Source organism: Burkholderia dolosa, assembly GCF_902499135.1.
Classification (GTDB): Bacteria; Pseudomonadota; Gammaproteobacteria; order Burkholderiales; family Burkholderiaceae; genus Burkholderia; species Burkholderia dolosa.
The window spans coordinates 1-42362 of the sequence record NZ_CABVPR010000051.1 but is presented as its reverse complement, the minus strand read 5'-3'; the positions used below and the strand labels follow the sequence as shown (position 1 = coordinate 42362).

Below are 42362 nucleotides of genomic sequence, written 5' to 3'. Positions count from 1 at the left end.
GATATACCACTGCGTACCGAGCACGATCAGCGGCGACAGCCAGATGTCCGCATTCAGGTTGAAGCGCGCGATCACGACCACGAACACCGGAAACAGCAGGTTCGCCGGGAAGGCGGCGAGGAACTGCGCGAGCGGCTGCATCTTCTCGGCGAGCGCCGGGCGCAGGCCGATCCATACGCCGATCGGCACCCAGATCACCGACGCGATCGCAATCAGCACGACGACGCGCAGCAGCGTGATCAGCCCGAGCACGAACACGTGACCGACGTCGGCCATCGTCACGCCGGTCGCGACGAAGCTGAACACGCGCCACACGACGTAAGCGGTCGCGACCAGCACGACCACCGCCCACGTGGCATCGGCCACGCGCGACGCCTTCTTCTCGACGCGCGGCAGCGTGAAGCGGATCGCGCCGGACAGCGGCAGGCGCAGCGGAATCCGCGCGGCCTTCGCGAAGAACCAGCCGGCCGGCACGAGCAGCTGATGAATCAGCCGCGTGCGGCGCACGAGGTCGAGCAGCCACGATTCCGGCGCGTTGCCCGAACTCGTGTTCTCCATCCGGAATTTGTCGGCCCATGCGACGAGCGGGCGGAACAGCAGCTGGTCGTAGGCCAGAATCACGACCGTCATCGCGAGGATCACCCAGCCGACCGCGCCGAGGTTGCGGTCGGCGATCGCCTGCGCAAGATACGCGCCGATGCCCGGCAGCGTGATGGACCGATTGCCGACCGTGATCGCCTCCGACGCGACGACGAAGAACCAGCCGCCCGACATCGACATCATCATGTTCCAGATCAGCCCCGGCATCGAGAACGGTACTTCGAGCTTCCAGAAGCGCTGCCACGACGTCAGATGGAACCCGCGCGACACTTCGTCGAGATCGCGCGGCACCGTACGCAGCGACTGATAGAAGCTGAACGTCATGTTCCACGCCTGGCTCGTGAAGATCGCGAAGATCGCCGCGAGCTCCGCGCCGAGCACGCGGCCCGGAAACAGCGCGAGGAAGAACGTGACCGTAAACGAGATATAGCCGAGCACCGGCACCGACTGCAGGATGTCGAGGATCGGCACCAGCACCATCCCCGCGCGCCGGCTTTTTGCGGCGAGCGTGCCGTAGACGAGCGTGAACGCGAGCGATGCGACCATCGCGGCCAGCATCCGCAGCGTCGTGCGCAGCGCATATTCGGGCAGATTCGACGGATCGAGCGAGATCTTCTGCGCCTGCAGCGTGCCGATCGGCGCCATCGTCTGATGAAAACCGACGATCGCCATCGCAAGCATGCAGATGATCAGCGGAAACGCGACGGCATCCCAGCGATTGGGCAGCACGCGCCACGCCGAAGCGTGCGCGGTACGGTTCGGATCGAAACTGATGTCCATCGGTAGCGTGTCGTGTCGGATTGGAATTCGATGAGATCCGGCCGGTGCGATGCGCAACGCACGACGCGCAACACGCCACGCGCCGCGCGGCCCGCCGTACTCGCGATATCGCAGGCGCCGCACACGGAGCCGATACCGCGAACGAATCGGTGAAGCAGGCTATCGAGTCGCAATGACGCCGATATGACGTGTCAATTACAGGACATTAACAAGTCATCTTTCGATCGCCCGATTTCCGCTTTCGCATGCTCGCTGCATCCGGCCTTCCCCACTGCAGGAATAAACCGGCGTCGCCCCCGGTATCACAGGCGAACGCCGGTTTATTCGCGGACGATCCGGCCGTCCGGCTCCGTCATACGATTGCGAGGCTGACATGTCTTCATCGACCCCTACCCGCCCGTCGCGGCGTCATGCGCTGCAGTGCATGGCCTTCGGCGGCCTCGGCACGTTGTTCACGCTGTCGGGCGGCGTTCTGACGCCGTTCGATCTCGCGCTCGCGCAGAGCGGCAGCGCCCGCCCGGACGATGCAGGCCGGCCGCTGTTCGTGCAGATCAGCGACACGCACATCGGCTTCAACAAGGACGCGAATCCGGACGTCGCCGCGACGCTGCGGCAGACCGTCGAACTCGTGAACGCGCTGCCGATCGCCCCCGCACTGACGATCCATACCGGCGACATCACGCATCTGTCGAAGCCGGAGGAATTCGACCATGCGTCGCAACTGCTGTCCGGCCTGCGCGCGCCCGAGCTTCATACGGTGCCCGGCGAGCACGACGTGACCGACGGCTCGGGTGCCGAATACTTCAGCCGGTTCGGCCATGCATCGAACGATCGCGGCTATTACAGCTTCGATCACGCGGGCGTGCACTTCGTCGCGCTCGTCAACGTGATGCATTTCAAGCCGAACGGGCTCGGCAGTTTCGGCGAAGACCAGCTCGCGTGGCTCGCGCAGGATTTGCGTGGCAGATCGTCGAGCACGCCGATCGTCGTGTTCTCGCACATGCCGATGTGGACCATCTACGAGCCGTGGGGATGGGGAACCGGCGACGCGCCGCAGACGATGGCGCTGCTGCGGCGCTTCGGCTCGGTCACGGTGCTGAACGGACACATCCATCAGATCGTGTCGAAGGTCGAGGGCAACGTGACGTTTCACACCGCGCGCTCGACCGCGTTTCCGCAGCCGATGGCCGGCAACGGTCCGGGGCCCGTGCCGCTCACCGTGCCGCGCGACCGGCTGCCGGCGATGCTCGGCGTGACGACCGTCGAGTTCGCCGGTCACCCGGCGACGTCGGCGCTGCACGACACGACGCTCGCGTGAGCTGCAAGGAGACCGACATGATCCGCTTCATCCGCCCCCGGCGAGCCGCCGCACTGCTGCTGTGCGCGGCCGCGGGCAACGCGCCGCTCGCCGCGTTCGCGCAAGGCCCGGCCGGCCCGCTCGTGACGATCCGCAACTTCATGTTTGCGCCGATGTCGACGACGATCAAGGCCGGCACGACCGTCACGTGGAAGAACCTTGACGCGGAGCCGCATACGGTCGTCAACGATGCCGGCATCTTTCATTCGACAGCGCTCGACCAGGACGAAACCTACTCGTTCCGCTTCGACAAACCGGGCGTGTACAAGGTGTTCTGCGGGATTCATCCGTACATGAAGGAGACGATCACGGTCGAATGAACGAGTGCGGCCGGCGGCGCGCATGGAAGCCGGGACCGCCGCGCATCGCGGTCGTGCCCCGCCGCCCCACCGCCGCCGGCCGATTCGACCGGCCGCCGATGCGCGCCGCCGGGATCGACGCGTCGCCCACAACCGGGTAGCGACGCTATCAACCCCATTGCGGGCAGTGCCTTCGTCTATATCGTCAATTTCCGATATAAGATTCGCACATCGACGATACTTCGCTTGCCCGATTGAACCGCCATCCGTCTTCCATGCCGACCGATCTCGACATCGACGCAATCCTCAAAGCGCTTTCGAACCCTGTTCGCCGCGAAATCCTCGTCTGGCTGAAAACGCCCGACGTGCATTTCCCGGAGCAGACGCTGTCGTACGACCACGGCGTCTGCGCGGGGCAGATCGACGCGCGTTGCGGGCTGTCGCAGTCGACCGTCTCCGCGCACCTCGCGACGCTGCAGCGCGCGGGGCTCGTGACGTCGACGCGGATCGGCCAGTGGGCGTTCTTCCGGCGCAACGAGGCCGTCATCGACGCCTTCATCGACGCGCTGCGTCGCGAACTCTGATCCGCGGCCCCGGCCGGCCATGCGTGCGTGCGCCGCACGCCGCGTGCCGGCGGCCCCGCGTTTTTCGACAAGGATTTCTGCCATGCCTACTCTGTTCGATCCCGTTACCCTCGGCGACCTGACCCTGCCGAACCGCATCGTGATGGCGCCGCTCACCCGCTCCCGTGCGGGCGACGCGCGCGTGCCGAACGATCTGATGGCGCGCTATTACGCGGAGCGCGCATCGGCCGGCCTGATCATCACCGAGGCGACGTCGGTCACGCCGCAAGGCGTCGGCTATGCGCGCACGCCGGGCATCTGGTCGGACGAACAGGTCGAAGGATGGAAGCGCGTGACGCAGGCCGTGCACGCGGCCGGCGGCCGCATCGTGCTGCAGCTGTGGCACGTCGGCCGGATCTCCGATCCGATGTTCCTGAACGGCGAGCTGCCGGTCGCGCCGAGCGCGATCGCCGCGGGCGGCCACGTGAGCCTCGTGCGTCCGCCGCGGCCGTACGTGACGCCGCGTGCGCTCGAACTCGACGAAATCCCCGGCATCGTCGCCGCCTACCGGAACGGAGCCGAGAACGCGAAGGCCGCCGGCTTCGACGGCGTCGAGATTCACGGTGCGAACGGCTATCTGCTCGACCAGTTCCTGCAGGACAGCACGAATCGCCGCACCGACGCGTACGGCGGCCCGATCGAGAATCGCGCGCGCCTGCTGCTCGAAGTCGTCGACGCGGCGATCGACGTGTGGGGTGCCGGCCGCGTCGGCGTCCATCTCGCGCCGCGCGGCGACGCGCACACGATGGGCGACTCCGACCCGGCCGCGACGTTCGGCTACGTCGCGCGCGAGCTCGGCCGCCGCAAGATCGCGTTCATCTTCACGCGCGAGTCGTATTCGGGCGATCACCTGAGCCCGAAGCTGAAGGAAGCGTTCGGCGGCCCGCTGATCGCGAACGAGCAATTCACGCTCGATACCGCGCAGGCCGCACTCGCGAACGGCGACGCCGACGCGATCGCATGGGGCAAGCTGTTCATCGCGAACCCCGATCTGCCGAAGCGCTTCGAACTCGGTGCGCCGCTCAACCGGCCGGTGCCGGAAACGTTCTATGCGGACGGCGAAACGGGCTATACCGACTACCCGGCGCTCGGCGACGCGGCCTGACGGCCTCGCACCGCGCGTTCACGTGTTCACGCGCGCACGTCCGCGCGCATGAATACGCGCTTCGTCTCGTCGAGTCCGCGCGCGACGTGATGCGCGCGGATCTCGCGCAACGCGGCGTCGAGCGACGCGTCGTCGATGATCCGAAAGCCGAGGCGCGCGTAGTACGGCGCGTTCCACGGCGCATCGCGAAACGTCGACAGCACGATCTGCGCGATGCCGTCGTCGGCCGCGCGCGCGGCGACGTGCTCGATCAGCCGCGCGCCGATCCGCTGCCCCGCGTGCGACGGCGCGACGTCGAGCTCCTCCAGATAGAGCCGCCGCGCATCGAGCAGCCGATAGAACGCGAAGCCGACGCATGCCCGTTGCGCATCGACGGCCACATACGCGCGGCCGGCATCGATGCGTGCGAGCACGTCGGCCGCATCGGTCGGCCCGGCGTCGGCGATGTCGGCCATGCCGATCTCGCGAAAACGCTGCGCGGCGGCCACTTCGACGGCGGCCATCGCGGCCGCGTCGTCGCGCGTGGCGGGACGGATCAGGATCGGGGCTGGCATCACGACGGCACAGGCAAGTGAAAACGGCCGTCACTATAATCGAAAGCCCGTGCATTCCGAATGCCGCATCCGACGAGGTTCGTCATGACGCTGTCCGCACTCGCCGTCTTCGCCCTTGCCCTGCTCGTGACCGCCGGCACGCCCGGCCCGAGCGTCGCCGCGCTCGTCGCGCGCGTGCTGACGAACGGCGTGCGCGACGTGCTGCCGTTCCTCGCCGCGATGTGGATCGGCGAAGCGTTGTGGCTCACGCTCGCGGTTGCCGGACTGTCGGCGTTCGCACGCACGTTCGAAACCGGCCTGCTCGTGCTGAAGCTGCTCGGCGTCGCGTATCTGCTGTTTCTCGCATGGAAGATGTGGACCGCGCCGACCGACGCCGACGCCGACGAACTGCCGCGCGGCCGGTCGCCGTTGCGCATGTTCGTTGCCGGCACGCTGGTTACGCTCGGCAACCCGAAGATCATGCTGTTCTATCTCGCGCTGCTGCCGACGATCGTCGATCTCGCGCATGTCGGCGTCGTCGCATGGGCCGAGCTGGTGGGCACGATGCTCGCGGTCCTGATTCTCGCCGACTGCTTCTGGTCGCTGCTCGCGATGCGCGCGCGAGCGCTCCTCACGTCGACGCGCGCGAAGCGGATCGCGAATCGCACGAGCGCGACCGCGATGGCCGGCGCGGCAGTGGCGATCGCGACGCGTTAACCGCCGGCGGCCGACGCGCGGCGCCGTCTCGCTGCCGCCGCACGCGCGGCGCTCAACAACCGGTCGCGCGCGGTACGCGCTCGACCTCGAGTCCGAACCACGGCCGCAGCCGCGTGCCGATCGCGTTGCCGGCGAACGCGGCGACGAGCCACAGCCAGCCGTGCAGGCTGCCCGACACGATCCCGCTGAAATACGCGCCGATATTGCAGCCGTACGCGAGCCGCGCGCCGTAGCCGAGCAGCAGGCCGCCGACCAGCGCCGCGACGAGCGAGCGCAGCGGCACGCGCCACACCGGCGCATAGCGGCCCGCGAGCGCCGCGGCAAGCATTGCGCCGATCACGATGCCGGCATCCATCATCGACGTCACGTCGCGCGCAACGGGCGCGGCGAGCGCAGCCGCGTTCGCGCCGGCGCGCCAGTACGGCCAGCTCGCGACGTCGATGCCGATCAGCCCGGCGAGTTTCGCGCCCCACAGCGCGAAGGCCGACGTGACGCCCCACGGACGCCCCGACAGCGCGAGCGTCGCGAAGTTGAGCACGGCCAGCGCGACCGCGCCGGCGACGAGCGGCCACGGACCCTGCAGCCAGCGCGCGGAAACGCTCGCTCGCGACTCGGGCGCGACGAGCCGCCCGTGGCGGCGCTTCTCGACGACGACCGTCAGCGCGGCAATCGCCGCGAACAGCGCCCAGTTGCCGATCAGCGCCGGCAGCGCGCCGAACGACTTCACGACCGAGATCGGCGGCAGCGACGGCAGCGCGGTCCAGAACGGCATGTGCGCGGTCGCGACGACCGAGCCGACGATGAACGCGGCGAGCGTGACGATCATTCGCGTCGACCCGCCGCCGACCGTATAGAGCGTGCCCGATGCACAGCCGCCGCCGAGCTGCATCCCGATCCCGAACAGGAATGCGCCGACGACCACCGACGTGCCGGCAGGCGACACGAGCCCCGTGACCGGCTTGCCGAACAGCGTGCCGGCCGCGAGCACCGGAAAGAACAGCGCGGTGCCGACCGCGAGCATCACCATCTGCGCACGCAGCCCGGCGCCGCGGCCATCCGCGATGAACACGCGCCACGCGGACGTGAAGCCGAACGCCGCGTGATACAGCGTGACGCCGAGCAGCGCGCCGACGACGAACAGCGCGGCGATCCGCGCATCGACCGTGCGCGCGAGATACGTTGCGCCGACAACGATGACGAGCGCCGCGATCGCCAGCGGCTTCGCATTGACGTCCGCGCGTCGCGGCACGATTCCCACCCAATCCGACATGACCTCCCCCAATCGATGCATCCGAGCATGCAAAGCCGCCATTTTCGCGCGTTTGCGCGACGCTCGCAGAGGGACGGAACGACGTGCGCCGGGCGCGGAGCGCCGATCGGGCCGGTTCAGAAATTCACGCGAATGCCGGCCATCACCGCGAGCTGCCGGTTCGAATTGCTGTTGCCGAGCACCGGAATCTGCGCGTAATTCGCCGCGTTTCCATTCGCATCGGTGCCGAGCCCCGTGCCGCTCGCGAGCTGGCCGATCGCGAGCGCATACAGCGCGGTGCGCTTCGACAGGCTGTAGTTCGCGCCGACGTTCACCTGATGAAAGCGCGTCGTGCCGCGCCCGTCGGTGTGCGCGGCGTTGAAGATGTACGCGACGCCGCCCTGCAGCGCGGGCGTGAACAGGTACGTGACGTTCAGCTCGCCGACGTCGAACGTGAACGCCTGCGTACGCGGCTGCGCGCTCGCCGAGAAATAGCGGCTGTCGCCCAGGCGCGTATGCGTGTACGTGAGCGCGACCGTCGCGGCGCCGAACGTCACGGAGCCGCCGGCGCCGAACGCGCGCATCGAGCGCGCGTCCTGCAGCAGGCAGTACATCGCGCCGGGGTTGCTGCACGCGAAATCGCCGATATAGCCGTTCGCGCCGCCGAGCGCCGCATCGAGCGGCTGATGCAGGTCCAGATAGCCGATCGACAGCGACACCGGTGCGCGGCTATACGTCGCGGCCACCGCATAGCCGCGCTTCGCCGAAAAGTCGCCGGCCTGCCCGCCGAAGCTGAACGTGCCGCCGAACGTGAAGCCGTTGAAGTCGGCGCTCGTGAACTTCACCGCGTTGTTGAAGTTGAACGCGGCGTTCAGGTTGTCGACGTCGCCGAGATGCGAGCCGTACGGCGTCGCCCAGTTGTTGCTCGACACGGACGCGCCGAGCATGTCCGTGTACGAGTCGTATTGCCGGCCGAGCCCGAGCGTGCCGACCGCATCCTGGCGCAGCCCGACCCATGCCTGCCGGCTGAATGCGGTGCCGCCCTGCAACGCCTGCCCGTTCGCGGACAGGAACTGCTGCTCGAGCGTGAACACCGCGCTCAGCCCGCCGCCGAGCGGCTCCGCGCCCTGGAATCCGAAACGCGACGGCACGAGATTGCCGCCGCCCATCTGCCACGCATGACCGCCGCCGGTGCTGCCGTCCGCGCGCGTGAACTGCTGGTTCGTCGAATAGATGATGCCGGTGTCCACCGTGCCGTACAGCGTCACGCTGCCCTGCGCGTGTGCGTGCATGCAGCCCAGTGTCGCCGCGGCTGCGGCGAGTCGTCGTCCGATTGTCATGTCCCGTCCCCTTGGCTGATCGATTCGCGGTGCAAATCGAAGCGGTTATCGATATGGGTGACAGGACTCTATCCAGCGAAAATTTCGGACCTCTATCGCAAATCGGCAAACGGTGCAGCGTGCGGTCGACGATATTGTGCGAGCGTGCGCGTGCGAGCGTGCGCGTGCGAGCGTGCGCGTGCGAGCGTGCGTATGCGATCGCGCGTTCGCGGCGCGCGGTTGCGTCACGCGGCTCGCTCGAGCGGCGCGACGCTTGTCGACCGTGTCGATCGTGTCAGTCGGGACGCAACGTCTGCGAAGGCAGTTCGCCGAACAGGTCGCGATATTCGCGCGCGAAATAGCCGAGGTGCGTGAACCCCCACCGCGCGGCCGCTTCGCCGACGCCGAGCTGCTGCGCGGACGTCGTGCGCAGCAGGCGCCTCACCGCGTTCAGCCGGATCGTGCGCAGATAGCCGACCGGCGTGACGTCGGCGACGCGCTGGAAGCTCGTCTGCAGCGTGCGGCGGCTGCAGCGCAGCGCGCGGCACAGTTCGAGCACGGTGACAGGCTCCTCGGGCCGGTCGCGCAGATGCTTCTCGCAACGGCTGACGATGTCGCTGTACGTCGCATGCGTGATGTCGCGGCGCTCGACGCCGATGCCCTGATCGAGCGCATCGAGAAACATGCCGAGCATCGCGTCGCGGAACATCTTGCGGGTGGCCGCATATTCGAGGCAGCGCGGATTGCGCTGCGCGTCGTCGATCAGCGACGACAGCCGCGCGGCGAGCGCCGCACCCTGCGCGTCGGGCAGCCGCGTCACGTGCCGCAGCCTGCGCGAAGCGGCGGCCCCCGAACGCGAAGCGCTGACGCCGGCCGCGCCTACGCCGGCAGCGCCTATGCCGGCCGCGCCGAATTCAACCTCGCACAGTTCGTCGATCATGTCCGACGCGGCGCTGATGCCGACGAGCCCCATGCCTTCCGGCGTATGAAACTCGAAATCCTCGCCGGCACGCAGCGCGAGCAGCGCATAACCGTCGACCGGCTGCCGCTGGAACGTGCCCGCGAGCGGCACCGAAATCGGTACCGCAAGCGACGTGCGCGCGGCCGGCGCGACGCCGGTTTGCGCGACGCGGCGGTTCGTCGTCTCGCGGAAGAAGTGGAAATCGTCGTCGAGCACCTGCGTGACCGTGCCCTTGAAGCGGCCGGGCGTCATCTGGCGGTACACCTGATGCCAGCCGGCGATCGCCAGCCCGTGATCGTGCACGTCTTCGTGTGAGCGTGACTGGAACAGCATCGGCATCTCCGGTAAAACCCTGATTCCTCGATACGGCCGCCGCCGGCGCGCGGCATGCCGCGCCACAGCTTACTCCCGCAAAATTCCGCGCAGCACGGTTTCGAATCGATGAAAGGCCGCCGACAGCATCGCCGCCTGCTCGTCGGTCACGCGCACGTAGCGGCGAAACGACGGCAGCCGGTTCACGACCTCGCTGCCGCCGAACGGTACGACGGCGAGCGTCCAGCGGCCGTCCGACGCGTCGATCGTGCAGTCGGTCAGATGCAGCGGGCGCAGCGCGTCGGCGAACGGCGGCTCGGCGACGAGCGCGGCGACCGTCCGCACGAATGCGCGATCGCTGCCCGGCCGGGGTTCGGCAGCGATGCCGGTGCGCCGCAGCCACCCCGTTTGCCGCACGCGAGCGCGGCCGTGCGCGGACGGACCGCACGCGGTCGTCGTCAGCGTCACGCTCGCCGTCTGCATCAGGAACTGGCGCTCGACCTGCTCGCCGATGCCCACGCGCACGCCGTTCGGCAACCGGGCCGTCACGATGCCGGCCGCATCCGCGTCGCGCACCGCATGCAGGTCGGCCAGCACGCGCTCGACGAGCGCGCCGGGCCGACGTGCGGGCAGCGGGCCGCCCGGCGGCGCGAGCCCGCGATGCAGCGCACGCTTCATCATGCGACGCGCTCGTTGCGCAGCACTTCCTCGACCGGCACCGGCCGGAACGGATGACGGCGCTGCACGACGATCGTCCAGAACAGCGCATACAGCGCGGTCAGCCCGAGCATCGCGCCGAACGGCACGTAGATGTCGCGCGCATTCATGCCGGGCGGCGTGATGTACCAGATCGCGAGCACGATGCCGACGCTCGACACGATCTGCGGCAGCGGAAACAGCGGCGAGCGGTACGGACGCGGCAGATCCGGCCGGCGGATGCGCAGCATCACGACCGACGCGGTCACGAGCAGATAAGCGGTGCCCCACGCGCAGGTCGCGGCGAGCACGAGATGCAGGATGCTGTCGAGGTTGCCGTTGATCAGCCACGCGTGGAAGATCGGCACCGCGGCCGCCGCGACGATGCCGACGACCGGCGTCTTGAAACGCGGATGCAGATACGCGAAGCAGCGCGGCAGCGCGCCGTCGATCGCCATGCCGTACAGGATGCGCGGCAGCCCGGCCATCAGCGTGTTGATCGTCGCGGCGCCCGCGCACAGGAACGCAATGCCGAACCACACGCGGCCGAACGGGCCGAGCACCTGCAGCGCGAACGCGGGAATCGCGCCCGGCGTGTCGAGCAGATGCGTGAGGCCGTCGGCGCTCACCGGCACGTTCGCGACCTGGCGGCGAATCGCCGCGCCATACAGAAACATGCAGACTGCGACGCCGACGAGGCCGAGCGCCATCGCGCGCGGAATCGTCCGGCCCGGCGCCTTCATCTCCGGCGCGAGCGGCGTGACGAACTCGCAGCCGACGAACATGAACATCGCCATCCCGACCAGCGACAGCACGGCCGGCACCGACGTGCCGATCGCGGACCCGCCGAACCAGCCGTCCAGCTGCACGGCCGGCGCGGCCGCGAGCCCGAGCACGCCGAAGATCATCAGCGACAGCCACATGCCGGCCGTCAGCACGATCTCGAGCTTGCTGAACACCTTGATCCCGACGATGTTGGTGATCGCGAACGTGACGACCAGACCGACGCCGACGAGCCACGAGCTGTTGTGCTTCTCGAGCGCCGCGTTCAGCGATTCGAAGTTGACGAGCGCCATGATGCCGCTCAGGATCGTTTCCGCCGTGCCGGCGAACACGTGTACGAGGAAATACGCGGAAATCGTGCCGGTGATCGCCCAGAAGCGGCCGAGCCCGCACGAAAGGTAGTCGTAAACCGAGCCGGCGGTCGGCAGCATCGCGGCGGCTTCGGAGAACGTCGTCGCCTGCGCCTGCATCATCACGAACGCGATGAGCATCGCGACCGCGAACGCCCAGCCGCCCATCCCGAACCCCGACGTCGCGGTGAGAATCACCGGGCTCGCCATGATCAGGCCGACCGCGCTCGCGAGCGCGGTCGGGAAACCGACCGCTCCCGCGTTCAGCGCGGTGCCGCCCGCTTCGGCCGGCGCCGCGCCGGATGTGCCGGCCGCGGCACGCGTAAACCCTGACGATCCCGACATCGCTGCCTCCATCTCGTTTGTTCGATGTCGAAAAAATACGCAGGCAAAAAAAGCCGGGCATAGCCCAAATCGGCAAACCGGCGGGCGGCGGGCGCGACGCCACCCGCCGCCGGCCGCCCGTCGCCGGTCGTCACGCGAACGGCACGGCCTCGAAGCCCGCCGCGAGCGCATCGACGATCCGGTCGAGCTGCTCGCGCTGGATCACGAGCGGCGGCGACAGGATGATCTTCGTGCCGACCGGACGCACGAACACGCCGTGTTCGCGCGCGACTTCGGCCACCGCGTTCGCATAGCCGGACAGCGGATCGATCGGCTCGCGCGTGCGCTTGTCGGCGACGAGGTCGAGCGCGAGCATCAGTCCCTTGCCGCGCACCTCGCCGACCGCCGCGAAGCGCTCCGCGAACGGCTGCAGCGCGTCGAGCAGATACGCGCCCTGCTTCGCCGCGTTCGCTGGCAGGTCCTCGTTCACGACGATGTCGAGACTCGCGATCGCCGCCGCGCACGCGACCGGATGCCCCGCATACGTGTAGCCGTGCATGATCGCGCCGCCGAAGTCGGCGTTGCCGTCGAACGCGTCCTCGATGCGGCCGTTCACGGCCGTCGCGCCGAGCGGCACGTAGCCCGACGAGATGCCTTTCGCGAGACACATGATGTCCGGCCGCACGCCCCAGCCGCGGCTGCCGAACAGGCTGCCGCTGCGGCCGAAGCCGGTAACGACCTCGTCGGCGATCAGCAGCACGCCGTAGCGGTCGCACACCTCGCGCACGAGCGGCCAGTAGTTCGCCGGCGGCACGATCACGCCGCCCGCGCCCTGCACCGGTTCCGCGATGAACGCGGCGACCGTGTCGGGACTCTGGAACTGGATCTCGCGCTCGAGCATCTCCGCGCAGATGCGGCCGAGCTCGTCCGGATCCTGCGTGAACGGATTGCGGTACAGCCACGGCGTCTCCACGTGGAAGCAGCCGGGCAGGTTCGGCTCGTAGTTGCGGCGGAACACCGTGTTGCCGTTCACCGACGCGCCGCCGAAGTGCGTGCCGTGATAGCCCTGCTTCAGCGAAATGAACTTCGTGCGGTCGGCCTGGCCGCGCACCTTCCAGTACTGGCGCGCGATCTTCAGCGCGGTCTCGATCGAGTCCGAGCCGCCCGAGCTGTACAGCACGCGACGCATGCCTTCCGGTTCGAGCATGTCGATCAGCTTCGCGGACAACTCCTCCGCGCGCGGATGCGTGATCCCGTCGAACAGCTGGAAGTATTCGAGCTCGTCGAGCTGGCGCACGATCGCGTCCTTCACTTCGCGGCGGTTGTGGCCGACGTTCACGTTCCACAGGCCCGCGACGCCGTCGACGAGTTGTCTACCGTGCTCGTCGAACACGTAGCAGCCGTCGCCGCGCACGATGCGGATCGGCTTGCGCCGCTTCATTTCGTTCGGGTGCAGCATCGGGTGCCAGAATTTCGCTTCGTTGTAGCTCATTGCAGTCTCCACTATCGGATCGGTTGAACGCTCGTATGTCGGGGGGATGTCGGTCGGTGGTATGTCGTCGTGCTGCTGCGACCGCGGGCCGTGCGCGATCGCGCGCCGGCGCGCCGGCGCGACGCGCGTGTCGCGTGTCGCGCTCAGTGCGCGATGCACACGGATTTCGTTTCGGTGAAGCCTTCGATCGCGTACTGGCCGAATTCGCGGCCGATCCCCGATTGCTTGTAGCCGCCGAACGGCATCGACGGATCGAGCGGGATATGGCAGTTCACCCACACGGTGCCGGCCTCGATCTGCGGCACCAGATTCATCACGCGCTTCAGGTCGTTGCTCCAGATGCTCGCCGCGAGCCCGTACGGCGACGCGTTCGCGAGACGCACCGCGTCGGCCGCGTCGTCGAACGGCACGACGACGATCACCGGGCCGAACACCTCGTCGCGGACGATCGCGCTGTCCGGATGCGGATCGGCGATCACCGCGGGCTTCACGAAGTAGCCGGACAGATCGTCGGCCAGCGTGCCGCCCGCGAGGAACGTCAGCCCGTCGCGGCGCGCGCGTTCGATGTGCGCGACGACCTTGTCGCGGTGATGCGCGGACACGAGCGGATTGACCTGCGCGGCCATGTCGAGGCCCGGCCCGAGCTTCATCGCGTTCGCGACGCCGGCCAAACCGTCCGCGAGCTGCGAGAACCGGCTGCGATGCACATAGATGCGCGACGCGGCCGCGCATACCTGACCCTGGTTGAAGAATGCGCCGGCGGCGACGCCGTCGAGCGCCTGTGCGACGTCGACGTCGTCGAGCATCACGATCGGATTCTTGCCGCCGAGCTCGAGCGAGAAGCGCGTCATGTTCTGCACGGCCGCCGCGCCGACGAGCTTGCCGGTCGCGGTCGAGCCGGTGAACGAGATCTTCGCGATCGACGGGTGGCTCGCGAGCGCCGCGCCGCACGTCCGCCCGCCGGTCACGACGTTGAACGCGCCGGGCGGCACGCCCGCTTCGCGCGCGAGCTCGGCGAGCCGCAACGCGGTGAGCGGCGTTTCCGGCGACGGCTTCAGCACGATCGTGCAGCCGGCCGCGAGCGCCGGAATCAGCTTCCACACGGCGATCATCAGCGGGAAGTTCCACGGCACGATCGCGGCGACCACGCCGACCGGCTCCTTGCGCGTATAGGCCGTATAGCGTGTGCCGGGCGGGAACGGAATCGACACGTCGAGCGTCTGGCCGGTGATCTTGGTCGCCCAGCCGGCCATGTAGCGCGCGTATTCGACGCTCGCGCCGACTTCGACCGCGCGCGACACGTGGATCGACTTGCCCTGGTTCAGCGTTTCGAGCTGCGCGAGCGTCTCCGCGTCGCGTTCGATCAGGTCGGCGAGCTTCAGCAGGATGCGCTCGCGGTCGGCCGGGCGCAGCCCGCTCCACACGCGCGCGTCGAACGCGCTCTTCGCGCTGGCGACCGCGCGGTCGACGTCGTGCGCGTCGGCGTCCGCCACCGTCGCCAGCCGTTCGCCGGTCGCGGGGTCGTACACGTCGAGCCGCGCGGCCGCGTGCGCGCGCTGCATGTCGCCGTCGATGAACAGGCCGAAGTCGCGCGCGACGAACGCGCGCACGGTGTCGCTGACGGCGACGAAAGTCGGAGAGGAAGTCATGGGCGTCTCGAGGGTTGTCGTGGCCGGGCCGCGCGCGCGTGGGCACGCGGATGTGACACGACTTTATCGAGCGCGACATGCGCGCCGTGAGCGCAAATTGGCAGCGTATGACGTATCGAAACGGCCGCCGTGCGATACGGCGGCCGTGCCCGCACGCGCGAACCGGATTACAGGAACAGCGCGCCCACGAGGCCGGTCCGGTTCGATACGCCTAGCTTCCGGTACATGCGCATCAGGTGCGTCTTGACCGTCGGCTGCCCGAGCGCAAGGTCGCGCGCGATCTCCTTGTTCGAGCGGCCGTCGCGCACGAGACGCGCGATCTGTTCCTCGCGGTAGGTGAGCCGCGCTTCGCAGCCGATCCGGTGAATCCCGCGCCGCGCACGCAGCAGCGGGCCGAGCGCGGCTTCGGCAACCGGCTGCAGACGCGCGAGCGCGTCGATCTCGCCCGGTGCGAAGCGGGCCGTCGTGCCGTCGTCGGCGCCGGTGCAGGCGGCGCGGCCGCGTGCCCGATCGGTCGCGAAACGCAGCAGCGAGAACGCGCCGACCGTGCGGCCCGCATCGCGCAGCCAGATCTCGACGACGTCGGCCGCGCCGTGCCGACGCAGGAAGCGGGTCCAGTAAGCGGACGCGTCGCGTCGTTCGTCGGGCAGTTCGGACGCGAGCGTCACGACCGCGCGCGCGCCGGCCGCGCAGCGCGACGGATGCAGCGGATCGAGCGTCCGGTAGCGCGCGACATACGCGCGATGCATCGACTCCGGCATCCCGAACAGTTCGAAGTCGGCCGGCTCGCCGCTGTCGTCGAGCCGATAGAACACGACCGCGGACGGGCTCGCGAACGCGTCGAACGCATCGACGCACGCGCGCAGCGCGCGATGCCAGTCGGCGGCATCCGGGTGATCGTCGGGAACGGTGGAGGCAGGCATCGGAGTCGGCTGGCACGCGAACGAATGCGTCGAAGTGCGGGCCAGCGTACCGGCGCCGGCGAGGGGCGGTGAGCGCAAATCGGCAAATCGAATGTGGGCGCGGGGTGTGGGGCGCGAGCCACGAGCCACGAGTCGCAAGCCGTGAGTCTTGAGCCGGAGCCTGGAGCCCGAAGCGTTGAGCTCGGGGCTCGGGGCTCGGGGCTCGGGGCTCGGGGCTCGGGGCTCGGAGACCGGAAACCGGAAACCGGAGATCGGAGATCGGAAACCGGAGATCGGAGTCCGAGACCGAGACCGAGACCGAGACCGAGCTTTGAATCTGAGTTCTGAGCCTGAGTCCTGAGCCTGAGTCCTGAGCCTGAGTCCTGAGCCTGAGTCCTGAGCCTGAGTCCTGAGCCTGAGCTCGGAGCGCTGAGCCACAAGCCATGAGTCATGAGCCACCAGCACCCACCACGAGCCGCGACCAGCGGCACCGCGCTCCGCCGGTCAGCGCGCGTTCGCGGCGAACGTGTCGCAGGCGCTCAGTTCGCCCGATTCCATTCCGCGCCGCAGCCAGTACACGCGCTGCGCGCTGCTGCCGTGCGTGAAGCTCTCCGGCACGACGTAGCCTTGCGCCTGCTGCTGCAGCCGGTCGTCGCCGATCGCGGCCGCGGCCTTCAACCCCTGCTCGAAATCGCCCGGTTCGATCAGCCGCTGGTTCGCGCGCTGCGCATTGTTCGCCCACACGCCCGCGAAGCAGTCGGCCTGCAGTTCCATCCGCACCGACAGCGCGTTCGAACGCGCGTCGCTCGCACGGCGGCGTGCGGCGTCGACCTTGTCCGAAATGCCGAGCAGGTTCTGCACGTGATGCCCGACTTCGTGCGCGATCACATACGCCTGCGCGAAATCGCCGCCCGCGCCGAAGCGCCGGCGCAGTTCGTCATAGAAACCGAGATCGATGTACACCTTGCGGTCGGCCGGGCAGTAGAACGGCCCCATCGCGGTCTGGCCGGTGCCGCACGCGGTCGGCGTCGCATTCGTGAACATCACGAGCTTCGGCGGCGCGTACTGCGCGTGCAGTTGCGTGTCGAAGATGCCCGTCCACGTGCGCTCGATGTTGCCGAGCACCTTGCGCGTGAACACCGCGCCCGGATCGTTCGCCGGCGCACCCTGCTGCGAGGTCGGCGCCGGCTGCGCCTGCCGCTGCCTGCCCTGCAGCGCCGACGCGCCTTCGAGTACGACGCGCGGATCGATCCCGAAGAAATACGACGCGGCGAGCGCGATCACGATCGTACCGATGCCGATCGTCGCGCGCCCACCGCCGAAGCCGCCGGCACCGCGGCGATCCTCGACGTTCATGCTTTCTCTTTCGTCGTCCAGCCTCATAGCCGGCCCTCCCTGTTCTTTCGACTCGCGTGCCGCGCGCTCGCAACCGCGCGACGAGCCGCCGCGGCACGATCCGGCGGAACGCGCGATCCCTGCGTATCGGCCGCGCGTTCGCGCCGCCGCTGCATGCGTGCCGCATGGGTTGCCCGCGTTGCGCCCGTTGCACCATTGCTCCGTTGCGCGACCGAGCCGGCCGACGCGCCGTGCGTCGATACGCTCGCCCGCCCGCGCTATTTTGCCGGGATTTTGCGGTCCGTCCCAAAAATCGGGAGGATAGAGCGATTCGGGGCCGAACATCGTCAGCCTTTGCAAAACGGTGCGGTGGTGGCCGGCTGGTCTTCACGATCGAGCGCCGCCGCTCCGCGCGCACCGCCGCACGTTCATCCGTTCGGCGGATACCGGCATCGGCCCGCGCGCCCTAAAGTGACCGGAACCCCAAGTTTCCGGAGAACGAGATGACCCACGCAGAACCGCGCACGATCGCGATCACCGGCGCCGGCACCGGGATCGGCGCCGCGTGCGCGCGCCGTTTCGCGCGGCGAGGCGACCGCGTCGTACTGATCGGACGCCGTCGTGCGCCGCTCGACGCGCTCGCAGCCGAAACCGGCGGACTCGCGCTCGCCGGCGACGCGGCCGGCACCGAGGACTGGGCGCGCTTTATGCCGCGGATCGCCGAGCGCTTCGGCCGCATCGACGCGCTCGTCGCTTGCGCGGGCGGGCACGGTATCGGCCGCGCGGACGAGACCGACGACGCGCAGTGGCGCGGCGCGATGCACGCGAACCTCGACACCGCATTCGTCAGCGCGCGCGCGTGCCTGCCCGACCTGATCGCGCAGCGCGGCAGCATCGTGCTCGTCGCATCGATCGCCGCGCTCGCGGCCGGGCCTGCCGTGTGCGGATACACGGTCGGCAAGCACGCACTGCTCGGCCTCGCACGGTCGCTCGCGCGCGACTACGGGCCGCGCGGCGTGCGCGCGAACGCGGTGTGTCCGGGTTGGGTCCGCACGCCGATGGCCGACGCGGAAATGACGCCGCTGATCGACGCGCACGGCGACACGCTCGAACGCGCCTATGCGCGCGTGAGCGCCGACGTGCCGCTGCGGCGCGCAGCCGATGCGGACGAAATCGCGGCCGTGTGCGCGTTCCTTGCGTCGTCGGACGCGTCGTTCGTGACCGGCGCCACGCTCGTCGTCGACGGCGGCGCGACGATCGTCGACGTACCGACGCTCGCATTCGACGCGCTTTGATGTGTGGATGCGCGGTGGAGCGGTTGGGAGCCGTTTGACGGGAACGGCATCGCTCACCGCGTTGCCATTGCCATTGCCATTGCCATTGCCATTGCCATTGCCATTGCCATTGCCATTGCCATTGCCATTGCCGTTACCGCTGCCGATGCGGATGCCGCTGCCGATGCCGATGCCGCTGCTGACGCCGTTGCCGTTGCCGAAATCCATTAACATCGCCGGAACCCGCCGCCTGCGCGGCGCAGCCTCAACGTTCGGGACGCGATGAACATCCGGTTTCTGGAAACCTTCGTCTGGCTCGCCAAGCTGGAAAACTTCCGGCTCACGGCCGAAAAACTGCACACGACGCAAGCCGCCGTGTCGAGCCGCATCGCGTCGCTCGAAGACGCGTTCGACGTGCGCCTGTTCGATCGCAACACGCGTTCGGCCACGCTGACGCCCGCCGGCCGGCGCATGCTCGCGTACGCGGAGCGGATCGTGCGGCTCGACAGCGAAATGCGGCGCGACATCGATGCGGCGAGCGACGCGGGCCTGATCCGGATCGGCGTGATCGAATCGATCGTGCACAGCTGGTTTCCGGCGCTGATGGCGCAGTTGCGCGAGCGCTATCCGCGTCTCGACGTCGAGATCACCAGCGACACGACGCTGCATCTGATCCGTCTGCTGAATACCGACGCGGTCGACCTGATTCTGCAGACCGACCCGGTGCCGGGCCCCGACGTGACGAACCTGCCGCTCGGCGAATTCCCGGTGCGCTGGGCCGCAAGCCCGCGCCTCGGGCTCGGCGGCGAACGGCTCGACGTCGCGCGCCTCGCCGCGTTTCCGATCATCAGCTTCTCGCGGCACTCGGGGCCGCATGCGACGATCGAGCGGCTGTTCGCGGCCGTCGAGCGCCCGGCGAGCATCAACTGCATCACGTCGGTCGCCGCGATGATCCGTCTCGTCGCCGACGGGCTCGGCGTGGCCGCATTGCCGCCCGCGATCATCGGCCGCGAGCTGCACGAAGGCACGCTCGAACTGCTCGACGTCGAGCCCGAATTCCCCGCGCTGCCGCTCGTCGCGTCGTACCGCACGCAAGGGCTGCCGGTCGCCGCGCGCATTGCCGAGCTCGCAAGCGACGTCGCGCGCGCGATGCCGGCCGCGCCGCAACGGCCCGACGCCGCGGGCGCGCGCTCGCCGCGCGTCGCGAAAACCCAGCACGCGAAGCGGGCGACGGCCGCGAACGCTGCGCCCGCGAAACGCCGCCCGCGCCGCTCATAAGAAAACCTGTTCACCGCGAATTTGTTTTCTTGTTGGACGCGCACCGCGCGCGTTCGAGACACTGCGGATTCCTGACACACCCGTCGCAAGGAATCCCGCCATGACCCGTCTTTCCGTTCCGCACGGCCAGCTTTGCGTCTGGACCGATGTCGACGCCGAGCACGAAGCCGATTTCAACGCGTGGTACGACCGCGAGCACATGCAGGAACGCGTCGCGATTCCCGGCTTCACGCACGCGCGCCGCTTTCGTGCGACCGACGGCGGCCCGCGCAAGTATCTCGCGCTGTACGTGACCGACACGCTCGACGTGTTCCGCGGCGACGCGTATCGGCGCGCGTTCGCGCAGCAGACCGCGTGGTCGCTCGCGAACTTCGAACGCATGACCGGCACGCAGCGGCGCGTCGGCGAACTGACGATCGAAGCCGGCGACGGCGAAGGCGCGCAGCTCGCGCTGTTCGTGCTGCCGGCGCAGCGCATCGACGTGCGACGGCTGCGCGAGCGCTTCGACGCCGCACTGCGCGAGCCCGGCATTCATGCGGCGCGACTGTTCTGCACGGTGCCCGAGCTGTCCGCGCCGATCGGCGCCGATGCGTGCGCACGCGCGGACGCCGACGCGCTCGTGCTGATCGAAGGCAGCGACGCGGCGGCGACGCGCCGTGTGGCCGCCGCGCTCGCCGGACACGACGACGTGCGTACGTTCGGCCTGCTGTGGCGCGCGGCCCCGTCGCCGCCGGCCGCGTGCCGCGACGCGCAGGCCACGCCGGACGCCGCCGCGCTGCCCGCCTGATCGCCTGATCGCCGACGACGAACGCCGCCCGTGCCGCAGCAGCGCACGCACGCTGCCCGCGCACCGGCCGTTCGTGCGTTCCTCTGCCACGTCTTCCATCACGACACGCCACCCATCATGAGCACTCTCGCCCAGCCTGCCGTCCACGCGCGCCGCCGCGTCCGCAACAGCCGACTCGCCACCGCGAGCATGATCGGCACGTCGCTCGAGTGGTACGACTTCACGATCTACAACACGCTCGCCGCGCTCGTCTTCAATCATCTGTTCTTTCCGTCGGTCGATCCGCTGGCCGGCACGATCCTCGCGTTCTCGACCTATGCGGTCGGCTACGTGTCGCGCCCGCTCGGCGGCTTCGTGTTCGGCAATCTCGGCGATCGGATCGGCCGGCGCGCGGTGCTGATGCTCACGCTCGTGCTGATGGGCGTCACCACCGCGCTGATGGGCGTGCTGCCGACCTACGCGACGGCCGGCATCGTGAGCCCGATCCTGCTCGTCGCGCTGCGTTTCGTGCAGGGCGTCGCGCTCGGCGGCGAATGGGCCGGCGCGGTGCTGCTGTCGGTCGAGCACGGCGATCAGCGCCGGCGCGGGCTGTCCGCATCGTGGACGCAGATCGGCCCGTCGTTCGGCACGCTGCTCGGCACCGGCTGCATCGCGCTCGTCACGTTGTCGACCACGTCGCAGCAGTTCCTGTCGTGGGGCTGGCGCGTGCCGTTCGCGGCCAGCGCACTGCTCGTCGTGTTCGGCTTCTGGCTGCGGCGCGGTGTCGACGAAACGCCGCAGTTCGAACAGCTCGCCGAGTCGCATGCGACCGCCGACGTGCCTGTCGCCGAAGTGCTGAAGTGCCACTGGCGGCGCCTGCTCGTCGCGGGCGGCGCGCGGATCGGCTCGGACGTGCTGTACGCGCTGATCGTCGTGTTCACGCTGACTTACGTGACGACCGTGCTGCATCTGTCGCGCCCCGTCGCGCTGACGGCCGTGATGGTCGGCACCGCGTGCAACGCGCTCGCGGTGCCGTGCTTCGGCGCGCTGTCGGACCGGTTCGGGCGACGCCCCGTGTATCTGGCCGGCGCGCTCGCGGGCATCGTGTGGGCGTTCGCGTTCTTCGCGCTGCTCGATTCGGCGCGCCCGGTTGCGATCGTCGCGGCCGTCGCGATCGGCCTCGTGATCCACGCGGTGATGTACGGCCCGCAGGGCGCGTTCGTGACCGAGCAGTTCCCGACGCGCGTGCGCTATGCCGGCTCGTCGCTCGCGTACACGCTCGCCGGCATCGTCGGCGGCGGATTCGCGCCGCTCGTGATCGCGACGCTGTTCCGCCAGACGGGCACGACGACGGCCGTATCGCTGTACGTGAGCGCCGCGCTGGTCGTCACGTCGATCGCGCTTCTCGTCGCCCGCGAGACCGCGCACCGGCCGCTCGCGCAATGAGCACCGCCGACGTTCCCGTCCCTTCGCTCGTCAAACGGATACCTTCATGCAGCTGCTGACATTCAACGTGATTGCCGCACAACACGCGCCGACCGCGGTCGACGTCGAGATCGAGCGCGTCGTGATCGCCGGCTGGGCCGGCCGCGACCCGCGCGCGATTCGCGCGCACATCGACGAACTCGCGGCGCTCGGCGTCGCGCCGCCGACGACCACGCCGTGCTTCTATCGCGTCGCGCCGGCGCTGCTCACGCAGGCGCACTCGATCGACGTGCTCGGCACGCAGTCGGGCGGCGAGATCGAATGCGTGTTCGTCGACAGTGCGGCCGGCACGCTGGTGACGCTCGGCTCCGATCACACCGACCGCGCGGTCGAGGCGTACGGCGTCGCGGTGTCGAAGCAGATGTGCGCGAAGCCGCTCGGACGCGACGCATGGCGCTACGCGGACGTCGCCGATCATTGGGACGCGCTCGAGATGCGTTCGTGGTGGGCGCCGCGCGACGGCGAACGCATTGCGTACCAGCACGGCGCGGTCGGCGGACTGCTCGCGCCGGACGCGCTGTGGCAGCGCTTCGACGACCGGCGCACGATGCCGGCGCGCTGCGCGATGTTCGGCGGCACCGTCGCCGTGCACGGCGCGATCGCGACGATGCGCGACGGCGATGCGTTCGAGATGGAATTGCACGATCCGGTGCTCGGGCGCAGCCTGCGGCATCGGTATGCGGTCGACGTGCTGCCTGTCGTCGCGTGAATGCAAATGCGCAGTCGTGCGTGCGGCCGGCGCACGGCTACGGCGAGCGCGAGCCGATTCGTGAAGCGCCGGCTGCTCATGCATGAGCGCGTGGTTTGAGATCGGATCGTGCGCCGCCGGGCGCGGGCGCACGTGCGTGCGCGGCAGAATCGGCCGGCGTCCGGAATCGTACGGTGCGACGTCAAAGAAAAGACCGGCGTTCGGGCGATCGCCGCGCCGCGCGACACGGGCCCGGCTCCGCTCGCTCACATCACGAGCTGCCGCGCCAGCATCTCGCGCGCCTGCGTGACCGTTTCGCGTTCGCCGGGCAATCGTACGGTGCGGCGTCAAAGAAAAGATCGGCGTTCGGGCGATCGCCGCGCCGCGCGACACAGGCCCGGCTCCGCTCGCTCACATCACGAGCTGCCGCGCCAGCATCTCGCGCGCCTGCGTGACCGTCTCGCGTTCGCCCGGCATCGGCGGCGTCAGAGAAAACACCGCGTCGGGCAGCGGCGGCAGCCGGTATTTCGCGCCAAGGCGCATCAGTCCTTCGCCGATCGCCGACGCACACAGGCAGCCGACGCCGAGCCCCGCGGCAAGCATCGACTGCAACCCGGCGACGCCCGATGCGCTGTGCACGAGCATGTAGGACATCCGCTGCTCGTCGAGCGAGCGCACCGCGATCTGATGCATCATGCAGTCGTCCGGCAGCAGCACGAGCGGCAACGGCTCCGGCAACTGCTCGGCGAGCGCCGGCGATGCGACCCACGACAGCGGCTCGCGCCGCAACACCCAGCGCGTATCCGACGACGCGGGCCGAAACGGCCCGCTCGACAGGTTCATCACGACACCCAGATCGATCTGCCCTTTCGCGTGCGCGGCCTCGATGTCGGCGCTCTTCATCGCGCTCACGTGCAGGCTCAGCTGCGGATAGCACTCGCGAAGCCGCGCGAGCATGCCGGCGACTTCGTGCGTGCGGTAGTAGTCGGTGATCGCGACGCGCAGCTCGCCCTTGATCGCCTGCCCGCGCAGTTCGTCGAATGCGGCCTCGTTCAGCGCGACGATGCGGCGTGCATGCTGCAACAGCCGCGCGCCGGCCGGCGTCGGCTCGACGCCGCGCTTGCTGCGCACGAACAGCGGCACGCCGGCACGCGACTCGAGCTTGCGGACCTGCTCGCTGACCGTCGATTGCGACAGGTGCAGCAGCGGTGCCGCGGCAGTCAGGCTGCCGGCGTCCGCGACCGCCGCGAAGGTACGCAACTGATCCAGATCGAAACCGCGCATCGCCCTCCTCCATCCATCGGATAACGCGATGGATACTACCATCATTTCCCGCTTTTCCGATTTGTAGGCGATGCCGAGAATAGCGGTTCGGCGCCCTGTTCGACGGGGCGCACATGCATCCCCATTTTTCCGGACATCGATTTCATGACCGACAACACTCTCGTGCACCGTGCGCCGGCCGGCCCGACCGCCCAGGCGGCGCCGCGCAGCCATCACGGCTGGGCGCTCGTGGTCCTGCTGGTCGGCGCGATTCTGCCGCCGCTCGACTACTTCATCGTGAACCTCGCGTTGCCGGCGATCCGCGACGGCATCGGCGCGCGTCCGGCCGAACTCGAGCTCGTCGTATCCGCGTACGCATGCGCGAACGCGGTCATGCAGATCACCGGCGGCCGCCTCGGCGATCTGTACGGCCGCAAGCGGATGTTCATGCTCGGGATGGCGGGCTTCGTCGTCGCGTCGACGCTGTGCGGGCTCGCCGACACCGGCGCGGTGCTCGTCGGCGGCCGCGTGCTGCAGGGACTGTTCGCCGCGATCCTCGCGCCGCAGGTGCTCGCGACGATCCGCAGCGTGTTCAGCCCGCACGAGCAGGTGCGCGTGATGGGCTTCTACGGATTCGTATTCGGGCTCGCGGCCGTGATCGGTCAGCTCGGCGGCGGCGCGCTGATCAGCCTGCATCCGTTCGGGCTCGGCTGGCGCGCGATCTTCCTCGTCAATCTGCCGATCGGCATCCTGGCGCTGATCGGCAGCTGGCGCTTCATCCCCGAAAGCCGGCCGCCGCGCGGCCAGCGAATCGACGTGCCCGGCACGGTGCTGCTGTCGCTGTTCCTGCTGATGCTCGTCTATCCGCTCACGCACGGGCGCGAGGCCGGCTGGCCGCTGTGGATGATCGCGTGTCTCGTCGGCGCGCTGCCGATGCTCGCCGCGCTGCTGACCGTCGAAACGCGCCGGCTCGCCGGCGGACTCGATCCGCTGCTCGACGTGCGCCTGTTCCGCAATCCCGTCGTCGCGCTCGGGCTCGCGCTCGCGTTCCTGTTCTATATGCTCGCCGCGTTCTTCCTCAGCTACGGCATCTATCTGCAGGGCTGCCTGAACTGGTCGCCGCTCGCGTCGGGACTCGCGATTCTGCCGCTCGGCATCGGCTTTCTCGCAAGCCCGCTGCTGATGCCGCGCGTCGTCGCGCGGTTCGGCGCGTATCGCGTGCTCACGCTCGGCTTCGCGATGCTCGCCGCCGGCGTCGCGACCGCCGCCGCACTGGCCGGCGAACGCGCACCGGGGCCCGGCTTCTACGCGGGGATCGCGGCGATCGGCATCGGCCAGGGTCTCGTGCTGCCGTCGGTCGTGCGGATCGTGCTCGCGGAAGTCGACGCGGCACGCGCGGGCGTCGCGTCGGGGATGGTCACTGCGGTGCTGCAGATCGGCGCGGCCGTCGGCGCCGCGACGCTCGGCGGACTGTTCTTCGCGCGGGTCGGCGCGCATCCGGCCGCCGCCGACTATGTGCACGGGTTCAGGACGGCGATGTTCGCGCTGACGGCCGTGCTGGTCGTCTGCATCGCGCTGTCGGCCGCGCTCGGGCCGATGCATCGGCGGATGCACGGGCACGCGAATGAAGTCGGCTGAGTGCCGCGGCGCGGGCCACGGTGTGCACAGCAGTGCCCGCGACGGCGGCGAGCGAGCGCGACGTGCGGACCGTCGTGCTCATTCGCGCGGCGCGCGTTTCGCGTGCCGCGCTTCCCATTCGGCCAGCGCGATGCGATAACGCGCGAGCGCGTCGTCGTACAGATCGAACACGCACGGCGAGCAGCCGCTTTGGCAGCAGTCTTCGAGTTCGGGCTGTTCGGGCGGGGTCGGACGAGGATCGTCGTCGAACGGGCCTTCGGATCGTTGGTCGGGCACGGCGCGGTTCGGTTGCGTGGAGGGCGGTCAGTATATCGGTCCGTCTCGCGATCGGTCTGTCTTAGGCACGCGATACGCACGCGGACCGGCGAACACCGCGCGGCATCGTCGCCGACGCGCATCGCGAACGCCGCGCGCGATTCCGGCCGCACGCGGCGCCGCCTGTCGGCTAGGACACGCGGCCCGTTACGGGAATCGACGCGCCGGTGATCGCCTGCGCGTCGGCCGACAGCAGGAAGCCGATCGTCGCGGCGATCTGGCTCGGCTGCACCCAGCGCGTGAAATCGGCATCGGGCATGTCGGCGCGGTTCGGCGGCGTGTCGATGATGCTGGGCAGAATCGCATTCACCGTCACGCCGCGATCGAGCAGTTCGGCGGCCAGCGCCTCGGTCAGCCGGGCAACGCCGGCCTTCGCGGCCGCGTACGCGCCCATTCCGGTCCCGGCCTTCAGCGCCGCGCCGGCGCCGACGTTGACGATCCGGCCCGCCGGGCTCGCGAGCAGATACGGCAGCGCGGCCTTCGACGCGTTCAACGCGGTCTTCACGTTCAGTTCGTACATTCGGTCCCACGTGTGCGCATCGCCGTCGGCAATCGTCTGCCAGACGAACGCGCCCGCGATGTTCAGCAGCGCGTCGAGCCGGCCGAACTCGCGGTGCACTGTGTCGAGTGCCTGCGCGGCTGCCTGCGGATCGACCAGATCGATGCCGCCGATACGCAGCGCGTCGGCCGGCACGCCGGGCAGCGCTTCCGCCGACGCCGCGCCGCGTCCGATCAGCGCGACGCGCGCGCCGCGCTCGGCGAGCCATGCGGCCGTCGCGATGCCGAGATGGCCGAATCCGCCCGTGATGGCGACCGCCGTGTCCTTGAAATTCCGTTCCATCGATGTTCTCTCCTGGTCGAGCGTGGGTCTTGCCGGCCGCGGCGTGCGCGTGCGCTCGTTCGCACGTGCTTGCGGCCGATCGTCCGACAGCGTAGCGCCGTTCTCGCGTTCCGTGCGCGGCAGGTATCGCGACGGTCGTGCGCTGCAGTTCGGCGGCGACCCGGCGTGCGGGCATAATGCGCGTGGCCGGATCGACGGCCCGCGTATTCTGCCCGACGCCGGCGCACCGGTGCCGAACCCCGAATCTCAACCTGTCATTCCCATGCAAGTGTTCGTCGTTGGAACCGGCAAGCTGGCCGCCGAACTGCTCGGCTCGCACACGCTCGACCCCGCAACCTGCCACGTGATGCGGTGGCCGGCCACGCCGCCGGCCGACGCCCGGTCGATCGTCGTGCATGCGGGCTCCGGCCGCGAACTGCCTGCCGCGATCGCATTCTGCAGCGCGACCGCGTCGCCGCTCGTCGAGCTATCGACCGGCTCCGCACTCGAAGCCGGATCGTACGACTTCCCGATCGTGCTCTGCCCGAACACGAACATCCTGATGCTCAAGTTCATGAGCATGCTCGAAACCAGTGGGCACCTGTTTCGCGATTGCCGCATCACCGTGACGGAATCGCATCAGGCCGGCAAGACGTCGGTGCCCGGCACCGCGGTCGGTATCGCGGCGTCGCTCGGCGTGCCGCCCGAAGACATCCGCTCGGTGCGCGACCCGCACGTACAGCGCGGCGAACTCGGCATCCCGGACGACCAGCTCGGCCGCCACGCGTATCACCGGATCCGCATCGACGACGGCGCGTGCAGCCTGCAGCTCGAGTCTCGCGTGTACGGCGCGTCGCCTTATGCGGACGGCGTGTCGCGCATCGTCGAAGCGGTCCGGCAACGCGATCTCGAGCGTCGCCGCTATTCGATCGTCGAATTCATCCGTAACGGCTGGCTGTAGCCGCACGCCGACGAGCGGCCGGCAGACCGCTGCTGTTTCGGAGCATCGGCCTCGCGATGCCGGCGCCCGCGCGGCCCGCGCCGCCGTTGCCGTTGCCGTTGCCGTTGCCGTTGCCGTTGCCGTTGCCGTTGTCGTTGTCGTTGTCGTTGTCGTTGTCGTTGCCGTTGCCGCTGCCGCTGCCGTTGCCGACGCGGCCGCGCATCAGCATTGGTCGAGCGCCGCGCCGCTTTCCGGCAGCGTCGCGCCGCCATCGACGACGATCGTCTGGCCGGTCACATATCCGGCATCGGCCGACGCGAGGAACAGCATCGCGTTCGCGATGTCGTCGGGTTCGCCCATCCGGCCGAGCGGAATGTCGCGCGCAATTTGCGCGGCGACGGATGCGTCGCCGAGATTGTCGGCCGCCGGCGTGCGGATCATGCCGGGCTCGACGCCGTTGACGGTCACGTTGCGGCGCGCGAGTTCGAGCGCCGCCGCGCGAATGAAGCCGTTCACGCCGGCCTTCGACGCCGCGTAGTGCGCGAGCCCCGGATACGCGACCCGCGGCCCCGTCACCGACGACGTGACGAGCAGTCTGCCGGCTCCCGCTCGCTCGAATGTCGGCAGCGCGGCCTGCGCGAGCCAGAACAGCGCGCACAAATTGACCGACAGCGTCCGCTCGAGCGTTGGCGCATCGATCTGCGCAAACGGCGTGAGCGGAAAGTACGCGGCATTGTGGACGACGACGTCGAGCCGCCCGCCGTCGCGCTCGACCGCCGCGACGAGCGCGAACAGTTCGTCGCGGCTGGCTGCGTCGACGCGATACGCGCGCGCATCGCCGCCCGCACGCGCGAGCGCATCGGCATGCGCGGCGGCGGCCTCGCCGTTCAGGTCGGCAAGCGCGACGAACGCATCGGACTCGGCGAAACGACGCGCGACCGCCGCGCCGATCCCTTGCGCGGCGCCCGTGATGAGCACGACGCGCCCGCTGAAATCCGCACGCAGGCGGCCGCTCCCCGGTATCGCGTTCATCGCTGCGAGTCGCCGTCGAGCAGGTGCACGGTCTCGTTCAGCACCCGCGCATACGCGCCGACCGGAAAGTTCGACAACGTGCCGAAGTCGCCTGCCTCGTAGCCGAAGATCTTGCCGTCGGTCTTGCCCTGTGCGAAGTCGATCAGCACAACGCCGAGCGTCGGCACGATCTTTTCGCGCCATACCAACAGATACAGCGCGTCGGCCAGCTTGAAGTAATGGCAGCGATCGACGTCGGCCAGCCCGCGCTCCACGCCCTGCAGGCATTGCCACGCGTAGAAGTTCTCGTTCAGATAGATGTGCTCGTAGCATTCGGTCGGGCTGTAGCGGTACATCGTCCGCTTGCCGATCAGCTCGCGCGTCGGTTCGTGCAGCGCCCCCGGCCGCGCATGGCCGCTCAGCGTGCCGTGCCGGAATTCGGCGTCGACGCCGGTGAGCGGCAGACCGCGCGCGACGCGCGTCAGCGCATCGACGTGCGCATCCGCTTCGCTCGGCAGCGTGCCGACGATCGACGTCCACACGCCGCTGTCGACGTCGATCACGATGCTGACCGATGTCGCGCGCGCGGCGGAATCGATGTAGTCGACGAAGAACAGCCCGTCGCGCAGTTGCGTCACGCGGCACGGCTCGCGGCCGCCTTGGCCGTCGCCCGCCGCATCGCGCCACTGCAGCGCGCCGCGCTCGAACGTGTAGACGCGCCACGCGCCCGACGCATCGTCGAGGGTCAACGTGCGGCCGGCGAGCGCGTCCGTCGGCGCGAGGACGTTCGCGCCCGGCGCAAAGCCGTCCGCGAGCGCACCCACCTGAATGAATACCGGATCCTGTCGTTCCACCTGCGGTCTCCCATGCAGCCTCAGGCCCGGCGGGCCGTCTACGCTGCGCATGCGCACATGGTGCAGGTTGCACGCGCGGCGCGGTATCGGCCGAATGGATGAAGCGCGCGCGGCGGCGGAACGCGCTAAAGTGCCGTGATCCGCGCCGTCGGCGGCGCAAGGAGCGCACATGCACCGTGTCACGCATTACCGACGTACCGGCGAAGGGATCGAGGCGATCAGCCTCGAGTCCGATCGCGCGTATCCGCGTCATGCGCACGACGAATTCGGCGTCGGCGTGATCGTCAGCGGCGCACACCGATCGTGGAGCGGTCGCGGGCAGGTCGACGCGCTGGCGGGCGACGCGATCATGGTCAATCCGGGCGAAATGCACGACGGGATGCCGATCGACGCCGGCACCGGCCGGCGCTGGCGGATGCTGTACGTCGCGCCCGCGCTGGTCGCGGGCATCGCGGCCGAAGAAGGGCTCGCCGACGTCGAGCTCGCGCATCCGGCCGTGCGCGATGCGCGCCTGGCCGCCGCGGTCGGCCGGCTGCATGCACGCATCGTCGATGCCGGCGATACGTCGCTTGCGCGCGACGAAGCGCTCGTGATGCTCGTCGCGACGTTGCTCGCGCGGCACGCGAACCGGACGCTCTCTGCGGGCGGTGTCGCCCCCGCGATCCGCGTCGCGCGCGAGCGTCTCGACGCGTCGCCGGCGGCGCCCGTTTCGCTCGGCGAACTGGCCGCACTGAGCGGCGTGAGCCGTTTCCAGTTGCTGCGCGGCTTCGCGCGCGAACTCGGCATCACGCCGCACGCGTACCTGATCCAGTCTCGCGCGCGGCTTGCGAGAGCGCTGCTCGCGACCGGCAGCACGATCGCCGATGCGGCGGCGCAAGCCGGTTTTGCCGATCAGAGCCACCTGACACGCGCGTTCGTGCGCCAGTTCGGGATCACGCCGGGACGATTCGCGCAGGCCGCATAACGCGCGGTCGGGCCGGCTCGCAGCCGTGCGGCCGCGACGCGACGTCGGCAAGTGAAACGGTGACCGGCGGCACGTACGCACGGCGCCATACCGATCGTTGTTCGTACCGTATACGTGCCGATATGCGAACGCACATCTCCACACTGCGCCCCGTTCGCCGCCGAATAGCAGAGCGGCGGCGAACGGCAAGCACGTACGTGCGTGAACACGAATTGCTGCTCGCGTTGCCGACGTGCTGCTACGCCACGCACCGCCACACCGGCGCCCCATTCGCGACCGAATAGCGGAGCAGCGATCGGACTGCAAACACGTCCGCGGCGAGAACACCGATCGCTGTTTGCGTCGCCAACATGCCGGCCGCGCAAACGCACATCTCCACACTGTTCGCCATTCGCCGCCGAATAGCAGAGCGGGTCGGACGGCAAGCACGTACAGTGCAGCACCGACCGCTGTTCGCGTCGCCGACGTGCCCGATATGCGAATGCACGCCGCCGCACTACGCGCCCGGTCCGCCGCCGAACGCCGCTGCAATTTCGTTCAAGACGCATGCCGCCGCCGCGCGCGACGATGCGGCGCATGAAGACACGACTGATCGGCTATCTCTACCTCGCCGCGGCAATGACGGGTGTCGGCAGCACCGTCATCGCGAGTCGCATCGCGGCCGACGGCCTGCCGCCGTTCGCTGCTACCGCGCTGCGCTTTCTGATCGCGACACCGCTGCTGTTTGCGCTGATGCGCGCGCAGCGGATGCGGTGGCCGCGGATTTCAGCACGCGACGCGTTGCTGCTCGTGGTTCAGGCGGCGGCGGGCGGCGTCGGCTATACGGTGCTGCTGCTCTGCGGCACGAAGCTGTCGTCGCCGGTCGATGCGGGCGTCATGCTCGGCACGTTGCCGGCGATGTCGACGCTGATCGCCGCCGTCGTGCTGCGCGAGCGGCAGACGCCGCGCGACTGGATCGCCGCCGCGCTCGCCACAGCGGGCGTGCTGCTGGTCACGTTCGCGCCGGGCCACGCAATGCCGTCGATCCGTACGCTCGCCGGCGACGCGCTGGTGCTGGCCGCCGTCGGATGCGAAGCCGTGTTCATCCTGCTCAATCGGCGGCTCGCCGCGCCGTTGGCGCCGCTCGCGCTGTCCACGGCCATGTCCGGCCTCGGCTTCGTGCTCGCGCTCGGGCCGGCCGCGTTCGAATGGCGGGCGCTCGCGGCCGGATGGACGATCGGTGCCGTGGCGGCGATCGCGTACTACGCGCTGGTGCCGACCGTGCTCGGCTACTTGTGCTGGTATGCCGGCTCGGCACGCACGAGCGGCACCGAAGCCGCGCTGTTCACCGCGGTCGCGCCGGTATCGGCGGTGCTGTTCGCGGTCGCGCTGTTCGGCGAAACGCTCGGCGGCACGCGGCTTCCCGGAATCGCGCTCGTCGTCGCCGGCATGCTGATCGGCGCGACACGGCGACGCGACACTCGAGATTACTCACGGAATGCGCCACGCAGGACACTCGTCGAGTCGGCACGGTCGGCGCAGTCCAGCGCCGATTGAACGGGACGGGCGCGGATCCGAGGCCGCAGCCGCCAAATGATCGCGCCCGACGATATCGCGGCACACCGCGCCGCCGCTCTCGTCACTCGTCGTTATGTCATTGCGGCGCGGCGTAGAGATATCGCCATATCGCGACTGGTCACTTGAGCGCCTCGTCACACCGACACACCGACACACCGACACATCGACACATCGACACATCGACACATCAGCATATCGACGCATCGACGCATCGACGCATCGGCACATCGACGCATGGGCACATCGACACACGGCGTATCGGCGTATCGACACATCGACACATCGACACATCGACACATCGGCACATCGACACATCGACACATCGGCGTATCGGCACATCGCCACCTCGACCCCACCGCACCATCGCAAAAAGCAGCGCCCCGCAACCTTCCGCATCACCGCCCGATATCCGCCGCCCCCGCAAACCCGCCTCGCCGCCTGTAGGAATGTGTCCGCGCGCCGCAAAACCGTTGCGCATCGCCGCGCGAGGTGCAATATTCGCGGGGCCGGACCTTTTGACGATCATCGAACGACGATTCCGCCACGCAATGAACAAGAACGAAGCCAAAACAAGAATCGCGGCGCTGCTGTCCGCGGGGATGAAGAAAGCCGACGTGCTGACCGACTTGTCCGGACAGGGGCTCAAGGACCGCGTGCTCGCCCGTCTGATCGCATCGCATCCCGATCCCGAGCGCTGCCGCAAGAACAAGGTTCACGTGTGGATCCTGGTCGCGCTCGGCATTGCACAGCTGGCGATCAGCATCGCGCTCGCGTATCTGCTCGCGTCCGCGGGCGGCGGCGTCGGCGCGACGGGCGCCGCCGGCAAAGTGCTCGTCGGGCTGTTCGTCGCGCTGACGGTGCCGCTGTCGCTGCTGTTCATCTGGGGGTTCGCGACGCACCGTGTCGGCGCGTATCACGCGTTCATCGCGCTGTCGCTGCTGCAGTTGCCGAAAGTCGTCGCCGATCTCGCCAGCGATCCGGCGACCGCGCTGCCGAGCCTGGCAGTCGCGGTCGCGCTGATCGGCTACGTATGGTTCGTCCGCAACCGGATGTTTCCCGATTTCGGCTGGTTCGCGCCGCGCAAGGTCGACGGCCGCTACGCATTCGTCGACCGCGCGTGACGCGCGGTCCCGCGTCCGTCGCCAAACAAAAAGCGCCCGGCCGCCCCGCAACGACGGGACGGCCGGGCGCCCTTTTTTCGAAAACCGGTCGGCTTACTTGGCCTTTTCAGCGGAATTGCTGATCGCCTGGCCGCCCTTCGAAATGTCCTCACCCACGCCGGCGACCGTATTGCAACCGGCAAGCGCCGCGGTCATCACTAGCAGCATTGCAGCAATCGTACGCGTCATTCTCGTTCTCCTTCGAATCGACCAGCCCGACCGGGCATTCGTTTACGGCACGGCGCCCTGCCGATGCAGCCGATGCAGAGCGGGGCCAGAGCCGATTATACGGAGACGACGATCGGACGCCAGCCCGAACCGCGCGGACGACGGCACGCCGATCCGTCGTCCGCGTAAATTTTCCTTGACTTAGTCGGGCGCCGAACTAATATACGCACCGCGTATATTTTCTCAGGGTGCCGCCGATGACCGTTCCCCAGCAAGCCTTCCTGCGCGACGCGATGCGCCGCCTGAACATGACCCGCGAGGCGTTCGCGAACCGCATCGGCGTAAGCCGCCGCGCACTCGATACATGGCTGCTGCCCGACGACTCGCAGGAATCGCGCGGCATGCCGGAGATCGTCGAACGGTTCGTGTCCGAAATCGTCGAGCGCGCGGCGCCGGAAAACGGAAACTATACGCAAAGCGTAGACAGGCAAGGAGTCGCAAAGCAGTTCCTGTTCGAAGGCAAGCCGCAATTGCTGTCGGTCGATCAGTTCTCGCGCGACTCGGTCGAAGCGCTGTTCCGCGTCGCCGACGTCATGCAGCCGATCGCCCGCCGCCACAAGATTTCACGCGTGCTCGAAGGCGCGGTGCTCGGCAACCTGTTCTTCGAAGCGAGCACGCGCACGCGCGTGTCGTTCGGCGCGGCGTTCTGCCGGCTCGGCGGCTCGGTGTGCGACACGACCGGCTTCACGTTCTCGTCGATGGCGAAGGGCGAATCGATCTACGACACGAGCCGCGTGATGGCAGGCTACGTCGATGCGCTGGTGATCCGCCATCCGGAGAAAGGCTCCGTCGCCGAATTCGCGCGTGCGACGAACCTGCCGGTGATCAACGGCGGCGACGGCCCCGGCGAGCACCCGAGCCAGGCGCTGCTCGATCTCTATACGATCCAGCGCGAGTTCTCGCGGCTCGGCAAGATCGTCGACGGCGCGCACGTCGCGCTGGTCGGCGATCTCAAGTACGGCCGCACCGTGCATTCGCTCGTCAAGCTGCTCGCGCTGTACCGCGGGCTGAAGTTCACGCTCGTGTCGCCGCCGACGCTCGAGATGCCCGCGTACATCGTCGAGCAGATCGCGACGAACGGTCACGTGATCGAACAGACGAACGACCTCGCCGCCGGGCTCAGGGGCGCGGACGTCGTTTATGCGACGCGGATCCAGAAGGAGCGCTTCACCGACGAGTCGTTCGAAGGCTATACGCCGGATTTCCAGATCAATCAGGCGCTCGTCGACACGGTGTGCAAGCCAGACACGCTGATCATGCACCCGCTGCCGCGCGACAGCCGGCCGGGCGCGAACGATCTGTCGGTCGACCTGAATCGCGACCCGCGGCTCGCGATCTTCCGGCAGACCGACAACGGCATTCCGGTGCGCATGGCGATCTTCGCGGTGCTGCTCGGCGTCGAGAATCTCGTCCAGCATTCGATGCGCGACGCGACGTGGCGCCCGCCCGCGTACCTCGGCCCCGAGGACGCGGTGTTTCACGGCATCGACTGATCGCGAAGCGACTGCGCGCCGGACACGCCGGCGCGCTTGCCGGGCCGAACGATCGACGACTGCGACGCCGTCGTTCGATCGCCGATACGCGGCGTCCGCGTCGACTGGCACAACACTGCACATCGCGGCGGCCGTTTCATTCCGGTTCGCGACTATCGCGATATGGCGGCCGCAGCGGCATTCGCACCGCCTGCGGCACCAGTGCACGCGCGAATGCCTGCGTGCGTTCTGCCCTGCTCCGTACATAGCCGAACAGGACGCTTCGCTATCCAAGCACCGGAGACGGCGCGCTTCTACCGCGTCGATGCGCGACCCAACGCCGTTTCCTTTCCGCCAGCGTCGCGAAGCCACGGTTCACGTCGGCCACACCGATCGCGACACCAAACGACACCTGCTCGATCGACGCGGCGAAGCGCCCGACCGCATCGCTTCAACGACCCTCCGCCACCAGGCCCGCCACACCGGACCTTTCGGTCGATCACGACGCCGCGCACGCGCTGCGATCGACCGAAACACTCGTTCACATTCGCCCTTCAAATTCAAACAAGAACGATTCTCATTCATCGGCGAAGCTGCCTAGAATGCCGTCTGAAATCAAATCGTAATAATTCCCGGCGGCGTGCACATTTCCGTAGCGCCCTGCGTCCGGGTCACATCGCGAGGTCGAACCGCATGACGAATTCCCGTTCCGACGAGTTGAAGCTCGGCAAATTCACCACCCTGTGCGGCGTGCTTGCCGCCGGCCCGGCGCTGGCAGACGGCGCGCCGCCGCCCGCGGCGGCGGCACCCGGCGCTCATCTGCCGCCGATCGAGGTCAAAGGCAAAGCCGAGCACAGCTACAAGGCCGACTTCTCCGCGTCGGCCAAATTCACCGCGCCGCTCGTCGATACGCCGAAGTCCGTCACCGTGATTCCGGAGGAACTGATCCGGAGCAGCGGCGCGGCAACGCTGACCGAAGCGCTGCGCACCGTGCCCGGCATCACGTTCGGCGCCGGCGAAGGCGGCAACCCGCTCGGCGACCGTCCGTTCCTGCGCGGCTACGACACGCAGGGCAGCATGTTCGTCGACGGCATGCGCGACACCGGCGCGACGACGCGCGAGATCTTCAACACCGAGCGCATCGAGGTCACGAAGGGATCCGACGGCGCATACGGCGGCCGCGGCGGCGCGGGCGGCAGCATCAACCTGATCACGAAGGCGCCGCATCTCGGCACGACGGCCAGCGCGAGCGCGGGCCTCGGCACCGACCGCTATCGCCGCTTCACGGCGGACGGCAACTGGCAGTTCGCCGATCACACGGCATTCCGGCTGAACCTGATGAGCCACAACAACGACGTCGCCGGCCGCGACGCCGTCAACAACGAGCGTTGGGGCGTCGCGCCGTCGATCGCGTTCGGCCTCGGCACGCCGACGCGCGTGACCGCGAGCTACTACCACCTGTCGACGGACGACATGCCCGACGGCGGCATCCCGTACTTCTACACCGCGTCGAACAAGCCGGCGAACGTCGGCACGATCTATCCGGCGTCCGTCGATCGCCGCAACTTCTACGGGCTGACCGATCGCGACTTCCGCAAGACCACGTCGGACATCAGCACGCTGCGCATCGAGCACGACATCGCACCGGCGCTCACCGTGCGCAACACGACGCGCTACACCGAGTCGACGCAGGACTACATCTGGACGCAGCCGGACGACAGCCAGGGCAACGTGATCGGCGGCAAGGTCTGGCGCCGCAACAACAACCGCAACAGCTCGATCAACAGCATCGCGAACCAGACCGAACTGTTCGGCGAATTCCGCACCGGCCCGCTCAAGCACAGCTTCACGACCGGCATCGAACTGTCGCGCGAATGGGGCAAGCGCGACACGTATACGGTCGCGACCGACAAGGGGACGATCTGCAGAAAAGGTATCGGCGCGCCGTCCGGCTACAACTGCACGAGCCTGTGGTCGCCGAACCCGAGCGACCCGTGGGCCGGCTCCGTCACCGCGAACAACGACTACGCGCATGCGCGCACGACGACGAAGTCGATCTACGGTTTCGACACGATCGAACTCACGCCGCGCTGGCAGATCAATGCGGGCCTGCGCGTCGACGACTACTCGACCCGCTTCGTCAACACCCGCGCGAGCGGCGGCAAGACGTACACGCGCGACGACACGCTCGTGAACTGGCAGGCCGGCCTCGTGTTCAAGCCGGCGCGCAACGGCAGCGTCTATGCGTCGTACGCGACGTCGTCGACGCCGGCCGGCATGCTGCTCGGCGAAGGCAGCGAGACGCAGTCGCTGACGCCGGGCCGCGGCGGCGTGGGCTCGAATGCCGATCAGATGTCGCCCGAGAAGAACCGCAGCATCGAGCTCGGCACCAAGTGGAACGTGCTGAACGACAAGCTGTCGCTGAACGCCGCGCTGTTCCAGATCGATACGACGAACGCGCGCGTCGCGCTGCCGAACAATCAGTACGCGATGGTCGGCAACCGGCGCGTGCAGGGGCTCGAACTCGGCGTCGCCGGCCAGCTGACGAAAGCGTGGCAGGTGTTCGGCGGCTACACATACATGAAGAGCGAACTGCGCGACAACGGCAAGGACACCGCGAACAACGGTCACCGCTTCCCGAATACGCCGAAGCACAGCTTCACGCTGTGGTCGAACTACGACGTGACGCCGAAGTTCACGGTCGGCGGCGGCGCGTTCTACATGTCGGAGGTGTACGGCGACACCGCGAACCTGCGCGCGGTGCCGTCGTACTGGCGCTTCGACGCGACCGCGCAATACCGGATCAACAAGACGCTCGATCTGCAGCTGAACGTGAACAACCTGTTCAACCGCACGTACTTCGATCAGGCGTATCCGGCGCACTACGCGTCGATCGCACCGGGCCGCTCGGCGTTCGTCACGCTGAACGCGCGCTACTGACCGATGGAAGTCGTATCGCTGAAAGCGCTCGCGTCGGTGTCGCCGCGCGAGCTCGCCGAGATCCTGGCCGGTCCGCCGGAACGCGCGGTCGCGTGGGTCGCGGCGGCCGCCGATCACGGCATCGTCGACGCGCAGGCGCTGTATGGTCAGTACCTGCTCGACGGCCGCGGCGTCGCGCGCGACCCGGCCGCCGCGTTCGGCTGGTTCCGGCACGCGGCGCACGCCGGCCATCCGATGGCGATGAACATGCTCGGCCGCTGCTACGAGTTCGGCTGGGGCACGGCCGCGTGCGCGCCGGTCGCCGTGTACTGGTACCGGCTCGCCGCGCACGCCGGCCTCGACTGGGGGATGTACAACTACGCGACCGCCCTCGCGCTCGGCAACGGCATCGACGAGAATCGCACCGACGCGCTCGACTGGTTCCGTCGCGCGGCCGCGCTCGGTCATGCGAAATCGATCAACCTGATCGGCGGTTTCTACGAGGACGGATGGGTCGTCGCGGCCGATCGCGCTGCCGCGTTCGACCACTATCGCCGCGCTGCCGAGGCCGGCGATTTCCGCGGCCAGTTCAATTACGCGCGGCTGCTTGCCGAACGGGGGCGCATCGACGAAGCGCTCGCGTGGCTCGCACGCGTGCCGGCCACCGCGACGCCCGCGTTCGTCGCGAAGATGCGCGCGTATCTCGCCTCGTCGCCGTTCGGCGCATTTCGGGCGGCGGCTGTGCAGCTGTCGGCGCATCGCACGGAGGCCGCATCATGATGCTTCATGTTCCCGCCGTGCTGACCGACGCGCAGGTCGCCGAATGCCGACGGCTGCTCGATGCGGCCGAATGGGTCGACGGGAACGCGACGTCCGGCGCGCAGTCGGCGCTCGCCAAACGCAATCGGCAGCTGCCGGAAGGGTCGCCCGCGGCCCGCGCGGTCGGCGATGCGATTCAGGATGCGCTCGCGCGTCATCCGCTGTTTTTTTCGGCCGCGCTGCCGTTGAAGGTGTTTCCGCCGCTGTTCAATCGCTACGCGGGCGGCGACACGTTCGGCACGCACGTCGACAACGCGATACGGCTGCTGCGCGGGACCGATTTCCGCGTACGCAGCGATCTGTCGGCAACGCTGTTTCTCGCGGAGCCCGATACGTACGACGGCGGCGAGCTGTGCGTCGAAGATACGTACGGCACGCATCGCGCGAAGCTGCCGGCCGGCGACCTCGTGCTCTATCCGGCATCGAGCCTGCATCGCGTGACGCCGGTCACGCGCGGGGAGCGCGTCGCATCGTTCTTCTGGATTCAGAGCATGGTCCGCGACGACGGCGACCGCACACTGCTGTTCCAGCTCGATACGCAGATTCAGGCGCTATCCGCGGAGAAAGGGGCGAACGATCCGCTCGTGATCGCGTTGACCGGCGTATATCACAACCTGTTGCGGAAGTGGGCGGATGCGTGATGAGCGTTCGCCACCCGATGCCGCAATGCCGGACATTTGCCGTCACTTCTTTGGGGACTCGGGCTTGTCCGCGGTCGCGATATAGCCGCTGTAGCCCTTTCCATACGTTCTGGCGCCGCCGGGCTCATAACCGATGATTTGGTCTTTCGGCACGACAACACGAACGCATACGAGAGACGCGACTGCCTTCTCGTCAGGCAAAGCGGGACCGCCCTTCACCGCCCGTTCCTTTGCGCTGCTTATCGCGTCGATCAGTCTAGCCACCAAAAGCTCGTCACATCCGGCCGCCGGCTTGCGTGGAACAGGCGCTCCGGTAAACGGCATCACATCGTCTCCTGTCGTCAGCGTTTGACTACCGGGCGTTACCACCTCGTCCGACGGTCGGCGGTCATCCGCTTTCGACAAGCGAGGTCTCGCGCGCAACAGGAATTCCAGTTGCACCGACGAGCCCAGGCGATTGACGATATTCACGTGAGTCAGCGTAATCGCCTCGTCCTTGCCCTTGTTGCAACGAACACCATACGGCGCAAGCGTCGCGCACTGCTGTCCCGAGAGTGCAAGATTGTCCGCGTGAAGATACCCGAGCCCGAAACCGCGGACGACGACCTTCGGGAAAAACAGCGGATTTCCGCTGAACTGAGGCACCAGTACCAGCATGCAAAATGCGGACGATGCGCACAACAGCGCCAAAGGCTTCCAGCCGCGGCGCAGACTGAAGGCCCACCAATTGAGCGCGCATATCAACACGATCGCGTTCGCGAGCGCCGTCATCTCGCGATCAGGGTATCCCTGATCGACGATCAAAAGGACAAAAACCAGCACGATGCTTGCCGCAACGGCAAACACGCCGGTGATCAGCGACTTGACGCCAACCAACGGCCATCCCGTTGATGCAGCCGCGCTACCGCCATGCCACGATCGCCGTCCGGCGCCGAGTATCCAGACGCCAATCCAGATAACGGCGACGACGGAGGCAGCACCCAGCATGATTCGCTTCGTCAGGCTCGCGTCCGGTGATGCGAACGAAAGCAGCGTAGCCCGAATCAGCCACGGCATGGCTGCGGCACCGAGCCAAGGCCCACATCGACAATCTTTCCGATCCCGCGCCCGATCGGTAACATCCTCACTTGCCGATCGTTTTGTGCTCCCGCACAATCGCTGCACCTGCCTCCTTCCCTCCCGCGCCGATGTCCTATGCGTCACTCGCCACCGGCGTCCTGCTCGCCGGCGGTCTCGGTCAACGCTTCGATCCGAGCGGCCTGCACAGCAAGCTGCTCGCGCTGCTTCCCGACGGCACGCCGGTGGCGGTCGCGGCGGCCCGTCATCTCGCATCGGCCACGGCCGACGTGATCGCAGTCGTGCGGCCCGGTGCCGAGCGGCTCGCGATTCTGCTGAACGAAGCCGGCTGTCAGGTTCTCTATGCGCCGGATACATTGCGCGGCATGGGCGCAAGCCTCGCGGCCGGCGTCCGCGCGAGCCCGGACGCGAGCGGCTGGCTCGTCGCGCTCGGCGACATGCCGTGGATCGCGGCGTCCACGTACGAAGCGCTCACGCGCGCGCTCGACGCCGACGACGCGTCGATCGTCGCCCCTTCGCATCGCGGGATGCGCGGCCATCCGGTCGGCTTCGCCGCCCGCCATTACGACGCGCTCGCGTCGCTCGACGGCGACACGGGCGCGCGTGCGCTGTTCGCGAGCGCGCCGGTGAACCTGCTCGACGTCGACGATCCGGGCATCCTGCGCGACGTCGACACGCCGGCGGACCTGCGCTGACGGCGACCGCCCGCGCGCCGCGCACGCGCAAAGCGTCGCAGCAACGACGACGGCGACAAACGACGACGACAATCGCGCTGCAAACGCGCGTCCGATTGCCTATAACGGAGACGAGGCGCACTGCCGCGCACCGTCACGCATTGCACGAGTTCCCCATGAGCGACCACACGACCCCGACGCCGGAGCCCCCGGCCGACCCGAATCGCGATCCGGAAAACGACCCGCTGTCGCCGCCGTCGCCGGGTCACCATCCCGACAACCCGCAACAGCCGGACGGACCGCCGAGCAAGGATCCGATCTGACACGCAGCGGTCTCGCGCAGTTGCGCCGTTTCCGGACATCGGAGACGCGGGCGGGGCCGCGCACGATCGACGGCGCCGCCATGCGGCGCGACGTGCAACATGCAACGCATGACGCGCGCACCATCGCGTCATCACGCCATCGCACCATCCCGCGCTACCGCGCCGTATACCCGCCGTCGATCGGCAGCGACACGCCGGTAATCATCGACGCCGCATCGCTCAGCAAGAACAGGATCGGCTCGACCACCTCGTCCGGCTGCGCGAATCGCCCGAGCGGAATCGCGGCGAGCATCGGATCGCGCTTGGCCGGATCGCTCCACGCGAACTGCGCCATCGGCGTCAGCGTAACGGTCGGATTCACGCTGTTCACGCGGATCGCGTACGGCCCCAGTTCGATGCACAGCACGCGCGTGATCGCGTCCATCGCGGCCTTCGACGCGCAATAGCTCAGATGCGCAGGCAGTCCGACGAGCGCCGCCTGGCTCGATACGTTGACGATGCTGCCGCCGCCCCGCCGACCGTCGCCGCGTGCGCCGCGCGCGACCATCTTGCGCGCAACCGCGCGCGCAACCAGCGCCGCGCCGCGCGCATTGACGGCCATCACGCGATCGAAGCTCGCCGCGCCGACGTCGAGCGCCGCTTCGAGCGACGCGATGCCTGCGCAGTTGACGAGCCCGTCGAACGCATCGTGTCCGGCGAGCGCCGCATCGATCGCGTGCTCGTCGCCGCCGACGTCGACACGCAGCGTTTCGCAGCCGGTCTCGCCGGCGAGCGCATCGAGCGCCGCCGCGTCGCGGGCGGCCGCCACCA

General features: G+C 68.7%; 42 protein-coding genes. 22 read left to right on the top strand and 20 right to left on the bottom strand.

Going from position 1 to position 42362, the window contains the following annotated elements; genetic code table 11:
- On the bottom strand, nt 1-1380 hold a 1380-nt coding region (locus tag BUB20358_RS20815), incomplete at its 3' end, for an ABC transporter permease (protein WP_174905111.1).
- A gap of 373 nt (nt 1381-1753) precedes the next feature.
- Here BUB20358_RS20815 and BUB20358_RS20810 point away from each other — a divergent pair.
- The 4 genes from BUB20358_RS20810 to BUB20358_RS20795 all read left to right on the top strand — a co-directional run bounded on the left by BUB20358_RS20810 (nt 1754) and on the right by BUB20358_RS20795 (nt 4764).
- A complete protein-coding gene (locus BUB20358_RS20810; protein WP_006766178.1) occupies nt 1754-2698 on the top strand; it encodes a metallophosphoesterase family protein in 945 nt (314 codons plus the stop codon).
- Nucleotides 2699-2715: 17 nt separating this feature from the next.
- Nucleotides 2716-3057 (top strand): cupredoxin domain-containing protein, encoded by a 342-nt coding sequence (locus BUB20358_RS20805; protein ID WP_035974336.1) that lies wholly within the window; start codon nt 2716-2718, stop codon nt 3055-3057.
- A 254-nt stretch (nt 3058-3311) separates the two neighbouring features.
- Entirely contained in the window at nt 3312-3620 is a 309-nt protein-coding gene (locus tag BUB20358_RS20800) for an ArsR/SmtB family transcription factor (RefSeq protein ID WP_006766180.1), read from the top strand.
- An 82-nt stretch (nt 3621-3702) separates the two neighbouring features.
- Nucleotides 3703-4764 (top strand): alkene reductase, encoded by a 1062-nt coding sequence (locus BUB20358_RS20795; protein ID WP_006766181.1) that lies wholly within the window; start codon nt 3703-3705, stop codon nt 4762-4764.
- 26 nt (nt 4765-4790) lie between these two features.
- On the opposite strand, the gene BUB20358_RS20790 is transcribed toward BUB20358_RS20795, so the two are convergent.
- The gene (locus BUB20358_RS20790) at nt 4791-5318 is read right to left on the bottom strand and encodes a GNAT family N-acetyltransferase (protein WP_035974337.1); all 528 of its coding nucleotides are present in this window, start codon (nt 5316-5318) and stop codon (nt 4791-4793) included.
- An 84-nt stretch (nt 5319-5402) separates the two neighbouring features.
- Here BUB20358_RS20790 and BUB20358_RS20785 point away from each other — a divergent pair, with 84 nt between their 5' ends.
- Complete coding sequence (locus BUB20358_RS20785) at nt 5403-6014, top strand: LysE family translocator (RefSeq protein ID WP_035975327.1); 612 nt, start codon at nt 5403-5405, stop codon at nt 6012-6014.
- A 52-nt stretch (nt 6015-6066) separates the two neighbouring features.
- Here the strand turns inward: BUB20358_RS20785 and BUB20358_RS20780 are convergent, their stop codons facing one another.
- The 9 genes from BUB20358_RS20780 to ypfJ all read right to left on the bottom strand — a co-directional run bounded on the left by BUB20358_RS20780 (nt 6067) and on the right by ypfJ (nt 17434).
- Complete coding sequence (locus BUB20358_RS20780) at nt 6067-7284, bottom strand: YeeE/YedE family protein (protein WP_035974338.1); 1218 nt, start codon at nt 7282-7284, stop codon at nt 6067-6069.
- A 116-nt stretch (nt 7285-7400) separates the two neighbouring features.
- Nucleotides 7401-8603, bottom strand: coding sequence for a porin (locus tag BUB20358_RS20775; protein ID WP_006766185.1), 1203 nt, complete (start codon nt 8601-8603; stop codon nt 7401-7403).
- A gap of 274 nt (nt 8604-8877) precedes the next feature.
- Complete coding sequence (locus BUB20358_RS20770) at nt 8878-9876, bottom strand: helix-turn-helix domain-containing protein (protein ID WP_035975328.1); 999 nt, start codon at nt 9874-9876, stop codon at nt 8878-8880.
- Nucleotides 9877-9945: 69 nt separating this feature from the next.
- The gene (locus tag BUB20358_RS20765; RefSeq protein ID WP_035975329.1) at nt 9946-10533 is read right to left on the bottom strand and encodes a DUF3156 family protein; all 588 of its coding nucleotides are present in this window, start codon (nt 10531-10533) and stop codon (nt 9946-9948) included.
- A complete protein-coding gene (locus BUB20358_RS20760; RefSeq protein ID WP_035975331.1) occupies nt 10533-12029 on the bottom strand; it encodes an APC family permease in 1497 nt (498 codons plus the stop codon). Before BUB20358_RS20760 ends, BUB20358_RS20765 begins: the two co-directional genes overlap by 1 nt.
- A gap of 130 nt (nt 12030-12159) precedes the next feature.
- Nucleotides 12160-13500, bottom strand: a complete 1341-nt coding sequence (locus BUB20358_RS20755) for an aspartate aminotransferase family protein (RefSeq protein WP_035974340.1) — start codon at nt 13498-13500, stop codon at nt 12160-12162.
- Nucleotides 13501-13643: 143 nt separating this feature from the next.
- Nucleotides 13644-15149 (bottom strand): aldehyde dehydrogenase family protein, encoded by a 1506-nt coding sequence (locus BUB20358_RS20750; protein ID WP_006766190.1) that lies wholly within the window; start codon nt 15147-15149, stop codon nt 13644-13646.
- 167 nt (nt 15150-15316) lie between these two features.
- Complete coding sequence (locus tag BUB20358_RS20745) at nt 15317-16072, bottom strand: helix-turn-helix transcriptional regulator (protein WP_006766191.1); 756 nt, start codon at nt 16070-16072, stop codon at nt 15317-15319.
- 483 nt (nt 16073-16555) lie between these two features.
- Nucleotides 16556-17434 carry a KPN_02809 family neutral zinc metallopeptidase gene (gene ypfJ, locus BUB20358_RS20740; RefSeq protein ID WP_174905110.1) on the bottom strand — a complete coding sequence of 293 codons (879 nt, stop codon included), beginning with the start codon at nt 17432-17434 and terminating at the stop codon, nt 16556-16558.
- A gap of 455 nt (nt 17435-17889) precedes the next feature.
- On the opposite strand from ypfJ, the gene BUB20358_RS20735 reads away from it, so the two are divergent.
- From BUB20358_RS20735 to BUB20358_RS20710, 6 genes are all read left to right on the top strand, one after another.
- A complete protein-coding gene (locus tag BUB20358_RS20735; protein ID WP_006766193.1) occupies nt 17890-18681 on the top strand; it encodes an SDR family NAD(P)-dependent oxidoreductase in 792 nt (263 codons plus the stop codon).
- Nucleotides 18682-18684: 3 nt separating this feature from the next.
- The gene (locus BUB20358_RS20730) at nt 18685-18891 is read left to right on the top strand and encodes a hypothetical protein (protein ID WP_045552238.1); all 207 of its coding nucleotides are present in this window, start codon (nt 18685-18687) and stop codon (nt 18889-18891) included.
- A 51-nt stretch (nt 18892-18942) separates the two neighbouring features.
- Complete coding sequence (locus BUB20358_RS20725; RefSeq protein WP_035974347.1) at nt 18943-19938, top strand: LysR family transcriptional regulator; 996 nt, start codon at nt 18943-18945, stop codon at nt 19936-19938.
- A 100-nt stretch (nt 19939-20038) separates the two neighbouring features.
- On the top strand, nt 20039-20725 hold the full coding sequence (locus tag BUB20358_RS20720) for a DUF4286 family protein (RefSeq protein ID WP_035974349.1): 687 nt from the start codon (nt 20039-20041) through the stop codon (nt 20723-20725).
- 117 nt (nt 20726-20842) lie between these two features.
- Nucleotides 20843-22150, top strand: coding sequence for an MFS transporter (locus tag BUB20358_RS20715; RefSeq protein ID WP_035974351.1), 1308 nt, complete (start codon nt 20843-20845; stop codon nt 22148-22150).
- Between the two features lie 46 nt (nt 22151-22196).
- Nucleotides 22197-22898, top strand: a complete 702-nt coding sequence (locus BUB20358_RS20710) for a DUF2848 domain-containing protein (protein ID WP_035974352.1) — start codon at nt 22197-22199, stop codon at nt 22896-22898.
- 390 nt (nt 22899-23288) lie between these two features.
- Here the strand turns inward: BUB20358_RS20710 and BUB20358_RS20705 are convergent, their stop codons facing one another.
- The gene (locus BUB20358_RS20705; RefSeq protein WP_006766197.1) at nt 23289-24161 is read right to left on the bottom strand and encodes a LysR family transcriptional regulator; all 873 of its coding nucleotides are present in this window, start codon (nt 24159-24161) and stop codon (nt 23289-23291) included.
- A 144-nt stretch (nt 24162-24305) separates the two neighbouring features.
- Here BUB20358_RS20705 and BUB20358_RS20700 point away from each other — a divergent pair, with 144 nt between their 5' ends.
- Nucleotides 24306-25778, top strand: coding sequence for an MFS transporter (locus BUB20358_RS20700; protein WP_006766198.1), 1473 nt, complete (start codon nt 24306-24308; stop codon nt 25776-25778).
- A 78-nt stretch (nt 25779-25856) separates the two neighbouring features.
- Here BUB20358_RS20700 and BUB20358_RS20695 read toward each other — a convergent pair whose 3' ends face one another.
- Both BUB20358_RS20695 and BUB20358_RS20690 read right to left on the bottom strand, forming a co-directional pair.
- Nucleotides 25857-26054, bottom strand: a complete 198-nt coding sequence (locus BUB20358_RS20695) for an oxidoreductase-like domain-containing protein (RefSeq protein WP_006766199.1) — start codon at nt 26052-26054, stop codon at nt 25857-25859.
- Between the two features lie 169 nt (nt 26055-26223).
- Nucleotides 26224-26934 carry an SDR family NAD(P)-dependent oxidoreductase gene (locus BUB20358_RS20690; RefSeq protein WP_006766200.1) on the bottom strand — a complete coding sequence of 237 codons (711 nt, stop codon included), beginning with the start codon at nt 26932-26934 and terminating at the stop codon, nt 26224-26226.
- 262 nt (nt 26935-27196) lie between these two features.
- Here BUB20358_RS20690 and BUB20358_RS20685 point away from each other — a divergent pair, with 262 nt between their 5' ends.
- Nucleotides 27197-27874, top strand: a complete 678-nt coding sequence (locus BUB20358_RS20685) for a dihydrodipicolinate reductase C-terminal domain-containing protein (protein ID WP_035975332.1) — start codon at nt 27197-27199, stop codon at nt 27872-27874.
- On the opposite strand, the gene BUB20358_RS20680 is transcribed toward BUB20358_RS20685, so the two are convergent.
- Genes BUB20358_RS20680 through BUB20358_RS20670 form a run of 3 tightly spaced genes read right to left on the bottom strand, consistent with a single transcriptional unit; the run spans nt 27852 to nt 29718 of the window.
- Nucleotides 27852-28082: a hypothetical protein gene (locus BUB20358_RS20680; protein ID WP_045552237.1), complete on the bottom strand. Its 231-nt coding sequence runs from the start codon at nt 28080-28082 to the stop codon at nt 27852-27854. The genes BUB20358_RS20685 and BUB20358_RS20680 overlap by 23 nt on opposite strands.
- Nucleotides 28076-28885, bottom strand: coding sequence for an SDR family oxidoreductase (locus tag BUB20358_RS20675; RefSeq protein WP_035974354.1), 810 nt, complete (start codon nt 28883-28885; stop codon nt 28076-28078). The genes BUB20358_RS20680 and BUB20358_RS20675 overlap by 7 nt, the downstream gene beginning before the upstream one ends.
- On the bottom strand, nt 28882-29718 hold the full coding sequence (locus BUB20358_RS20670) for a molybdenum cofactor biosynthesis F family protein (RefSeq protein ID WP_035974357.1): 837 nt from the start codon (nt 29716-29718) through the stop codon (nt 28882-28884). Before BUB20358_RS20670 ends, BUB20358_RS20675 begins: the two co-directional genes overlap by 4 nt.
- A 169-nt stretch (nt 29719-29887) precedes the next feature.
- Here BUB20358_RS20670 and BUB20358_RS20665 point away from each other — a divergent pair, with 169 nt between their 5' ends.
- The 3 genes from BUB20358_RS20665 (at nt 29888) to BUB20358_RS20655 (ending at nt 33360) form a co-directional block, all read left to right on the top strand.
- Entirely contained in the window at nt 29888-30682 is a 795-nt protein-coding gene (locus tag BUB20358_RS20665; protein ID WP_006766203.1) for an AraC family transcriptional regulator, read from the top strand.
- A gap of 576 nt (nt 30683-31258) precedes the next feature.
- Nucleotides 31259-32218: a DMT family transporter gene (locus BUB20358_RS20660; protein ID WP_045552299.1), complete on the top strand. Its 960-nt coding sequence runs from the start codon at nt 31259-31261 to the stop codon at nt 32216-32218.
- A 569-nt stretch (nt 32219-32787) separates the two neighbouring features.
- Nucleotides 32788-33360, top strand: a complete 573-nt coding sequence (locus BUB20358_RS20655) for a hypothetical protein (RefSeq protein ID WP_035975335.1) — start codon at nt 32788-32790, stop codon at nt 33358-33360.
- Nucleotides 33361-33453: 93 nt separating this feature from the next.
- Here BUB20358_RS20655 and BUB20358_RS20650 read toward each other — a convergent pair whose 3' ends face one another.
- Complete coding sequence (locus BUB20358_RS20650) at nt 33454-33588, bottom strand: entericidin A/B family lipoprotein (RefSeq protein WP_035974358.1); 135 nt, start codon at nt 33586-33588, stop codon at nt 33454-33456.
- A gap of 236 nt (nt 33589-33824) precedes the next feature.
- Between BUB20358_RS20650 and BUB20358_RS20645 the strand changes: the two genes are divergently transcribed.
- The 4 genes from BUB20358_RS20645 to BUB20358_RS20630 all read left to right on the top strand — a co-directional run bounded on the left by BUB20358_RS20645 (nt 33825) and on the right by BUB20358_RS20630 (nt 39478).
- Nucleotides 33825-35120, top strand: a complete 1296-nt coding sequence (locus BUB20358_RS20645) for an aspartate carbamoyltransferase (RefSeq protein ID WP_006766206.1) — start codon at nt 33825-33827, stop codon at nt 35118-35120.
- Between the two features lie 672 nt (nt 35121-35792).
- The gene (locus BUB20358_RS20640; RefSeq protein WP_035974360.1) at nt 35793-38039 is read left to right on the top strand and encodes a TonB-dependent receptor; all 2247 of its coding nucleotides are present in this window, start codon (nt 35793-35795) and stop codon (nt 38037-38039) included.
- 3 nt (nt 38040-38042) lie between these two features.
- Nucleotides 38043-38798, top strand: coding sequence for a tetratricopeptide repeat protein (locus tag BUB20358_RS20635; RefSeq protein ID WP_006766208.1), 756 nt, complete (start codon nt 38043-38045; stop codon nt 38796-38798).
- Nucleotides 38795-39478: a Fe2+-dependent dioxygenase gene (locus BUB20358_RS20630; RefSeq protein WP_035974362.1), complete on the top strand. Its 684-nt coding sequence runs from the start codon at nt 38795-38797 to the stop codon at nt 39476-39478. Before BUB20358_RS20635 ends, BUB20358_RS20630 begins: the two co-directional genes overlap by 4 nt.
- 42 nt (nt 39479-39520) lie before the next feature.
- On the opposite strand, the gene BUB20358_RS20625 is transcribed toward BUB20358_RS20630, so the two are convergent.
- On the bottom strand, nt 39521-40534 hold the full coding sequence (locus BUB20358_RS20625) for a hypothetical protein (RefSeq protein ID WP_035974367.1): 1014 nt from the start codon (nt 40532-40534) through the stop codon (nt 39521-39523).
- A 131-nt stretch (nt 40535-40665) separates the two neighbouring features.
- On the opposite strand from BUB20358_RS20625, the gene BUB20358_RS20620 reads away from it, so the two are divergent.
- A complete protein-coding gene (locus BUB20358_RS20620; protein ID WP_035974368.1) occupies nt 40666-41250 on the top strand; it encodes a nucleotidyltransferase family protein in 585 nt (194 codons plus the stop codon).
- A 155-nt stretch (nt 41251-41405) separates the two neighbouring features.
- On the top strand, nt 41406-41552 hold the full coding sequence (locus BUB20358_RS20615) for a hypothetical protein (protein WP_165802987.1): 147 nt from the start codon (nt 41406-41408) through the stop codon (nt 41550-41552).
- Nucleotides 41553-41706: 154 nt separating this feature from the next.
- Here the strand turns inward: BUB20358_RS20615 and BUB20358_RS20610 are convergent.
- Nucleotides 41707-42362 (bottom strand): SDR family oxidoreductase (locus tag BUB20358_RS20610; RefSeq protein ID WP_174905109.1); only part of this gene is annotated, 656 nt, incomplete at its 5' end.

Coding starts and splice junctions, on each gene's coding strand:
- BUB20358_RS20810 (WP_006766178.1), top strand. CDS start 1,754: ATGTCTTCATCGACCCCTACCCGCCCGTCGCGGCGTCATGCGCTGCAG.
- BUB20358_RS20805 (WP_035974336.1), top strand. CDS start 2,716: ATGATCCGCTTCATCCGCCCCCGGCGAGCCGCCGCACTGCTGCTGTGC.
- BUB20358_RS20800 (WP_006766180.1), top strand. CDS start 3,312: ATGCCGACCGATCTCGACATCGACGCAATCCTCAAAGCGCTTTCGAAC.
- BUB20358_RS20795 (WP_006766181.1), top strand. CDS start 3,703: ATGCCTACTCTGTTCGATCCCGTTACCCTCGGCGACCTGACCCTGCCG.
- BUB20358_RS20790 (WP_035974337.1), bottom strand. CDS start 5,318: ATGCCAGCCCCGATCCTGATCCGTCCCGCCACGCGCGACGACGCGGCC.
- BUB20358_RS20785 (WP_035975327.1), top strand. CDS start 5,403: ATGACGCTGTCCGCACTCGCCGTCTTCGCCCTTGCCCTGCTCGTGACC.
- BUB20358_RS20780 (WP_035974338.1), bottom strand. CDS start 7,284: ATGTCGGATTGGGTGGGAATCGTGCCGCGACGCGCGGACGTCAATGCG.
- BUB20358_RS20775 (WP_006766185.1), bottom strand. CDS start 8,603: ATGACAATCGGACGACGACTCGCCGCAGCCGCGGCGACACTGGGCTGC.
- BUB20358_RS20770 (WP_035975328.1), bottom strand. CDS start 9,876: ATGCTGTTCCAGTCACGCTCACACGAAGACGTGCACGATCACGGGCTG.
- BUB20358_RS20765 (WP_035975329.1), bottom strand. CDS start 10,533: ATGAAGCGTGCGCTGCATCGCGGGCTCGCGCCGCCGGGCGGCCCGCTG.
- BUB20358_RS20760 (WP_035975331.1), bottom strand. CDS start 12,029: ATGTCGGGATCGTCAGGGTTTACGCGTGCCGCGGCCGGCACATCCGGC.
- BUB20358_RS20755 (WP_035974340.1), bottom strand. CDS start 13,500: ATGAGCTACAACGAAGCGAAATTCTGGCACCCGATGCTGCACCCGAAC.
- BUB20358_RS20750 (WP_006766190.1), bottom strand. CDS start 15,149: ATGACTTCCTCTCCGACTTTCGTCGCCGTCAGCGACACCGTGCGCGCG.
- BUB20358_RS20745 (WP_006766191.1), bottom strand. CDS start 16,072: ATGCCTGCCTCCACCGTTCCCGACGATCACCCGGATGCCGCCGACTGG.
- ypfJ (WP_174905110.1), bottom strand. CDS start 17,434: ATGAGGCTGGACGACGAAAGAGAAAGCATGAACGTCGAGGATCGCCGC.
- BUB20358_RS20735 (WP_006766193.1), top strand. CDS start 17,890: ATGACCCACGCAGAACCGCGCACGATCGCGATCACCGGCGCCGGCACC.
- BUB20358_RS20725 (WP_035974347.1), top strand. CDS start 18,943: ATGAACATCCGGTTTCTGGAAACCTTCGTCTGGCTCGCCAAGCTGGAA.
- BUB20358_RS20720 (WP_035974349.1), top strand. CDS start 20,039: ATGACCCGTCTTTCCGTTCCGCACGGCCAGCTTTGCGTCTGGACCGAT.
- BUB20358_RS20715 (WP_035974351.1), top strand. CDS start 20,843: ATGAGCACTCTCGCCCAGCCTGCCGTCCACGCGCGCCGCCGCGTCCGC.
- BUB20358_RS20710 (WP_035974352.1), top strand. CDS start 22,197: ATGCAGCTGCTGACATTCAACGTGATTGCCGCACAACACGCGCCGACC.
- BUB20358_RS20705 (WP_006766197.1), bottom strand. CDS start 24,161: ATGCGCGGTTTCGATCTGGATCAGTTGCGTACCTTCGCGGCGGTCGCG.
- BUB20358_RS20700 (WP_006766198.1), top strand. CDS start 24,306: ATGACCGACAACACTCTCGTGCACCGTGCGCCGGCCGGCCCGACCGCC.
- BUB20358_RS20690 (WP_006766200.1), bottom strand. CDS start 26,934: ATGGAACGGAATTTCAAGGACACGGCGGTCGCCATCACGGGCGGATTC.
- BUB20358_RS20685 (WP_035975332.1), top strand. CDS start 27,197: ATGCAAGTGTTCGTCGTTGGAACCGGCAAGCTGGCCGCCGAACTGCTC.
- BUB20358_RS20680 (WP_045552237.1), bottom strand. CDS start 28,082: ATGCTGATGCGCGGCCGCGTCGGCAACGGCAGCGGCAGCGGCAACGGC.
- BUB20358_RS20675 (WP_035974354.1), bottom strand. CDS start 28,885: ATGAACGCGATACCGGGGAGCGGCCGCCTGCGTGCGGATTTCAGCGGG.
- BUB20358_RS20665 (WP_006766203.1), top strand. CDS start 29,888: ATGCACCGTGTCACGCATTACCGACGTACCGGCGAAGGGATCGAGGCG.
- BUB20358_RS20660 (WP_045552299.1), top strand. CDS start 31,259: ATGAAGACACGACTGATCGGCTATCTCTACCTCGCCGCGGCAATGACG.
- BUB20358_RS20655 (WP_035975335.1), top strand. CDS start 32,788: ATGAACAAGAACGAAGCCAAAACAAGAATCGCGGCGCTGCTGTCCGCG.
- BUB20358_RS20650 (WP_035974358.1), bottom strand. CDS start 33,588: ATGACGCGTACGATTGCTGCAATGCTGCTAGTGATGACCGCGGCGCTT.
- BUB20358_RS20645 (WP_006766206.1), top strand. CDS start 33,825: ATGACCGTTCCCCAGCAAGCCTTCCTGCGCGACGCGATGCGCCGCCTG.
- BUB20358_RS20640 (WP_035974360.1), top strand. CDS start 35,793: ATGACGAATTCCCGTTCCGACGAGTTGAAGCTCGGCAAATTCACCACC.
- BUB20358_RS20635 (WP_006766208.1), top strand. CDS start 38,043: ATGGAAGTCGTATCGCTGAAAGCGCTCGCGTCGGTGTCGCCGCGCGAG.
- BUB20358_RS20630 (WP_035974362.1), top strand. CDS start 38,795: ATGATGCTTCATGTTCCCGCCGTGCTGACCGACGCGCAGGTCGCCGAA.
- BUB20358_RS20625 (WP_035974367.1), bottom strand. CDS start 40,534: ATGCCGTGGCTGATTCGGGCTACGCTGCTTTCGTTCGCATCACCGGAC.
- BUB20358_RS20620 (WP_035974368.1), top strand. CDS start 40,666: ATGTCCTATGCGTCACTCGCCACCGGCGTCCTGCTCGCCGGCGGTCTC.
- BUB20358_RS20615 (WP_165802987.1), top strand. CDS start 41,406: ATGAGCGACCACACGACCCCGACGCCGGAGCCCCCGGCCGACCCGAAT.